At 38.8% G+C, this 57671-nt stretch carries 43 protein-coding genes (2 of these 43 running past the window's edge); 19 read left to right on the top strand and 24 right to left on the bottom strand.

What is annotated here, in order from left to right:
• The 8 genes from CYTFE_RS0110755 to CYTFE_RS0110720 all read right to left on the bottom strand — a co-directional run.
• Positions 1–913 carry the 5' portion of a hypothetical protein gene (locus tag CYTFE_RS0110755; protein ID WP_027471787.1) on the bottom strand. Its footprint begins 35 nt before the window's first position, so the window shows 913 of its 948 coding nt (coding positions 1–913); it begins with the start codon at positions 911–913; its stop codon lies off the left edge, out of view.
• Between the two features lie 10 nt (positions 914–923).
• Entirely contained in the window at positions 924–1853 is a 930-nt protein-coding gene (locus CYTFE_RS0110750) for a glycosyltransferase family 2 protein (protein ID WP_027471786.1), read from the bottom strand.
• Positions 1843–2556, bottom strand: a complete 714-nt coding sequence (locus tag CYTFE_RS0110745) for a sulfotransferase family 2 domain-containing protein (protein ID WP_027471785.1) — start codon at positions 2554–2556, stop codon at positions 1843–1845. The genes CYTFE_RS0110750 and CYTFE_RS0110745 overlap by 11 nt, the downstream gene beginning before the upstream one ends.
• Positions 2557–2591: 35 nt before the next feature.
• Entirely contained in the window at positions 2592–3866 is a 1275-nt protein-coding gene (locus tag CYTFE_RS0110740; protein ID WP_027471784.1) for an ABC transporter ATP-binding protein, read from the bottom strand.
• Positions 3867–4392: 526 nt separating this feature from the next.
• Positions 4393–4779, bottom strand: a complete 387-nt coding sequence (locus CYTFE_RS0110735) for a GxxExxY protein (protein WP_027471783.1) — start codon at positions 4777–4779, stop codon at positions 4393–4395.
• 74 nt (positions 4780–4853) lie between these two features.
• Positions 4854–5699, bottom strand: coding sequence for an ABC transporter permease (locus CYTFE_RS0110730; protein WP_027471782.1), 846 nt, complete (start codon positions 5697–5699; stop codon positions 4854–4856).
• 228 nt (positions 5700–5927) lie between these two features.
• Positions 5928–6518 carry an adenylyl-sulfate kinase gene (gene cysC, locus CYTFE_RS0110725; protein WP_027471781.1) on the bottom strand — a complete coding sequence of 197 codons (591 nt, stop codon included), beginning with the start codon at positions 6516–6518 and terminating at the stop codon, positions 5928–5930.
• Between the two features lie 191 nt (positions 6519–6709).
• The gene (locus CYTFE_RS0110720; RefSeq protein WP_027471780.1) at positions 6710–7222 is read right to left on the bottom strand and encodes a UpxY family transcription antiterminator; all 513 of its coding nucleotides are present in this window, start codon (positions 7220–7222) and stop codon (positions 6710–6712) included.
• A 658-nt stretch (positions 7223–7880) separates the two neighbouring features.
• Between CYTFE_RS0110720 and CYTFE_RS0110710 the strand changes: the two genes are divergently transcribed.
• Positions 7881–9488: a fumarate hydratase gene (locus tag CYTFE_RS0110710; protein ID WP_027471778.1), complete on the top strand. Its 1608-nt coding sequence runs from the start codon at positions 7881–7883 to the stop codon at positions 9486–9488.
• Between the two features lie 1853 nt (positions 9489–11341).
• On the opposite strand, the gene CYTFE_RS26140 is transcribed toward CYTFE_RS0110710, so the two are convergent.
• From CYTFE_RS26140 to CYTFE_RS26135, 3 genes are all read right to left on the bottom strand, one after another.
• Positions 11342–12223: an SDR family NAD(P)-dependent oxidoreductase gene (locus CYTFE_RS26140; protein ID WP_161636346.1), complete on the bottom strand. Its 882-nt coding sequence runs from the start codon at positions 12221–12223 to the stop codon at positions 11342–11344.
• 1762 nt (positions 12224–13985) lie between these two features.
• Positions 13986–16418, bottom strand: coding sequence for an outer membrane beta-barrel protein (locus tag CYTFE_RS0110695; RefSeq protein ID WP_027471776.1), 2433 nt, complete (start codon positions 16416–16418; stop codon positions 13986–13988).
• Positions 16419–16544: 126 nt separating this feature from the next.
• Positions 16545–18572 (bottom strand): thioredoxin domain-containing protein, encoded by a 2028-nt coding sequence (locus CYTFE_RS26135; RefSeq protein ID WP_044214305.1) that lies wholly within the window; start codon positions 18570–18572, stop codon positions 16545–16547.
• Between the two features lie 524 nt (positions 18573–19096).
• Between CYTFE_RS26135 and CYTFE_RS0110685 the strand changes: the two genes are divergently transcribed.
• Positions 19097–19312 (top strand): DUF3820 family protein, encoded by a 216-nt coding sequence (locus CYTFE_RS0110685; protein ID WP_027471775.1) that lies wholly within the window; start codon positions 19097–19099, stop codon positions 19310–19312.
• Positions 19313–19526: 214 nt separating this feature from the next.
• Entirely contained in the window at positions 19527–20750 is a 1224-nt protein-coding gene (serB, locus tag CYTFE_RS0110680; RefSeq protein WP_027471774.1) for a phosphoserine phosphatase SerB, read from the top strand.
• A gap of 714 nt (positions 20751–21464) precedes the next feature.
• On the opposite strand, the gene CYTFE_RS26130 is transcribed toward serB, so the two are convergent.
• Together CYTFE_RS26130 and CYTFE_RS0110670 are read right to left on the bottom strand one after the other, a co-directional pair.
• On the bottom strand, positions 21465–22616 hold the full coding sequence (locus CYTFE_RS26130) for a THUMP domain-containing class I SAM-dependent RNA methyltransferase (RefSeq protein WP_044262742.1): 1152 nt from the start codon (positions 22614–22616) through the stop codon (positions 21465–21467).
• Between the two features lie 352 nt (positions 22617–22968).
• Positions 22969–24312 (bottom strand): carboxypeptidase-like regulatory domain-containing protein, encoded by a 1344-nt coding sequence (locus CYTFE_RS0110670; protein WP_235208335.1) that lies wholly within the window; start codon positions 24310–24312, stop codon positions 22969–22971.
• Positions 24313–24596: 284 nt separating this feature from the next.
• Between CYTFE_RS0110670 and CYTFE_RS0110665 the strand changes: the two genes are divergently transcribed.
• From CYTFE_RS0110665 to CYTFE_RS26120, 8 genes are all read left to right on the top strand, one after another.
• Positions 24597–25973, top strand: coding sequence for an MATE family efflux transporter (locus tag CYTFE_RS0110665; RefSeq protein ID WP_044214155.1), 1377 nt, complete (start codon positions 24597–24599; stop codon positions 25971–25973).
• A 222-nt stretch (positions 25974–26195) separates the two neighbouring features.
• Positions 26196–26438, top strand: coding sequence for a DUF134 domain-containing protein (locus CYTFE_RS31135; RefSeq protein ID WP_235208336.1), 243 nt, complete (start codon positions 26196–26198; stop codon positions 26436–26438).
• Positions 26439–26852: 414 nt separating this feature from the next.
• A complete protein-coding gene (locus CYTFE_RS0110655) occupies positions 26853–27221 on the top strand; it encodes a NifB/NifX family molybdenum-iron cluster-binding protein (RefSeq protein ID WP_235208337.1) in 369 nt (122 codons plus the stop codon).
• Between the two features lie 109 nt (positions 27222–27330).
• Positions 27331–27672 (top strand): NifB/NifX family molybdenum-iron cluster-binding protein, encoded by a 342-nt coding sequence (locus CYTFE_RS0110650; protein ID WP_027471770.1) that lies wholly within the window; start codon positions 27331–27333, stop codon positions 27670–27672.
• 2 nt (positions 27673–27674) lie between these two features.
• Complete coding sequence (locus tag CYTFE_RS0110645) at positions 27675–28517, top strand: damage-control phosphatase ARMT1 family protein (RefSeq protein WP_027471769.1); 843 nt, start codon at positions 27675–27677, stop codon at positions 28515–28517.
• Positions 28517–29404 carry a P-loop NTPase gene (locus tag CYTFE_RS0110640; protein ID WP_027471768.1) on the top strand — a complete coding sequence of 296 codons (888 nt, stop codon included), beginning with the start codon at positions 28517–28519 and terminating at the stop codon, positions 29402–29404. Before CYTFE_RS0110645 ends, CYTFE_RS0110640 begins: the two co-directional genes overlap by 1 nt.
• A gap of 85 nt (positions 29405–29489) precedes the next feature.
• On the top strand, positions 29490–30398 hold the full coding sequence (locus CYTFE_RS0110635; RefSeq protein WP_027471767.1) for an ATP-binding protein: 909 nt from the start codon (positions 29490–29492) through the stop codon (positions 30396–30398).
• Positions 30399–30596: 198 nt separating this feature from the next.
• Positions 30597–31037: an acyl-CoA thioesterase gene (locus CYTFE_RS26120; protein WP_044214157.1), complete on the top strand. Its 441-nt coding sequence runs from the start codon at positions 30597–30599 to the stop codon at positions 31035–31037.
• A gap of 342 nt (positions 31038–31379) precedes the next feature.
• Here CYTFE_RS26120 and murB read toward each other — a convergent pair whose 3' ends face one another.
• Genes murB through CYTFE_RS0110615 form a run of 3 tightly spaced genes read right to left on the bottom strand, consistent with a single transcriptional unit; the run spans position 31380 to position 35334 of the window.
• Positions 31380–32393: a UDP-N-acetylmuramate dehydrogenase gene (murB, locus tag CYTFE_RS0110625; RefSeq protein WP_027471766.1), complete on the bottom strand. Its 1014-nt coding sequence runs from the start codon at positions 32391–32393 to the stop codon at positions 31380–31382.
• The gene (locus CYTFE_RS0110620; protein WP_027471765.1) at positions 32390–34777 is read right to left on the bottom strand and encodes a GumC family protein; all 2388 of its coding nucleotides are present in this window, start codon (positions 34775–34777) and stop codon (positions 32390–32392) included. Before CYTFE_RS0110620 ends, murB begins: the two co-directional genes overlap by 4 nt.
• A 29-nt stretch (positions 34778–34806) precedes the next feature.
• Positions 34807–35334, bottom strand: a complete 528-nt coding sequence (locus CYTFE_RS0110615) for a DUF7935 family protein (RefSeq protein ID WP_027471764.1) — start codon at positions 35332–35334, stop codon at positions 34807–34809.
• A gap of 259 nt (positions 35335–35593) precedes the next feature.
• Between CYTFE_RS0110615 and CYTFE_RS0110610 the strand changes: the two genes are divergently transcribed.
• The gene (locus CYTFE_RS0110610) at positions 35594–36784 is read left to right on the top strand and encodes a pyridoxal phosphate-dependent aminotransferase (RefSeq protein WP_027471763.1); all 1191 of its coding nucleotides are present in this window, start codon (positions 35594–35596) and stop codon (positions 36782–36784) included.
• A gap of 67 nt (positions 36785–36851) precedes the next feature.
• On the opposite strand, the gene CYTFE_RS0110605 is transcribed toward CYTFE_RS0110610, so the two are convergent.
• Positions 36852–37658 (bottom strand): Cof-type HAD-IIB family hydrolase, encoded by an 807-nt coding sequence (locus CYTFE_RS0110605; protein WP_200871450.1) that lies wholly within the window; start codon positions 37656–37658, stop codon positions 36852–36854.
• Positions 37659–37879: 221 nt separating this feature from the next.
• Between CYTFE_RS0110605 and CYTFE_RS0110600 the strand changes: the two genes are divergently transcribed.
• Together CYTFE_RS0110600 and CYTFE_RS0110595 are read left to right on the top strand one after the other, a co-directional pair.
• On the top strand, positions 37880–38884 hold the full coding sequence (locus tag CYTFE_RS0110600; RefSeq protein ID WP_044214158.1) for a GntR family transcriptional regulator: 1005 nt from the start codon (positions 37880–37882) through the stop codon (positions 38882–38884).
• 195 nt (positions 38885–39079) lie between these two features.
• Complete coding sequence (locus CYTFE_RS0110595; RefSeq protein WP_027471760.1) at positions 39080–40123, top strand: UDP-glucose--hexose-1-phosphate uridylyltransferase; 1044 nt, start codon at positions 39080–39082, stop codon at positions 40121–40123.
• Positions 40124–42376: 2253 nt separating this feature from the next.
• Here CYTFE_RS0110595 and CYTFE_RS26115 read toward each other — a convergent pair.
• The 5 genes from CYTFE_RS26115 to CYTFE_RS0110565 all read right to left on the bottom strand — a co-directional run bounded on the left by CYTFE_RS26115 (position 42377) and on the right by CYTFE_RS0110565 (position 49253).
• Positions 42377–42796 (bottom strand): LytR/AlgR family response regulator transcription factor, encoded by a 420-nt coding sequence (locus CYTFE_RS26115; protein WP_081735968.1) that lies wholly within the window; start codon positions 42794–42796, stop codon positions 42377–42379.
• A gap of 32 nt (positions 42797–42828) precedes the next feature.
• Positions 42829–44178, bottom strand: a complete 1350-nt coding sequence (locus CYTFE_RS0110580; protein ID WP_027471759.1) for a TolC family protein — start codon at positions 44176–44178, stop codon at positions 42829–42831.
• Positions 44179–44254: 76 nt separating this feature from the next.
• Entirely contained in the window at positions 44255–47302 is a 3048-nt protein-coding gene (locus CYTFE_RS0110575; RefSeq protein WP_027471758.1) for an efflux RND transporter permease subunit, read from the bottom strand.
• 3 nt (positions 47303–47305) lie between these two features.
• Positions 47306–48385 carry an efflux RND transporter periplasmic adaptor subunit gene (locus tag CYTFE_RS0110570; RefSeq protein WP_044262740.1) on the bottom strand — a complete coding sequence of 360 codons (1080 nt, stop codon included), beginning with the start codon at positions 48383–48385 and terminating at the stop codon, positions 47306–47308.
• A 301-nt stretch (positions 48386–48686) separates the two neighbouring features.
• Positions 48687–49253, bottom strand: coding sequence for a TetR/AcrR family transcriptional regulator (locus tag CYTFE_RS0110565; RefSeq protein ID WP_027471756.1), 567 nt, complete (start codon positions 49251–49253; stop codon positions 48687–48689).
• A 581-nt stretch (positions 49254–49834) separates the two neighbouring features.
• On the opposite strand from CYTFE_RS0110565, the gene CYTFE_RS0110560 reads away from it, so the two are divergent.
• The 3 genes from CYTFE_RS0110560 (at position 49835) to CYTFE_RS0110550 (ending at position 51636) form a co-directional block, all read left to right on the top strand.
• Positions 49835–50449: a class I SAM-dependent methyltransferase gene (locus CYTFE_RS0110560; RefSeq protein WP_044214235.1), complete on the top strand. Its 615-nt coding sequence runs from the start codon at positions 49835–49837 to the stop codon at positions 50447–50449.
• A 126-nt stretch (positions 50450–50575) separates the two neighbouring features.
• On the top strand, positions 50576–50716 hold the full coding sequence (locus CYTFE_RS29430; protein WP_081735967.1) for a recombinase family protein: 141 nt from the start codon (positions 50576–50578) through the stop codon (positions 50714–50716).
• A 242-nt stretch (positions 50717–50958) separates the two neighbouring features.
• A complete protein-coding gene (locus tag CYTFE_RS0110550) occupies positions 50959–51636 on the top strand; it encodes an outer membrane protein assembly factor BamD (protein ID WP_027471754.1) in 678 nt (225 codons plus the stop codon).
• Positions 51637–51850: 214 nt separating this feature from the next.
• Here CYTFE_RS0110550 and CYTFE_RS0110545 read toward each other — a convergent pair whose 3' ends face one another.
• Positions 51851–52849, bottom strand: coding sequence for a YhdH/YhfP family quinone oxidoreductase (locus CYTFE_RS0110545; protein ID WP_027471753.1), 999 nt, complete (start codon positions 52847–52849; stop codon positions 51851–51853).
• A 128-nt stretch (positions 52850–52977) separates the two neighbouring features.
• Here CYTFE_RS0110545 and CYTFE_RS0110535 point away from each other — a divergent pair, with 128 nt between their 5' ends.
• Positions 52978–53298, top strand: a complete 321-nt coding sequence (locus CYTFE_RS0110535; RefSeq protein ID WP_027471752.1) for a winged helix-turn-helix transcriptional regulator — start codon at positions 52978–52980, stop codon at positions 53296–53298.
• Between the two features lie 353 nt (positions 53299–53651).
• Positions 53652–55766 (top strand): carbohydrate-binding protein, encoded by a 2115-nt coding sequence (locus CYTFE_RS28695; RefSeq protein ID WP_052343143.1) that lies wholly within the window; start codon positions 53652–53654, stop codon positions 55764–55766.
• Between the two features lie 565 nt (positions 55767–56331).
• On the opposite strand, the gene CYTFE_RS26105 is transcribed toward CYTFE_RS28695, so the two are convergent.
• Positions 56332–57671, bottom strand: the 3' portion of a protein-coding gene (locus CYTFE_RS26105; protein WP_044214314.1) for an MATE family efflux transporter. It continues 79 nt past the right edge of the window; the window shows 1340 of its 1419 coding nt (coding positions 80–1419); the start codon falls outside the window, past its right edge; it ends in the stop codon at positions 56332–56334.

Below are 57671 nucleotides of genomic sequence, written 5' to 3'. Positions count from 1 at the left end.
TATTTCGTAGTTTATATATAAATGGTTCGTTGTGTATATTATAAAGCTTAATTGTTTTAATACGAGGCGCGCGTGTTACGTGCTTACATATATCTTCAAATATGTATAATGGAACCCAGCTTAAATTCAGATTCATCATCTTTATATATTCCCCTGTTTTCTTCTCGATGCAGTATACTTCACCATTATTGGCAAAATATATTTTTTTTAGATTATATCCACCCAGTTTTTTGTTATAAGCTTCCATGTTTTCAGGAATACAAACCGCATCATCAAAAACTTTGTTTTTTTCTATGATAGAAAGCCGTTTGCTTTTTATGCCTTCCTCTTTCTTGTAAGTGGCATAAGCTCTCATCTCTGTGTAAGCAAAATCAGGATGTTTTGATAAGTTATCAATTTGGTGCGATATATACTCTTCTCTATTAAATAACTCATTCATTTTTTTGATATAGCCATCTACAACATTAAAATTGCTGATGTAGCCATTCATACAATTACCTTTGCACTGTTCGGTACAGTCAAAATTATTTAATACAGGTTCAAGGTCTTCTAAGTTGCACAGTATTAAATTGTCAGAGTCAAAAGTCCAAAAGCTATTAATATTATGTGTTTTTAGAAAGACTCGCATAATATACCACCTTTTAAAAACAAATTTCGTCCAATTTTCCCTTCCATGTGTCGTTCCTGCAATAAATTTATATGATTTTTCGAATATATTTAATTGTTCGCCTCTATCATAGTCTTTAAAATCATAATGTTCAACACCATTTTTAATAGCAAGTTCTTTATTTGAATTATCACCTAATAATATTATTTTTTTATTGGGGTTGGTAGTTTTAGCTGTTTTAAAAACATACTTTAAATATGGATTATTCCCGTAATGGATAAATATAATAGGTGCATTATCAGTCATCAGAATGTAATTATACTTTATGTTTAGATTGTGAATATTGGGATATATATTTGCCTAACAACAAAAGGTTTGGTTGCATTGTGTCGTAAATTAAATTCTGAATGCAATAACTTTTAGAGCCTATAAATTTATATAAATTTCTAGTAAACCCTCGTGAAAAGTTTTTAATGAGCTGTTTTAAGAAGAATGTGAAGCTAATAGGTTGGCTATTCCAAATTGTATAACCATCTCTACCATGTGCATAAGTTGCTTTTAAATGCCATGAAACTTTGAACTTATGTTCAGCTACCAAGTGGTCCATCCTTATAAATGGAGAATAGCCAATGATAAAGCCAAGTTTTCTCATTTCATTCTGCACCATAGTCTCTTCACCATAGGCAATTGTATTACCACTCATGCCCACTTTGGTAGAGAAACCATTAACAGCCTTTAAAGCATCTGTTCTAAAGAAGATAATACCACCAGAGTTGTGTTCTTCTTTTAAAATGCCAACTGTATTATTTAGTATTGGTGATGTACCAAAGTCACTACTTAGCCATTTAGGTTTTGGGGTTCTATACCAAGCGTGGTATCGTCCACCAAAGCAGTCAAAATCATGGTTGTTGATCACCTCAAATGTTTTTTCTATGTAATCAGTATGTGCTTTCCCATCGTCATCCATGTAGCCTATCCATTCGGCTTTAGTGTTTAAGTAACCCGCATTACGCGCATGGCTCAGCCCTTGTTTTTCTTCTAGGTAATAACGTAAGTTGGTATGTGTAAGCTGAAAACTCTCTACTAGTTGTTTGGTATGGTCGTGTGAATTGTTGTCTACTACCAATACCTCATATGAATTTTGAGATGCTGTTTGGTTAAAAAGGGCTTCTAAGCATTCTTTAAGTATGTCAGCACGGTTGTAGGTGCAAACAATAATGGTGATAAAGTTTGACTTAGTAGTCATACGAATAGTTTAAGAGTTCAAAGTCCTTGGCATAGACTTCTTGTATCATTTTTTTCATTTCAGTATCGAGTACTACTTTTTCTCTGGGGCCTGTTTTATTGGCATGCACTAATTCACGCTTTACGCCTATTTTATTGCAAATGGTAAGAAAATCTTCATCTATGGTTTCTAGCTTGCCTATAAAGTCAACTCCAATGTCTCCGTTATTGTTAATGAGGTATTCGTATTGAGGTGTAAAGTGGTTTTTAGTATAGGCATGTTCGGTTGTTAACCACTCTTTTACAAATTGCTCGTAACTATGAATATCTCTAAGATTGTTGTTGACCCATTCTGCATCTTTTTTATTAAAACCACCTTTTTTCAAGAACGTGTAAGCAGAAAAAAGTCTGTCATAAGGATTGCGAACAATGGTGAATTTAAAGTATTTTTTTAACGTCGAAGGTTTGTATATGTTTTGATAATCTTTTACAGTGTAATGACCTCCGGCAAGGTTTCCAAATAAAGTTTTATTAATGGATACACCTGCTGCTTTAGGTACATGTATAAAGATACATTTGTAAAAATCAAATGCATTAAGAGAGTAATAGGTGCCTGGTTGTTTTAGTTCTTCGCCTTTGTATTTATTGGCGCAATACTTTCTTCGTTGGTATTCTTCAATCGGTTCTTTTATGAATAGTGGGAGAATGTTTTTTATAGTTTGCATTTTATAGTTTTGAGTCTTGTATTCGCGTTCGGTATTTAATCATAGGTACAGTTATGGTCAATATATAAACCATCTTTTTTCACAGGGACTTTTCCCGTGTTATAGTAATCTCCTATATCAACATTTAACTCATAAGCTCCTTCAATGTCATCTTCAATTCCATTTTCAGAATAAGCAGTTAGCTGTATATAGTATTGGCCATCAGGTAATGGTAATTTGGGTATAAAGTAGGTAATTGTACCATTTTTTTCAATGTCGATTCTTTTATCACAAAATGCATTGTTACATAGAAATAGTTCCTGCCCTTTATTGTTTATAAATAGAGCTCTTATAGAAACATTTTTTAAAGGGTGTTTTAATGAGTAGCTTATTTTTAGTTTTATGGGTAATCCGCTAGTTGCATTTTCAATAATTTTATTATCTCTGGTTTTTAGAACCAATTCTGTAAATCTAAAATTACTACCATTTATTCTATCGGCACGTTGCTCAATGTTTTTGTCATTATTATTTTTTGAGTTAGATAAATAATAATTGATCGCATCGTCAGTTGAACCTTGATATGCTGATTGACCGTTTTCTAGTATAAAACCTTTTGTGCATAATTGTGTAATACTTGCCATATTATGACTCACAAACAACACAGTCCTACCATCATTGGTACTCACATCCTGCATTTTACCGATGGCCTTCTTTTGAAATTCGGCATCGCCTACGGCCAATACTTCATCTACTACCAGTATCTCTGGTTCCAGGTGGGCGGCGATGGCGAATCCAAGGCGTACGGTCATGCCGCTGCTATAGCGTTTGGTGGGGGTGTCCAGGTATTTGGCTACGCCGGCAAAGTCCACTATCTCATCCAGCTTTCGGTCTATCTCCCATTTACGCATGCCCATGATGGTGCCGTTCATATATATATTCTCCCGTCCAGTCATCTCAGGGTGAAAGCCGGTGCCTACTTCCAACAGGGAGGCTAATCGGCCTTTTACTTTGATGCTACCGGTGGTGGGGGAGGTGACGCGGGAGAGTAGCTTGAGGAGGGTGGATTTTCCTGCTCCGTTTTTACCAATGATACCTAGCACCTCGCCTTGTTTGACTTCCAGGTTGATGTCGCGTAGGGCGGCAACTAATTCTCCTTTCTCGGCTTTCTGGGTGCGGTCGTTTACCTGACCTACCTTGGCATAGGGGTCGTCTTGCCCCAGTAGGTTCATCTTAAACCAACGGTTGAGGTCGTGGGACAAGGTTCCTGTGCCTACTTCACCCAGGCGGTATATTTTGGATAGGTTTTCTATTTTTATTACAGTCTTGGTCATCGAATTGTCGCGAATTAATGCGAATTTTTAAAGTTCAACGAAAATCTTAATGAAATGTTATTGCTTGCGCAGTTATCTCGGTCATTGAATTTACGCTAATTGACACGAATTTAATTGCTTTTGTAGTGTTGCTGTCATCGAATTTACACAGATTAACGCAGATTATCTTATTTTGTAGTGTTGTTGTCATCGAATTTACACGGATTAACACAGATTATCTTATTGTGTAGTGTTGTTGTCATCGAATTTACACAGATTAACGCAGATTATCTTATTGTGCAGTGTTGTTGTCATCGAATTTACACGGATTAACGCAGATTATCTTATTTTGTAGTGTTGTTGTCATCGAATTTACACGGATTAACGCAGATTATCTTATTGTGCAGTGTTGTTGTCATCGAATTTACACGGATTAACACAGATTATCTTATTGTGTAGTGTTGTTGTCATCGAATTTACACGGATTAACGCAGATTACCTTATTGTGTAGTGTTGTTGTCATCGAATTTACATAGATTAACGTGAATTAATGTAAGGTGTTTATGATTCTTTTGTATTGTAAACTGGTTTTTCCAAAATTAATAAGGATTCCTAGTTTTTTGTTTGTGGCTTTAAGGTAGTTGATTAATTGTGATTCATGATCCTTTGTTAGATCACTTAGTGCTTTTAGTTCAATAATTATTTCACCATAACAAATGAAATCCGCTTTATAATATTTACCTAATTTTTCACCTTTGTAATATATATTTATCAGGCTTTCTTTTTCGAAAGGAATATCTTGTATCTTAAATTCTTTAGCAAGAGCTTCTTGATAGACAGTTTCTAGGAAACCATTTTTTAGTTCTTTATGCACTTCCATTGCCGCACCAATGATACGATAAGCTTCTTCTTTATACAAAATGCCTTCAACCATTATCTTGCAATTAATTCACTAAAAGTTGTGTTAATTAAACGAGCCATTAGTGACAATTCGCACAAATTAGATGACTAGACTGTATCTATAAAGTTACGTTCTGTTTTGTGGAAGATGATAATTCCTAGAAACAGTATTGCACTTGCTACGCCTGCACTGTATGCCAGACTGCTCCAACTAAAATGACCTGCTCCCAAAAAGGCATATTTAAATCCTTCGAGAATAGGGGTGAAGGGGTTAAGTAACAGAATATCTTTCATCAGTCCGGGTTCAATAGTGCTGACCGGATATATGACTGGAGAGGCATACATTAAAAGTTGTACACCAAAGGTCAAGAGAAAGGTCAGGTCACGATATTTGGTTGTCCAGGAAGTAAAGATGATACCGGCTCCCAGTCCGAACATGGCCATTAATAATATATATAAGGGTAATAATGCGATGGTCCAGTTAGGTTGAACAGCGCCTTCCTGTGTTGTCAGGTAGTATATGTATACGACCATAAAGAAGGCAAACTGGATACCAAATTTAATCAGTCCACTACTCACTTTAGCAAAGGGCATGATTAGTCTTGGAAAATAGACCTTACCAAAGATATTAGCGTTTTCTGTAAAGGTTTTTGCGGTTGTATTAAAGCTCTCGGAAAAATAGTTCCAGATGGTGATGCCTGCTAGGTAAAAGAGTATCTGAGGCGTTCCATCGGTACTGATTTTAGCGATGCGTCCAAAGACAACCATATAGATAAGGGTAGTCAAGATAGGTTGTACCACAAACCAGATGGGTCCCAGTATGGTCTGTTTGTATACGGTAACGATATCTCGTTTGACAAACATGGACAGCAAATCCCGATAATCCCATATCTCTTTAAAGTTAATGTCGAACGCATGGCGTTTGGGACGTATGATTAAATCGTATTCTTTCATGTGTGAGTTGTTACAGTTGTAATAGTTGTTAAGTTGTTGTAGTTGTTGAGTTGATGCATTCGTCAACTCGCCAACTCGCCAGCTTTAACACCTCGCCGTATTATTTGTTGAGTTGTTATAGTCGTTGTAGTTGTTAAGTTGTTTAGGTTATCAACTCGCCGCCTCGCCGCCTTTAGCACCTCGCCGTATTATTTGTTGTTTTGGTTATCAACTCGCCAGCTTGCCATTTCACCATCTCACTGCTGCTTTTACATACTCGTATGCTTTTTCAATTCCTTCGTCGATGGTCAGTGTATCGGTATTGATGGTTAGTTCAGCATCATCTGGGCGATCGAAGGGGGCATCAAGTCCGGTAAAGTTTAGTATTTCTCCGGCGAGTGCTTTTTTATAAAGTCCTTTAGGATCGCGTTTGGCGCAAGTGTCAAAACTGGCATCTACAAATATTTCGATAAAATTATCGGTACCAATTATCTCACGTGCCATGTGGCGGATATCATTGGTGGGTGATACGAAAGCATTGATGGTAATAATACCGCAGTTGAGAAATAGTTTGTTGACCTCTGCAATACGACGGACATTTTCAGTGCGATCTTCGTCAGAAAACCCTAAATTTTTATTGATACCTGTTCTAATATTATCACCATCTAATACTTGTGTAAAATAACCTTTCTCAGCTAATTTTCTTTCTAAGCCGTGTGCCAGCGTACTTTTGCCTGAACCAGAAAGTCCTGTAATCCAGATTATTTTGGCATTTTGACGTAAATAGTGTTCTTTGTCGGATCTGCTTAAATAAATATTTGTTGGATGGATATTGGTCATGGTTGTTAAGTTGTTGTAATTGTTTTAGTTGTTTTAGTTGTCAACTCGCCAGCTCGCCAACTTTAACACCTCGCCATCTCTCCCTTTTCCCACGGCTTCGCCTCCCTCAGTCCCATTTTTGGGGTGAGTAGGAGGTTGTGAACATGTAATTATCCTGACTTTAAATATTGTTTGCCAGGATATTGAGGTGGTTATTGTTTTTCGACGGAGGCCTCTTGCAAGTCAACCACGAGTGTATAACCAATATTTGAGATGTTAAGATACAATTTTTTTGTTCCCTGTACTGTTTGAACGATACCTTTTATACCACATAATGGTCCAGAGGTTACAGTAATTTCTTCACCTTTTTTAATATCTCCGGCAACTACATTAAAATTGATTTTATTTTCGATGGTACGTTGCATGGCAATGATCTCATGCTCAGGTATTGCGAGGGCATTGCCCTTGTGAGATACGTAGGCGACAACGCCGTTCACAGCAAAGACAGAACGGTACTGGTCGGCGGTGATTTTAATAAATATATATGAACTGATAGCAGGAACCTCCACCCATTTTTTTCGGTCGCTCCATTGTTTGAGCTCCTTTTTGAGGGGTAGGTAATTGATAACTCCCAGTTTTTCCAGTCCTTCCGCGACCTTCTTTTCTGCTCTCGATTTGGTATATAGTGCATACCAGGTATGCGTTGTTGTTGTGTCTTTTTTCAAAACTCTGCGATTTTTGAATAGGCAAATTTAGAAAATTTTTAATATACATAAGGTTTTAAACCGTAAAAAAGGACGTTTTTAATGATCTGTTCTGAGGATTGTTTGGAAGCCAGGAAGATATGTTTAAAATTTAGTGAAAGAAAGCGGAAATAATGCAAAGGAAAATAATATGTATATAGTCTTTGCAAGAAAACTCCAAATACTGCGTTATTCTCATTTTTGAAACAGTCATTTACAATCAGTAAACTCCTTGGTTTCAAAAATATCGAAAGCCTTGTCTTTGAAGCTTTCTTATCAAAGACAGAAAAAACAGTCGTTTTCTTGCAGCCACTATATAGAACTCTCCACCGCCGGCCACGGCTATTGTTCTGGCCTGCCCTGCGGTCTTTTGCTGATAGTTGCGTACATAAACGGAAGATATTTATTAAATGAGAAATACAACTCAGTAACCCCATGACTTTACCAACTCGCCAACTAAAACCCCTTCTCAAAAGGTTTACTAATGTCCACGAAATATTTTTCTGCTCCAAAACATCTGATAATATCATGGATGAAAACTCTGTGGTTTGTCATTCTTTGTTAACTTTGGGGCTTGCAAATAGAATGGGGGATGGATTTCTGATCTCCCTAAAAATTAATACTAAAATATTTAGATAAGATGTCAGAATTTGTCTATCAAAAACCGTTTCCCATCAAGGAAGATAACACCGAATATCGTTTGCTGACCAAGGATTATGTGTCGACCATTGATGTGGACGGAAGAAAATTATTAAAGGTTGATCCTAAAGGTCTACAGTTATTGGCGAAAGAGGCCATTGCCGATGTGTCATTTTACTTGCGTCCTGCTCATCTTGAAAAACTTACTTCCATACTAAAGGATGAGGAGGCTTCTGATAATGATAAGTTTGTGGCACATACTATGTTGATGAATCAGGTAGTGTCTGCCGAGGGAGCATTGCCCACTTGTCAGGATACGGGTACTGCGATTGTAGTAGCTAAGAAAGGGGAAGATGTGTATACGGGAGCATGTGATGCGGAATATCTTTCTAAGGGTATCTATGAGACTTATCAGGAAAGAAACTTACGCTACTCACAGGTGGTTCCCCAGACTATGTTTCAGGAGAAAAATACTGGTAATAACTTGCCTGCACAGATTGATATTTATGCTGAGCAGGGTAATAAATATGAGTTTTTGTTTTTGACCAAAGGGGGAGGGTCCGGTAATAAGACTTTCTTGTATCAACAAACCAAGAGCTTGCTGACAGAGGAGAACTTAAGTAAATTCGTTGCAGAAAAAATTAAGGATCTGGGAACTTCAGCTTGTCCTCCATATCACTTGGCTTTGGTCATTGGAGGTACTTCGGCAGAGGCTACATTGGCAACAGTGAAAAAGGCATCAGCTGGATATCTGGATCATCTGCCAACAGAAGGCAATGAATTGGGACAGGCTTTTCGTGACCTGGAATGGGAAGAAAAGGTATTGAAAATATGTCAGGAGAGTGAGATAGGTGCTCAGTTTGGTGGTAAGTATTTTGTACATGATGTACGAGTGATTCGTCTGCCTCGACATGCCGCTTCTTGTCCTGTGGGACTGGGTGTGAGCTGTAGTGCCGACCGTAATGTGAAAGCGAAGATTACCGAAGAAGGTATCTTTTTGGAACAGTTAGAGAAGAATCCTTCGCGTCTTGTGCCTGAGAGAGCGCCTGAATTAGCTCCTGCGGTAGATATTGATTTGGATCAGCCCATGGAAGAAGTATTGAAGGTGTTGACCAAATATCCAGTAAAAACGCGCTTGAACCTTTCTGGTACCTTAGTGGTGGCACGAGATATTGCACATGCGAATATCAAGAAGATGCTGGACGAAGGAAAAGAAATGCCGGAGTATTTGAAGAATCATCCTGTTTACTATGCTGGACCTGCGAAAACACCCGAGGGTATGCCATCAGGTAGTTTTGGGCCAACCACAGCTGGTCGAATGGATCCGTATGTGGGTTTATTCCAAAGTAAAGGTGGTTCCATGATTATGTTGGCAAAAGGAAATCGTTCACAAGAGGTTACTGATGCTTGTAAAAAGAATGGTGGATTTTATTTGGGATCGATTGGTGGGCCTGCTGCTATACTTGCAAAAACAAGTATTAAATCAGTTGAAGTAGTTGATTTCCCAGAGTTAGGTATGGAAGCCGTTCGTAAGATACGAGTGGAGAATTTCCCTGCTTTTATCATTGTGGATGATAAAGGAAATGACTTTTTTGCAAATATGAAATAATATGATATTGGCTGGTGATTTTGTGGTGCTGATCGCTGATCACCGGCTTTTTTGTTTATGTACCAAGTTTTGGTATTCCTTTCCAAGGATGTTTTATCTAATTTAGTATACTATAGGATTCCGGTTTTTAGTTATTAAGGTTAATGATCACCTTTATTTGATAACTTGGGAATTATTAGATCTAATCATTTTTCAACTTCTAAAGCTTTTAGCTCGCCAACCTAACAAGCTAACAACTTTATCAACTTGCCGAATTCAACAACTTAACAACTCGCCATCCTCAAGCTTCTCGCCGATGCCGGCCCTGGGGCTATTGTTCTGGCCTGCCCTGCGGTCTTTATTTTGAAAGTTGGGTATTTAAATGGGGATTACTTATTGATTGAGAATTACGAAATATGGTTATGGGTAAATTGTAACTATTTGTTTTTTAATCGAATATCATCTATAAATAGGGAGCTATAGTTTGTAAAGCGAGAGTAATATCTCCTCTTATATGACATATATCTTGCTCCTTAAATTTCCATAATTGTCCTTTTTATCATTGCCATAAAAAGGACCAAAAAGGTCTAGAACAATAGATCACTACCTCCCCGGCATCAGCGAACCCAAATGATGTATTAGAACTTCGTTATGAACGTTGAAATGGCAATAAAAGAAGATTTTTCTGAGACGAGGCATTACGGGTCCTAAGATGAAAATATCTCAACGCTTGCAATTTAAAAAGCAATTATCGCTTTAGAGTGAACTATGTTTTACTACGTACATGGTACATTGCTTGCTTTTAATATATCTATATATGTTCTTTTTGTCATTGCCACAAAAAGAACCAAAAAAGTCTAGAACAATAGATCACTACCTCCCCTACATCAAGCTCCAATTCCGTCCGGCGCACAACCACCTCAAGTGCGCCCTTGAAGCTTTCTCGCCACCGCCGGCCCCGGGGCTATTGTTCTGGCCAACCCTGCGGTTCTTTAACTGATAGTTGGATATTTAAATGGAAAATATTCTTTAGATGAGAGATCTTGAATAAGGATTTTTATAATTGAGAACTTTCTATGTTTTACTTGAAATTGTTCATAAGATGAAAAATATTGTTTCTGTATAGAGAGGATAGATTGATTCTTTTGATATATACCTTGCTCTTGCTGCTTATCGATACGTCCTTTTTATCATTGCCATAAAAAGGACCAAAAAGGTCTAGAGCAATAGATCACTACCGACCCGCATCGACCAACTCAAATGATGTATTAGAACTTCGTCATGAGAATTAAAAGTGCAATCAATCAAGAACTTGTTGAGATGAGGCATAGCACCAGCTATGGTGAATTGAAACAGTTAGCGGGCGACTTGATTGGCAGCAATTTTAATTCGTAATAGATTTTCTAATGCATTTTCCGGGTTATAACTTCTCTCCAGCGCCGGCCCTGGGGCTATTGTTCTGGCCTGCCCTGCGGTTCATTAATTGATAGCTTTGTACATTAATGGAAGATATTTATTAAATGAGAAACACAACTATAACAACTTCAACAACTCCACGACTTTAACAACTCGCCAACCTAACAAGCTAACAAGCTAACAGCTTTACCAACTCGCCACCCTCAAGCTTCTCACCACCGCCGGCCCCGGGGCTATTGTTCTGGCCTGCCCTGCGGTCTTTTACTGATAGTTGCGTACATAAATGGAAGATATCGATTAAATGAGAAACACAACTATAACAAATCCACGACTTCAACAACTCCGCAACTTTACCAACTCGCCAAGCTAACAAGCTAACAACTTTATCAACTTGCCGAATTCAACAACTTCAATAACTTAACAACTCGCCAACTTAATACCTCTCCATTTTGCCAATTTTACATTCCTCGGACTTTTTGTTTAACGGTGCATACTTCGGGGATGGATGTTGTGGTGGGGGAGTTTTGTGGACTTGGTTTTTCGATACGTTTTAAAAAGATATCTGCATTTTTTTCTGCAATGCGATAATACCAGGTTCTTGGGATAATTTTAGAAATATGTAAGAGTAGGCGGTTGAAGTAGCCCGGTATGCAAATGATTTTTTTTCGTCCCAGGGATCTTAAGCTTTTGTCTACCACTTGTTGCGGAGATTTCCAAAATAACCTGCGTTTGATATAACTGTCGGAATGAGATATGCCTTGGCGACTATGGAACTCTGTGTTAGTAAATCCAGGGCAAAGAACCTGTATTTTGATGTTTTTGTGCGATAGATCGATATGTAAACATTCTGAGAAAGTCACTAAAAAAGCTTTTGTAGAACAATAAAAATAGCTGTGAGGACCCGGGTAAAAAGCAGATAAGGAGGCCACATTGATAATGCTTCCTTTGCCATTTTGAATCATTATGGGTACTGTACGGTAAATAATTTTGGTGGTGGCTGTAATGTGTACATTCAGCATTTCCTGTTGCTTGCTATAGTCGTTTTCGAAATAGTTACCAATGGAGCCGAAGCCTGCATTGTTAATTAATAGTTCAATGTTGGTGTTGTGATCTATAATGTCTAAAAAGTGTGCTAACTCATCCTTCTTGCTAAAATCAGCGACGACAGACTGTACGTTTATATGATGCTGTCTTGTCATCTCATTGCTTAAAGAAGTTAAACGCTCCACGCGTCTGCCTGTGATTATTAAATCCCAGCCTTGACTGGCCAGGGTTTTGGCGAACCTTGTCCCAATGCCACTGGTAGCTCCTGTTATTATTGCTGTTTTTCGTATTGTCATTTTGTGCATGCCTTAATGGTCATAGAACTGGGTTTAGTTCAATAAACAAAGATAAAGATGTGTTGCGATATATTGGGATGAAATAGTGTTTTTATATATGTATGCATTGTAATAAGTATTGAAAGTTTAAATGAAAGACTTTCAATAACTGGGAAACACAACTTGTTAACTATAATAACTCCAATAACTCGCCATTTTATAGCTTCTCGCTACCGCCGGCCACGGCTATTGTTCTGGCCAACGCTGCAGTCGATTTGTTGGAGGTTGGGTATTTAAATGAGGATTATTCATTTATTGAAAATTTGAATATGGATTTTTATAAGTTGAGAACTTTCTATGTTTTACTTGAATGCATTTATTAAATTGGAAATATTGATTCTGTATGGAGAGGATAGATTGATTCTTTTAATACATACCTTGCTCTTGCTGCTTATCGATACGTCCTTTTTATTCGGAGAGGTTTATTTTTAAAGGCCCTCATGATAACTTCGTCATTATCATTGCCATAAAAAGGACCAAAAAGGTCTAGAACAATAGATCACTACCGACCCGCATCGACCAACTCAAATGATGTATTAGAACTTCGTAATAGATTTTCTAATGCATTTTCCGGGTTATAACTTCTCTCCAGCGCCGGCCCTGGGGCTATTGTTCTGGCCTGCCCTGCGGTTCATTAATTGATAGCTTTGTACATTAATGGAAGATATTTATTAAATGAGAAACACAACTATAACAACTTCAACAACTCCACGACTTTAACAACTCGCCAACCTAACAAGCTAACATGCTAACATGCTAACAAGCTAACAAGCTTTACCAACTCGCCATCCTCAAGCTTCTCACCACCACCGGCCACGGCTATTGTTCTGGCCTGCCCTGCGGTCTTTACCCTGATAGATGTTTTTTTTAATGGGAATTGCTCATTGAATGAGAGATATTGAGTAAGATTTTTGTGACTAATATCTACATGTAAAACGTGGAATCGTTTAATTAGTAGGTTCTTCCGCCTTCATGAAAAAGCGTTAAAAAAATGGGCAAATGGAGCGTTTAGAAAGGAATGCTTGTCTGAGCGAAGCGAGTTTGCGTTCCTTTTAGCGGAGTGCGCTCATTTTTAGCTTTTTCAGGTCAGCGGCGGCATTTTTTGTTTACTTTTTTTTGCTGTAGAAAAATTGGAGCGAAGCGGAAATCATGAACACCTTAAATTATAAACCTTCGTGAACTAAAAGTAAAAGCCCGTCGGCTAGAGACAATGAAGAAATTTAAATTAAAAAGGGGTTCCTTAGTGCAAAAACTACATTTATATATATGTTATGAACGTTGAAATGGCAATAAAAGAAGACTTTTCTGAGACGAGGCATAACGGGTCCTAAGATGAAAATATCTCAACGCTTGCAATTTAAAAACAATTATCGCTTTAGAGTGAATCATGCTTTACTTCGTACATGGTATATTGCTTGCTTTTAATATTTCTATATATGTTCTTTTTATTCGGAGAGGTTTATTTTCAAAGGCCCTCATGATAACTTCGTCATTACTCGGGAAGGTATATTTTAAAAGGCCCTCATGATCAGGCTTCGCCGAATTACTCGGGTAGGTAAAATTTTCAAAAGTCCTCATGATAACTTCGTCATTGTCATTGCTATAAAAAGACAAGATTAAACTCCTCAAGCTCACGTCCTAACCCCATCAGCCTTATGCCTCAGGCCTTTCGGCTCGCCAACTATAACACCTCCAACACCCCGCCATCTTGCCACCTCTGCATCTATTCCATCGTTTCATCATCACTCAATCTATCGTTGTTTATTATCTTGTTATTGGGTTTGTAGTTGTTAAATCTATATGTGAGTACAAAGGTTAGTACCGGGGTATGAATTTTTTGAAAATAATGGTCTCTGAAGTCGATTCCGGTGTTGGTATTTTCCCGGTTGTTGGTAGAGAAGATGTCCCTTAGTTCAATGACGCCAGTCAATTTACGCTTCATCATTTCTTTGCGCAGTGCCATATCTAAGGTGTATACGGGCTGGTATACTCCTTGCGAAGTGATTCTTTTGCTGTAATAACGCCAATTAGCCTGCAGTTGGGTGAGGGCATTCAGTCTAAGGGTTTGGTTGATGCGGTAACTCCAGGTTAGTAGGTGTTCATTGAAATCGTTATCTTGCCATTGACCTTTTACCCGGTAGTCGAACAGGCTCCCGGATAAGTCGAATCTCCACCATTTAGTCATGTTGAAACTGTAACTGAGGTCCATGCCTAAATAGTAGTCCATCCCAACATTTTCCGGAAAACGCTGTATGATATTGTCATCATATACACTTCGTATCCATTCCACTTTGTTGTTGGTAATTGTATAGTAGGTCTCCAGAGAGAAGTATGCGTTCTCCATCTTTTTCAGGTAGTTCAATTCATATGTGTTGATGTATTCAGGAAGTAAACTGCTGTTTCCGTGTCTGATATTATAGGCATCAACCCAGGTGTAGAAAGGTTCAAAATGATAACTACGAGAACGTTCTATTCTACGTGAATAGCTGGCCATCAATTCCTGGTGAAAGGGTAATTGGTAGGAAAGGTGTAAGGATGGAAAATAATCGTATCGTTGAATGTTAACCTTGGTGTCTCCAATGATGGCATTGGACGCAGAGGGCAGTGCTTTCACAGTTCTGTTTGAATATTCACCCCTCATTCCGATTTGATAGCCCAATGCCGCATTTTTATTGCCATATATAAAATATAAAGCATGGATGTCTTGCCGGAATTTTATTTCATTGTTGTAAGCCGGATTGTTTAGAAACTGTTCCGTGGCCGTTTGTATATTCAGTTGCTCTGTTTGATCCTTGCTGTTGTAAAAGGTGCTTTGGTATCCTGTTTCTATCTTGCCGTATTGACCAGAAGTTCGGGTATAGTCCAGCTTTGTTTCCAGGCGCTCCATGGGACCTTCTTCCGTGTTCTTTTTTCCTTCAATGACAGTTTGATCCATGTTTCGTAAGATGTTTTTACTGTATTCATCTGACGCTCTTTGTTGATAAGTTATTGTTGCTCGTAATTCCTCTCCTTGTCTGTTAAATTGTTGGGTGTAATAAGCATTGGCAGCCACTCCCTGACTTTTATGGTAGGCATCTTCGTCGCTCATATAGGCAAGGCGACTGGAAGTGAAATTGTCATATTCAGCATAACTCAGATCAGCATCGTCCCATTTTTTTCTGCCACCATAAGCCATGTTTATATCGATTGTTTTCAAGTTGTCTATTCTAAATTCCATTCCTCCTCTTAAATTGTACCTGTCGAATTTGTTGTGGATATGACCATCGTGCTCTATGCTATATACCGAGTCGCCGGAAAAGGTATTTCTATACCCGTATTTATCGCCCGAATAATTGCCCAAGTAATAATCTGCAGATATAAAGTAACTCAACCTGTTTTTGTTTAAGCTGAATAGGAAGTCGCCAGCTGCATTGTTTGTACCTCCTTTGAGGTTAAAGACACCAGACAGACCCTTAGTGCCATTTTTTTTGGTGATGATATGGATGATTCCAGCGGTTCCATCGGGGTTGTATTTGGCCGAGGGGTTGGTGATGATTTCAATTTTTTCGATGGTGGAGGCTGGGATCTGCTGTAGAGCTTCGGAGGGTTCAAGCAGTGAAGGGACTCCGTTCACCAAAACCGAAAAGTCGCTGCTTCCTCTTAGGGATACATTACCTTCAATATCCACCACAACGGAAGGAATGTTCTCCAGTAGGTTAACAGCCGACCCGGTGGTGTATTGGTTGCTCACATTGATCACCTTTTTGTCTAACTTAAATTCCAAGGCGGGTCTATGAGCAAGCACTTCTATTTCGTCCAGACTTTGGGTGTCTGCTCCCAGTGTGATTTGCCCAAGATGTTTGTGTTGCTTGGGATGTTCAATTACGATGTCGTTTATTCTTTGGGCAGTATAGCCTATGAAGCTGAGTTCTAGGTAGTAGGAGCCTGGAGCCAATCCGTCTATTATAAAGCTGCCGTCAGACTTGCTGATGGTGCCACCCACCAAGGCCTGATCTGTGGATTGGTAGATGGCAATGCTAACGTATTCCAATGCTGCCATTCCATCCGCTGTCAGCACTTGACCATCTATGGATCCGTTATAAGATTGCGCCCCGGCAGCTCCTGTTGTCAGGATGCACCAGAGTATTGCCGCCGTACATTGGAACGCTTTACGCATACACAAGCTGTTTTATTTAAATAGTCTACCCTATGGTTGTGGGTGAACAATAAATATAATATAAAAAAATAAAAGACCTTCAAATATACGCAAAGCTATTTAAATAAATAATTTTTTGTGTAAAAATTATAGGCTTGGGTTCATCAGTTTTTTTAGTCCCAGAATTGAACGTATGGGCAAGTTACAGGAATTGTTCTTGCATAGGTGAAAAGTGAGTTGTTTGCTACGCTTTCCCTTGGCGACGGGTATTGTATCACTTTCAGCCGCAATAAAAACAAAGGGATTAAAGTCCGTCAGGAATTCGTCGCGAGCCTTTTCTTTACCTTCACCGGAAATGACCAATTCATAATTTTCGTGGATAAAGAAGAGTTTAAGACGTTGCCAGTTGGCATAGTATTTTCCATGTTGATCGATTCTTCCGGACAGATTTTTAAGCATTTGCGATGAGGTTGAATAAGCTTCTTTGTTCAGGAAATATTTACTCAATCGGTACATGTTAAGTGCCATCACAGAGTTAGAAGCCGGTATTACGTTATCCGATAGTTCTGATTTTCTGATCATCAGCGGATCATCCAGAATAGAGGTGTAGTAAAACAGTTGGTTGTCCTCGTTAAAAAAGTGACAGCTAGCATATTCACATAGGTCACGAGCGTTCAAAAGCCACTCTTCGTTAAAGGTCACTTGGTATAGGTCTATCCATGCATCAATCAATAAGGCATAGTCGTCCAGAAAGCCATTGATATTGGCTTGGGATCCCTTTAGGCTTCTCCATAGTCCGCCATCTTTTTTGACCGCTTTACGTTGTAGGAACTCGGAGGCTTCAATGGCATCATTCAAATAGGCGCTATGGCCGGTGGCTCTATAGGCATGCACCAGTCCTTTGATGATGATGGCGTTCCAAGAAGTAAGTATTTTATCGTCCAGGCGGGGGTGTTCTCTTTTTTTTCTGGCCTCAAACAATATGCTTTTGCCATTTTTCAACAGGCGTTGTAGATCTGTTATGTTTAGCTTGTGGTCGTGAGCAAACTGTTCAATAGAGCTTGTTTGAAACAATACATTGTTACCATCTTCCCAATTACCCTTGTGGCTGATGTTGTAAAAGGCACAGAAGAGTTCTGCATCCAGTTGAAGAAGTTGCTCCACCTCCTTTTTTGTCCATACGTAATATTTGCCCTCGCTACCTTCGCTATCTGCATCAATGGAAGCATAGTAGCCACCTGTGGGGGATTTGAGTTCGCGGTTGACAAATTGTACCGTTTCTTCCACCACCTGTTTAAATAAAGGGTTTCCGGTGAGTTGATAGGCGTTGGCATAAACTTCCAGTAGTTGTCCCTGGTCGTACAGCATTTTTTCAAAGTGAGGCACTTTCCAATAGGCATCCACTGCATATCGTGAAAAACCGCCGCCTACCTGGTCGTAGATACCCCCCCAGGCCATTCTGGAAAGGGATAGGTTGATATATTGTTCGATGTCGGTATTGGATTTTTTAAAGAGGTAGGTGAGTAGGAAGTTATATTCCACAGGCATTGGAAACTTGGGGGCGCCCTTGTTACCGCCCCATTCAAAATCCAGGTTGTCTTTCCATGACTCCACGATCTGATCCATGGTATCCACAGTAAACAGGACAGATTCTTTGACCAGTCCCACAAAATCCATTCTTTCGATGCCTTGTTTTATTTGTTTTGCCAGATGATCCAACCTGTCGGGAGACTTGAGAAATATCTGCTGTATTTCATTGAGTAAATTCATCCACTGACGTTTTTGGAAATAGGTGCCTGCGAATATGGGTCTTCCGTCGGGTAGTGCGATGATGTTGAGGGGCCATCCCCCTTTGCCGGTGGTTAAATGAGCCACATCCATAAATAGCTGATCCAGGTCGGGACGTTCCTCTCTATCTATTTTTATGGATAAAAAATCTTTGTTCATCACAGTTGCTACCTGTTGGTCGCTGAAGCTCTCTTGTTCCATCACATGACACCAATGGCAGGCTGCATACCCAATGGATACGATGATTAGTTGGTTGTTATTTTTTGCTTTCTCCAGTGCTTCCTTGCTCCAAGGATGCCAATTTACCGGATTGTTAGCGTGCATCAATAGGTAAGGACTTGTTTCTTGGCTTAAGGCATTTTTATATGTGCAGGTATTCATCTTCATCTTATGATCATTTTAAATTGTGATATATCTGATCGAACCACCATGACTCTATTGCTCCTCCTATGCGTATGCCGCCATCGTGTGCTGTTGCCAGTTTTAAATTCGTCTTTGTATTAGAAGAGTCACGAGGTAATGAAAATTACAGGTTTTCTTTTGTGGCTTTTCAAGGCAAAATTTCGCATACGAACATTCGTACTTTATCATGGTTTGTTCCATTCGATCATGGTTTTCGATATGCTATGAACATATAAACCAACGGTAAAGTTTAATGCATATGTAATAAAGCATATTTCTTGCCTAAATATTGGCTTAAGTCAATAACTTTTTTACATTTGTGAGAGGAATCGTAATGCAGAAAAATATTAGATTATATTTCAAGGGATGACGATCAAATTTGGGAAGGTAAACTCCGTAATATTTTATTTGCGGAGTTTTTTTTTAGTCGTAGCAATTTTTATGAATAGCATAGCTTATGCTTTATGTTACGAATGAAAATTGCAATTGCATAATACGAAGAATGATAAATGGTTGATAAGAATATACTGTTGGAATTAGTGAGGATGCGCATGCCATATGGAAAGTACAAAGGAACCATTCTTTGTGATCTACCTGAATTTTATTTGGCTTGGTATCAACAAAAAGGTTTCCCGGAGGGTAAACTGGGGATGATGTTATCTACCCTGTATGAAATTAAATTGAATGGGCTGGAGTATCTGCTACGTGAGATCAGAAAAATGTAAACTATTTTTTAGGTTGATGATAAGAATGAAGTATGGAGGCGAATGGTTTAAACCATTAAAAAATGAGATTTAGCATGGGGCATTCAGCTGCTTATAAAATTTATAAATCAGATCAATGTTAAAAAACATGAAATATGTCATATTTTAATGTCTTCCTAAAGGAAGCGTAAACTTTGATTTATTACATTTGCTTATTGTAAACATTAAATTAAACATGGCTAGCAATAGAGAAATTATCCTTGTAAATATTTCCGGTGATGACAAGCCTGGACTAACATCTTCCCTAACAGAAATATTATCGCACTACAATGTTCAAATATTGGATATTGGTCAGGCTGTAATTCATGATGATTTGGGTTTGGGAATTCTATTTGAAGTACCTCAGGCATATGAGTCCGCACCCATTTTAAAAGATTTGTTGTTTAAATCGTACGAAATAGGTGTTAAAATTAAATTTACTCCCATATCTGATGAGCGGTATGCTGAGTGGGTGTCGCATCAAGGTAAAGAGCGGTATATCATAACTTTATTGGCTCGTAAAATTACGGCAGAACATTTGGCTAAAGTGACGCGGGTGATTTCTTCGCAGCAATTGAATATTGATACCATCACTCGTTTGTCGGGTAGGATTGATTTGAATCGAGAGCCTACGCATAATAAGGCAGTGGTTGAATTCTCGGTAAGAGGAACACCCATAGACGCGGAGATTATGAAAAGTGACTTTATGGAGCTTTCTGGTAAGATAGGCGTTGATATTGCTTTTCAAGAAGATAATATATTTCGTAGAAACCGCCGTCTGGTATGTTTTGATATGGACTCTACGCTTATTCAGGCCGAGGTGATAGATGAGCTGGCCGAAAGAATGGGGGTGGGTGCAAAAGTTAAAAAGATTACCGAAGCGGCCATGCGTGGTGAAATAGATTTTAATCAGAGCTTTATTCAGCGTGTGTCCTTGCTGAAGGGGCTGAATGAAAATGTAATGAAAGAGGTGGCTGAGAACCTACCTATTACGGAAGGGGCAGAGCGTTTGATGAAGACCTTGAATAAATATGGTTACAGAACAGCTATTTTGTCTGGTGGTTTCAATTATTTTGGTAATTATTTGAAGGCCAAATTAGGTGTTGATTATGTATTTTCCAATGAGTTAGAGATTAAAAAAGGGAAGTTGACGGGTAAGCATGTAGGAGATATTGTGGATGGTAAGCGTAAGGCAGAGTTGCTGAAGTTATTGGCTTTTAAGGAGGATATTCATCTGGATCAGGTAATTGCTGTGGGTGATGGTTCCAATGATTTACCGATGTTGCAGTTGGCAGGCTTGGGGATTGCTTTTCATGCCAAACCTAAAGTTAAAGCAGAAGCTGATAACTCCATTTCTACCATTGGCCTGGATGCTATATTGTATATGCTCGGCTTTCGTGATAGAGAGATCAATAAATAATGGAGGATAGTGGAGCTGTTGTAGTTGGCGAGTTGGTAAAGCTGTTAGCATGTTAGCATGTTAGGTTGTTAGGTTGGCGAGTTGTTGAAGTTGGCGAGTTGTTGAAGTTGGTAAAGTTTTTAGCTTTTTAGCTTGTTAGGTTGGCGAGCCGGTAAAGTCGTGGAGTTGTTGAAGTTGTATTTCTCATTTAATAGATACCTTCCATTCGTATATGGAACTATCAGTAAAAGACCGCAGGGCAGGATAGAACAATAGCCCCGGGGACGGAATTGGAGCTCGATGTAGGGGGAGGTAGTGATCTATTGTTCTAGACCTTTTGGGTTCTTTTTGTGGCAATGACAAAAAGAACATATGGAGACAGTTCAATATTGAAAAGACTTCAAGTAAAACAAAAGTAGTTACAACTCATCCCTAACCATATTTCGTAATTCTCAATCAATAAGTAATCCCCATTTAAATACCCAACTTTCAAAATAAAGACCGCAGGGCGGGACAGAACAATAGCTGTTCAGTTGATGCGTTGTTTAGATATGATGTGTTGTACATTAGTTTAGAGGTGGGGAGGCTTAAAAAATGAATCTCCCGCCAAAGAGCAAAAAAAAGAGTCGTAATTTTTCAATTACAACTCTTTATATATGCTATGTAGCTTATTTTCTATACAGACTGCAAGGCACTGTGGAGTGAGCTTGCAGGAATTAGGATTTTTGTATGTAGCTATCTGAACTTAATGATTTTTTTCATGGTTCCATCATAGATGTTGAATTTGTGGAAACCACATTCCAGACCACCATTAAAAAGCTTTAGTTTTTGTAGCGGTTTCAGACCCACGTTTTTCAAGGCCTCCTTATCCGATGTGATTACCCAGGCATCATATCCGATAAATGTTTGTTTAAGTTGATTTCCTATCATCCGATAAAAGTCAACAATGTCTTTGTCTTTCATCAAACGTTCTCCGTAGGGAGGATTCATGATAATCATACCTTTGGGATATACGGGTTCCAGACGCTCAAAAGAGGTGACTGAAAAGCTAATGTCGCGGTTGAATCTGAATTGCAATGCAGACTCACGAGCCACGTCAATGGCTTTAATGTTGGCATCACTTCCGAATATTCTTAAACGGGGATGTGTTATTTTTTCTTTGGCTTCATCAACCACCTTATTCCATAACTTCTTATCGTAATCTTTCCATCCCATAAAGCCAAAGGATTTTTTGTGTAGACCTGGAGGGTAATTTTTAGCTAACATAACAGCTTCCATCAGAATGGTACCAGAACCACACATGGGATCAATCAGGGGCATTTTTTTGTCCCATCCCGATAACATAACCATGCCTGCGGCCAGTACTTCATTGAGCGGTGCTTTGTGGTGGCCTGTGCGATAACCTCTTTTGTGCAAGGAATCTCCCGAGCTATCCAATGATATGGTTGCTTTTTCTTTGGCCAGATGGATTACCAGGCGAATGCTGGGGTTTTCTACATCTACCGAAGGCCTCTTACCTTCTTTCTCCCGAAACTGATCCACAATAGCATCCTTCATCTTTAGGGCCACATATTGCGAGTGTGTGAATATTTCGGAGAAAACCACCGGATCTATGGCCAGCGTCTCATGAACGCTCATGATCGTTGACCAATCAAATTTTTTGACTTCGTCGTATAGTTCCTGATCGTTTTTGGCTGTGAAATGATGAATGGGAAGTAAAATTCTGATTGCCGTTCTTAATTGCAAGTTGGCTTTGTATAAAATTTCCTTGTCTCCTTCAAACTCAACGGCTCTGTTTACCGCTTTTACTTCCTTGGCTCCTATACCTTCCAGCTCTTCTGCCAGAACTCCTTCCAGCCCATGAAATGTTTTTGCAATCAGTTTCAATGTAGTATGTCTTTTATATTTATTCCAAGGCAATATCGTTCATTGCCATTTTCGGTGCGAAGGTAATTAATACCTGTTGTTATGCAAAACACCTGACAGTAATTTTTGCATTTGTCATCAAAATGTTTTATGGATGGTACTGAAGTTGTATTATACTGCTGCTACAGCTGTATTGTGCTAGAAAGGAAATGTTTATCTAAACGATTTCTTGTTTTGTAAAACCGACTCCCATGGCAAAAATGATGGGAGTCGGCTGTAAGTAATTGGAGATTAGTTGTTGCGCTGCGTTGGTGGCAAGGTGGGACAGCCTTTGTTTTTTATTCCATGACAAGGGCAGAGTGGTTAAGGTTTCTTATTCTTTTCGTTTGTTCAATCTTTTTTGAATTTTTTTGATGACAGATTCGATGGATGCTTCGGGTTCAATCACATTATAATCGCCCCAAAACAGAGGGTCAGAGAATCCATCTACATGATCTTGTAAAACGATGTTGTGCTTGATCCGTTCGTTGACTTTAAACGGTCTTTCGGCTGATTTTTCCCAATCGGTCATGGCCATTTCTATGGTTGAGGTATAATAGGTGTTGAATAGTTTTTTCTTCCAGTTGATCTTAAAGGTGATTTGTCCTCTGGAATAGCCATACATATACTTTCCGTCTTGCTTGCGGTATTTTACCAGATAGCTTGCTTCGGTGGGGTATACGGTAGCTCCGGAAGGTTTGCGTTTTATAAACATGGCCGATGCCTTACTTTTATCTTCTATATTTACGCTGTAATTAGCGCTGGTGATGGCCATTGATGCTGCATCCACGTATAATTTTCCATAAAAAAGAGGCTCATTTATATATTCCTTTTGTTTAAAGTCGATGATATATATAATCTGATTGTCTACCTGGGTGATGTTATCCAGTTTGAAGTCGTAATAATCCAGGTCTTCGGTGGTGATGATGCTGTAGGGTTCCTTCATGATATCCAGCAATAAGGTTGAATAGGGGCCACCCTGTAATTTGAAAGTAATGGTGTCCATTTTTGAATAATCAGCATCTTTACGGGCCTTGTATAGCCTTAGCCCATCCTGTCGATAGTTGGAATAGGCTTGCTTGTGTACATCTATTACCGCTTCGGCCAATGATACGTAGGAGCGACGACGTTTTATGGTTTCACGATAGAAGGTAGTCATGCGTATAGGCTCCTGCATGTAGTTTTCTTTTTTATTATGTATGACTTCCCGCATAATCTGATGGGCATCTTTGGGTGCCACATTAATCTCAGAGATGGAGATGGATAAGAGATCGAGTTCTATTTTATTCTTATTGGGTTTCAAGGCTGAAAGTTGAAGACTTTGGTTTTGATAGCCCAGATAGGATACCGTAATTTTTGTGCTCGCAGGTAATTCTTTGGGAACCTTGAGAGAGAAATACCCTTCGGAGTTAGATACTGTGGCAATGTTGGTGCCCTCAATAAGGATCGTGGCAAATACCAATGGTTGGTGTGTGTCGCTGTCTGTAATCCTACCTTTATACTGCATGGTGTTTAAGGTGTCAGGTAAGATGTCTTCTCCTTCAAGATAGGATGTTGCGCAAATGGAGGTAGGGATGATGCCTATGACCAGGATAAAAATGGAGAGCAGCAACGCTGGACGAATTTTTATAAAAGAATTTTTCATGTGTGGGGTAGAATGAATCGTAGCTCGTTTCATGGCGATATTTTTTTAGTGTGACTTCCTGTTTCTGCCTATAAGACAATGCATGCTATATTTTACCCCTATTCACTGTCTTTTTTTTTATGGAAGAGAACGATCAGCGATGTCCGGTTACCTTTCACAGGATATGCGAAGGAGCGCTTGGAGTTAGTTTATGGCGCTTACTGTGCAGTCTAAACCATATTTAAAATAGTTTAACCATCTTTTCCCTCCTTACAAAAATGGGATTGTTACCTTTGTACACTTTTTTTTAGTTACTTTTTCACGATTAATATACATACATGCGAAAAGAGGGAAGAATAAATGATTTAGAATTTGAGTCTATTCCAAAGTTGCTTTGGAAATATTTTTTACCGGCATTTGCAGGGGTCATTATTAACTCCTTATATAATATCGTCGATAGGATATTTATTGGTCAAGGTGTTGATTCGTTGGCTTTGGCGGGCCTCAGTGCTATCTTTCCGGTTATGATCATCATGATGGCCTTTGGTATGCTGGTGGGTATGGGAGCCGGAGTGCGAATTTCTATTAACCTGGGTAAGAAGGATTATAAAAGGGCTGAATTGGTTTTAGGTAATGCTTTTTTGCTTATGATCATTGTCTCGGGTATTATTACTGTAGTGGGCTTTCTGATTAGTGACCCTTTGCTTCGTTTTTTTGGGGTGAATGAGCAGACCTATATGTATGCAAAAGAGTATCTGCAAATTATACTGGCCGGAACCATTTTTAATATTCTAGGGTATGCCTTAAATAATTTAATTCGTTCAGAAGGAAGTGCCAATATTGCCATGTTTTCCATGTTGATCAGTGCAGGGATGAATATTGTGCTGGATTATATTTTTATTATGAGGATGGATATGGGTGTGACGGGGGCGGCTTTAGCAACTGTTATATCGCAGGTGGTACTTACCATTTGGGTAATCGCTCATTTTAATAGCAAACGTTCTGTCATCAAACTCCGGATGAGTCGACTTAAGTTAAGTGGTGAAATTGTATGGTATATTATTAGTATTGGTTTTGCTCCATTTAGCATGCAGCTGGCTTCTAGTGCAGTATTTGGGGTTTATAATATTCAGTTGATAAAGCATGGTAGTGATATGGCCGTTGGAGCCATGGGGGTTATTATTAGTGTTACCATGTTGTTGGTGATGACGGTGATGGCCATCACCATGGCCAACCAACCTATTATTGGTTTTAATGTGGGTGCCAAAAACTATAAAAGGGTTAAGCAGACTTTGTTCATATCCATTATTTCTGCCACGGTCATCTCATTGCTTGGTTTCATCGTTGCACAGACCTTGCCAGGTCCTATTATTAAGATGTTTAACCGTGAGGATGGAGAATTGTTGGAGATTGGAGTCAAAGGCCTGCGAATATTTTTAATGGCGCTACCTTTGGTTGGTTTTCAAATTGTGATGGGCAATTATTATCAGTCCATTGGTAAAGCAGGTATCTCTGCTTTATTATCTCTGTTGCGTCAGGTGATTTTCTTAATACCATTGCTGTTGATTCTTCCACAATATTACGGACTGAAAGGGGTGTGGTTGTCTGCTCCAGCTTCCGATACCTTAGGGGCAACGGTATGTCTGTTTTTTATGGTGAATGAGTTTAGAAAGTTAAAAAAAGCCATTGCCATATCCGAAAAGCTTGCGTCGTGAGAAAAGCAAAACGAAAGTTAGTCCGAAGTCTTCATTGTGTTTGAATGGTTGCTTTTGTTGGGGAGAGGCTATTAGGTGACGAGTTGTTTCAGTAACCAGTAGTAGTGTACAAGGGCGATTAGTAGTATAAATCAACAATAAATGTTAAAATATTTTTAAATGAGAATATTCTCAATATATTTGTTGCGAGAATATTCTCAGTAATGAGATAGTTTTTAGAATATGCCAAGAAGAAAAAGATTAAGAAAGGTAGTAGCACCGCCTAAATTTCAAGGTTATAAACCTTATGGTACAACTGGTAAATCCACAGGGGCTGTTGATTTGTTATATGAAGAATATGAGGCTATTAAATTGGCAGATTATGACTTGATGAATCATCATGAGGCCGCTGTGCTAATGGGTGTTTCCAGACCCACCTTTGCAAGAATATACGAAAGTGCCCGAAGGAAAATAGCGGTGGCCTAGGTAGAGTCAAAAGAGATTAAATCGGTTTTTGGAAATGCAACATTGCTGGATAACTGGTTTATGTGTGCAAGGTGTCATGCAAAGTTCACTATGCCACCTTCGGTCATTAGTAAAGATTGCCCTATGTGCAAGGCACCTGAAATAGAATTGTTGCAGGCGGAATAGCTGCGAAAAGTATAGCAGAGTTCATATTTTTTTAATAGAGAATAATGAGATGTGACTGTGTTTTTTTCAGTAAGAAAAGTGTAGTAATAGGGGACATGATAGAAATATCAGGGTAAACTAAGCAATAAGCATGTTTTTGCACTTGAGAAGGTTGGAGTTGTTGGGAGGGGGCTTATGAGATCCATAGAAGTATAGTTTTAGACATATGAAACTGGCATGGCCAGGCCAAATAATAGTACACACAGGGTTATGACTAGTTTGGACGAGTATGATCCGATAAATGAAAATAAATTTAGACACATGAAGACAGTAATTACATCATCAGGAGAAAGTTTAGCATCGTCCTTTGATATGCGATTTGGAAGGGCTGCTTATTTCTGCGTGTTAGACCAAGAGAGTGGTCGTACCGAATTTTTGGAAAACGTCAACAAAGACGACAGTCATGGCGCAGGGACGAAGGTGGCGGAAAAATTAATAGAGATGGGTGTTAAAAAGGCCGTATCTGGCGATTTTGGTCCCAAAGCAAAGGAATTATTAGAGAAGTTCCATGTGCAGATGGTCGTGCTTCAGAATACGGGACAGTCGGTCGGTGATATTGTGAAGAAAATGAAGAATTAGTATTGGTTTGTTATGTGGATGAGGTGGTGGTTTTTTGTTTATGATCAGAATATAAGCAGAATCTACTACCTTATTTTTAATTGTAAAATTATTATTAATACTATTAAATATGAATCAAAAAGTTGCAATTCCAGTGGATAATGAGGATGTATTGGATGCCCATTTTGGGCACTGTAAATTCTTTTACATAGCGAATATAAGTGATGGAAAAGTTATTTCCACAGAAAATATTGTACCCCCTCCACATGAGCCAGGTTTGTTGCCCAAATGGTTGGCAGAGAGAGCGGTGACTGATATAGTAGCCGGAGGAATGGGACAGAAAGCCATTCAATTATTTAATGCCAATAATGTGAACGTGTTTGTGGGAGCACCCAAGCTTAAGGCCAACGAACTGGTCAATGGTTTTTTAAGTAAATCGTTAAGTTTCACAGCCAATTATTGTGATCATTAAATATGGATGCGTTATGTTCTCAGTGTCATCTTAAATCGGTGAATAAACTGATAGCAAAGTTTAAGCCTTCACGGGAGATAGCCAAGAAGATACAGGAGGAGGCCCGAAATGTATTGTCGGCTCAAGGACATTTGCCTAATCCTTATGTAGCTACTTATATGCAGCGGCTGGTGAAGGGCATGATGCAGGTGGATAATTTGTATAGTGAGGAGAAACAAAGGGCCAATGAGGTCTTGTTGTCGAATTACAAATATTGGAAGGATTATGTGTTGAATAGTGAAAATCCTTTTTTTACCGCGGTACAGCTGGCACTGGCTGGAAATGTTATTGATTATGGAGCTGATACTGTACCTGAGGATATAAATAGAGGTGTTAAGGAATTGACAAAAAAAAATTTATCGAAACAGGCGGTGTTGCAATTGGAGCATGATATCACGAAGGCAAAAAAGATACTTTATTTGGGTGATAATGCCGGTGAAATAGTTTTTGATAAATTACTCATAGAAATCATGCACCATCCGCATGTTACTTATGTGGTTAGAGGGGAGTCGGTAATAAATGATGTGACCATGGAAGATGTGGCGCAGACGGGGATAGATCAGGTTTGTCGGGTTATATCAAACGGTTATGATGCTCCATCCACTTTGTATGAATGTTGTTCTTCAGAATTTAAGAAAGCATATGATTCTGCCGATCTGATTATTTCTAAAGGACAGGGTAATTTTGAAGGATTAATGCATGCAAAACATAGCCATTTGTATTTTTTGCTGATGGCGAAATGTAAACCTATTGCTCAGATGTTACATGTAGCAAAAGGTGATTTGGTGATTAAAAAATATAGATAATGGCGTATAAAATTGCGATAGCGAGCGGCAAGGGCGGAACAGGAAAGACGACCGTGGCTGTGAGTTTATATAAAATGTTGTGCCGGGAATTGGAGGGGCAGATTCGTTTGGTGGATTGTGATGTAGAAGAGCCCAATGATTCAATTTTCTTTCCGGAAGCAAAGAAAGTGTCTGAGGAAGAAGTGCGTCAACGTATCCCTAAAATAAATGTGGCTGACTGTACTTTTTGTCGTCAATGTGCCGACTACTGCGAGTTTAATGCCATCGTGGTGTTGCCATCGGCGGGTTTTGCCGAGGTAAATTCTTCTTTATGTCATTCCTGTGGAGCTTGTCTTGAAGCATGTAATTATGGTGCCATCACCGAATACGATCAAGTTATCGGCAAAGTATCTTGCTATCAAACATCAGTGGGGGAAGGATTGATGGAGGGGAGACTAAAAATTGGCTCGGCCATGCAAACCTTGCTCATCAAAGAGCTCAAGAAAAAAGTACCTTTAAATGTTGAGATGATTCTTTATGACGCGCCTCCAGGTACCAGTTGTTCAGTGGTAGAAACAACCAACGATAGTGATTATGTGTTGCTGGTGACAGAGCCTACTCCTTTTGGTTTACATGATTTGAAATTGACTGTGGATTTGATGAAGGAATTGGGCAAAGACTTTGGTGTAATCATCAATAAGGCAGGGATGGGAAATGATGATGTTTATCGTTTTGTGGAGGAGAATGCGATTGATTTGGTAGGGGAAATTCCATTTGTGAGTGCGTTTGCTTCCTGTTATGCCCAAGGGAATTTGGTGGAAGACATGCCAATGGAAATAACGGATGCCTTCAATGCTATTGTGGAAAAATTGCGACATAGATTATTGGTGGATAAAGTCAGTCTGTAAAGTAATGAATCGCGATTGTTAAATCATCGGAGAATTCGTTTTATTGAAGAACTTCATTTGGACATTGAAAGATAAATTTAATCTTATGAAAGAGATAACCATACTGAGCGGTAAAGGCGGAACGGGAAAGACAACCGTTACAGCGGCCTTGGCCTCACTAGCCGGTAATGCTGTGCTGTGCGATAATGATGTGGATGCCGCTGATTTACATTTGATTTTGGATCCTAAGATACAAGAAGAGCATGTGTATGAAGGAGCATGGCAGGCTAGTATTCATCAGGACGAGTGCGAGCAATGCCAACTTTGTATGGAGAAGTGTCGTTTTGATGCTATTCATCTTAATAAGGAGGGCTATCCCGAAGTGAATCCTTTTCAGTGTGAAGGATGTCGGCTTTGTGAGCGTATCTGTCCGGCCCAAGCTATTACATCGGTTCAAAGTAAAAATAACCATTGGTTTGTTTCTTCTACGCGGTTTGGATCCATGGTGCATGCTAAAATGGGACCTGGAGAGGAAAATTCTGGTAAACTGGTTTCGGTGGTACGCAAAAAAGCGAAGGAGATCGCAACTGAAAATACAGCGGATTTTATTATCAATGACGGACCTCCGGGCATTGGTTGTTCGGCCATTTCAGCTTTGTCAGGAACAGACTTGGTTGTGTTGGTTACTGAACCTTCGAAATCAGGTTTGTATGATGCCAAGAGATTGGTGGAATTGGCGCAGTCGTTTGATATTCCTATTGGAGGAGTGATTAATAAGGAAGATATCAATACGGAAATGAGTGACGAGATTGTTGCTTTTTTTGCATCTAAACATATACCGCTGTTGGCAAAAATTCCTTTTAACAAGGAGGTGGTGAAAGCTATGGTGAAAGGAGAAACCATTACAGAGTTTAATGATCATTCGGTGATGGCGCAATGTATCCATCACATATGGAATGCGGTTAAACAAGACGACTTTTGGCTGAAGCCATCAGAAATAGAAAGTGGTAAATAGTCTTTGCAAGAAAATTTCAAATACTGCGTTATTCTCATTTTTGAAACAGTCATTTACAATCAGTAAACTTCTTGGTTTCAAAAATATAGAAAGCCTTGTCTCTGAAGCTTTCTTGTCAAAGACAGAAAAAACAGTAGTTTTTTTGCAGCCACTAAATAGAAAGTGTAGTAGAATAGTAAATGAAGATTTCAAGATATTATGATAGTAGATCATTTTCAAATTAGGCCTCGCTATAACGAAGTAGATAGGATGGGATATGTGTATCACGCCAATCATGTTACGTATTGTCATCAAGCACGTACTGAGTTAATGCGTAAGTATGAGTTGCATGACGATTTATTAGAGAAGAAAGGGTATATGTTACCTGTTATCTCCTTTCATATTGAATATAAAACGCCGGCCAGGTATGATGAAGTGTTGACCATAACAACCAAGATATGCGAATTGCCGAGGGTTCGGTTTTGTATGGAGTTTGAAATAAAAAATAGTGATGGTAAAATTGTTAGCAAAGGAACATCTGAAGTAGTCTTTGTGGATAAAGAATCAAGATTGCCGATGGCAGTACCTGAATTCGCCCGACAACGTTTATCAAGGGCTTTTGTGGACGATCTCATAGGTCAAAGAGCAGCCCATTGTTAAGATATTGGTAAAGCACAGTTTTACTCCATTCTAGCCAATTCAATTTTCTGGGTTTCCAAACATTGTGGCTTTCCTGAGGTTTTTTATTATTTGATAAAATGCTTTGTTTTTACTTCAGGAAATGCTGCAATGTTTTTTTTGTTTTGGGAGTTGTTGTTCAATATCGAAATGACTTTAAGTAAAACAAAAGTAGTTACAACTTTATTCAAGAACTCTCATCTAAAGAATATATTTCATTAATGAACAAAGCTATCAGTTAATGAACCGCAGGGTTGGCCAGAACAATAGCCCTGGGGATGGCCTTAATGAGAATCCTTTTATTAGAGAATGTATTTTTCGGATTTAAATCACATTTACTTCTTTTTCAATCTCTATTCCAAATTTACTTTTTACTGATTGCTGTATTTCAGCAGCTAGGGTAAGTATTTCGTTGCCGTTGGCCTTACCTGTTTTGTTAATGAGTACCAATGCTTGTTTATCGTGCACAGCCACATTGCCCATTGCTTTACCTTTCCAGCCACTTTGGTCAATCATCCAGGCCGCTGGAATTTTAGTATGTTGATTATCTACTACGTAATAAGGTGCTTCGGGAAATGCAGCCAGTATTTTGGCAGCTGTGTCTTTGTCCACTACGGGGTTTTTAAAGAAGCTTCCTGCATTTCCTGTTGTTTGTGGATCGGGTAATTTGGACTCTCTGATATGGACAATAGCTTTTCTTACATTGGCAAGGTTGGTTTCACCTAGCTTTTCCAGTTCCTCGTTGATGCCTCGATAATCGGTTTTTAGGATTCCCTGTTTGTGCAATAGAAACTGAACAGATGTGATAATGGTTTTGCCTTTTAACCCATTCTTAAAAATACTGTTTCGGTAAGAGAATTTGCATTCTTTATTTTTAAAGCTGAAGGGTTCCAGTGTGTCCAGATAAATGCCATTTACCTGGGTGATCACGTCCATTACTTCCACTCCATATGCTCCTATATTTTGCACAGGACAAGCCCCCACATTACCAGGTATCAAGGATAGGTTCTCAATGCCAAAGTAACCTTTTTCAACACTCCACTGAACAAAGTGATCCCAGTCTACACCAGCCCCTATTTCTACCCATATGCTTTGTTCGTTTTCATCGATAAGCCTGATGGATTGTATATCGGGTTTAATAATAAGACCTTTGAAATCTGACTTAAAGAGCACATTGCTTCCTGCGCCTAGAACAAAGAGTGGGAGATCTTTAAATTTTATATCACTTAATACCTCAATAATCTCCTCCTCATTTTGTGGTGCCGAAAAGTAATCGGCGTAGATGTCAAAATGAAAAGAGTTATGCTGTTTTAGTGAAAAATGTTCCTGTATTATCATGATTGAGATGACTTTTTAGAGTCGGTATAATATTGTTGAGAATAGTGGCCATATCCACCGTTGTCTTTTGATATGTTGTTGAATATGATACCCATGTGGGCTATTTTTTCTTCTGTGAGACTTTGATGTGTGTGTTTAAATTGTTCTTTGATGGTTTTGTTTTCTCTGACTACAAATAAATTGCAGTTACTGTGTTCCATTAGCAATCTGGCGTCTGCAACAATACCAATGGGGGGTGAGTCTATCACGATCACATCAAACTCTTCTTTAAGTTGACTAAAAAGTTTTTTTGTATTGCAGCAAGAAATCAGTTCCGAAGGGTTGGGAGGGATTTCTCCTGAAGGTATGATGGTTAAGTGCTTAATACTTTCTGTGTATTTAATTTCATCTAGCTTGGCATGTCCTGCTAAATAATGTGAAAGACCTGTATGTTTTTGGTGATTAAAGAGTTCGGTGAGTCTAGGTTTTCTGAGATCAAAACCTAACAGTGTAGTCTTTTTACCAGAAATGGCAAATATAGCAGCCAGGTTGAGTGCGCAAAATGTTTTACCTTCACCCATTCCGGTGGAAGTAATGCATAAAACCAGTTTATCGTCTGGAGGAGTCATGTATTTGAGTTTGGTTCTTAGGGCGCGGAAGGACTCTGAGATAATAGACAAGGGTTCAGATTCGATGACAATTCTGCTGGTGCCTTTGTATTCAGGAATATAGCCTAGAATAGGAGTTTGGGGTGCCAAGGCGTTTAGGTCATTTTTATCTCTTATTTTGTTATTCAGGTATTCTTTTAAAACAACAATGGCCACGGGGAATAAGAGGGCCAGAAACAATGCTTGTCGGTTGTTTTTGGATTTGTTGGGTGATACGATGCCTGTGATGCTAGCATCATCCAGTATTTCATTGTCTCCCGTGTTAGAAGCCTTGGTGATTTTTGTTTCCGACTGTTTTTGTAATAAAAAGGTGTAAATAGCATTGTTCAGGTTGTAACTTCGCTCGATATCCAGGTACGCCAACTCTGTTTCGGGTAAATTGTTTATTTTAGTAATCGCCCGATCCATTTGGGCGGTTATTTTTTCTTTTTGAATGGCTATGTTTTTTAAAATTTTACGCAGAGCTAGTAATAAGTTTTGCTTGCTGACTTCAATTTTTTTGTCTAGTTCGGTCAAAAGGGGATTATCTTTGTTGGTTTGAGACTCCAGTAGCGAGCGCTCGTTATGAAGAGACAACAGTTCGGTAACAAAGGTGGTAACAAAGCTGTTGGCATCCAGAGAAAATGCAGGCAGCAGATAATCATCGCTAAGCGGATCGTTTACCAAGTGTTTAGAAAGGGTATTGTAATAGTTCTCGCGTACTCCCAGCTGACTCATCTCTTTTTCAAGTTCGAAATATTGTCCTGTCAGTCGTTCAGATAACTCGGTAGGCGCATTGAAAATGTGTTGTCGTCGGAATTCCATCATTTTCCGTTGCGTTGCGCGCAGACTGTCAGCGACTTCCTTCAACTGTGTTTCTATAAAGGCAATGGTCTGTTCGGCAATCTCATTTTTTCTTTCCAGACTTTGTTCCAAGTAAATATTGGTTACGGCACTTAAGAAGGTGTTTATTCTTTGTGTATTGGTACCCGTGGCTGAGATGTATATAATAGAACTTCCTTCTTTGTATGGACTCACTGATATCCTGTGACGATAGCTGGATGCCAGCCAATCGTGGGAGCGGAAATAAAAGTAATAGTCCACATCAGGAACGGCGCCAGCTTTACTGTCAATTTTAAAATGACAGAAAGGAGTTATTATTTCGTCGCCCAGTTGGATGGTTTTGCTAAAGGTAATAGGACCTGAGCCCCCATGGCTTTCTTCGTCTTTGTATGTGTGCAGTGCTGCATTTTCGGTGTTGATTTCAATCTTTATTTGTGTTGCACTGACAGGTTCGATGTATATGGGGGTATTTAGGAGCTGTACATGAGAGGAGTCAAAGGATATGACATAGGGACTTTTGTGGTACATATCCATGTCTTTAAACAGACCATCGCTATAGATCTCCACGCCAAAGTCTAACTGATCCATCACCCGTTTAACTATTTTTTTAGATCTTAATATGATCGTCTGGTTTTCGATGCTCTTTGTTTCAGGAGAAAGCCCAAATCCCTCGATGATACCGGCACCAGAGATGGTTCGACGTTCATCGCTTTTCATCATAACAGTCACCGAGCCTTTGTAAATTACGGGGGTGTAACGGTGGTATAGGTGCGTTAAGCCAACAAAAAAAGGAAAAGATATCAAAAAAAGATACCAATTCTTCTTAGCCAGTAGAACAATCTTCCGAAAATCAGGAAGTGTATTTGAAACTGTTTGCGGGTGGGAATATGAGGTATTGGGGTTGTTTTTGTCCACGTCATTTAATTTTGAAAAGGTTCAAAAGATTATAGACTGTAAAAGGACTGTACGTCAACCTTTAAGCTGTCTAAGGCTTTTTTAACATGATAGGCTGCGCCATTGGGGTATTGCTCTAAAATAGTTTTGCCCAAGGCTATGGAGGGGTTTTCTGGTTTTACCATACTTGCAGAAATGTTTACTGTACGAATCATTTCTTCTTTGGCATTGCGAACCAGTGTCCATGTGGAAGGAGGCAGGTGTACCTGCATGGCCATATTGTGCTCATATTCTGTTCTGATGGCGGCTAAAAGGGCTGCTTGTAGTTCCTTTACGGTTGAGGTGTTTGGTTGCTCGCGTATTACAATGGACTCTGCGCTAATTCTTTCCAGAAAAAGGGTCAGTCTTTCATAGGCCACTATTCTTAAAGGTAAAGCATCTTTACGTTGCCCTATAAGCAATTCCTGCTTTCTCCTGTCGTTTTCGCTTTTTAAAAACCATCTGACCAATAGTAAGGTGAAAATTAAAACTACCAAACTTGGCACTGTATATTTCATCAGTTCAAGAAAATCATCCATAATATTGAAAAATATTATTTTTGAGAATTAAAATTAATAATCGGTGAAAATAATGGTAATTGCATTGATTTGCAACCATAGCGAACGATACTTCGCACATTCAGGTTAAAATATTTATGCTGATGGGCTATGTTATAAACTAAATATGCCATGATTGGCTTGAATGAGAGAAGTAATTTTTATTTTTGTGCACCAATAAGCACGGGTTGTCAGTCTGAATAATCATGGTTTTAGACCCGGGTATCCATAAAATATGTATATGTATATATCAGAAAGATTAGCTAATGTAAACGAATCGGCCACATTGGCCATGTCCCAAAAAAGCAGAGATTTGCAAGCGCAGGGTCACGATGTTATTAATTTGAGCATTGGACAGCCAGACTTTAATACACCCGATCATATTAAGGAGGCCGCCAAAAAAGCCATTGATGATAACTATTCTAAGTATACGCCTGTTGCTGGCTTGCCTGTCATCCGGGAGGCCGTATGTGCCAAGTTGAAGCGAGACAACGATTTGCTGTATAAACCTTCGCAAATAGTGGTGTCCAATGGTGCTAAGCAGTCCATTGCCAATATCATTCTTAGCATGGTTGGACCTGGTGATGAGGTGATTATTCCAGCACCTTATTGGGTGAGTTACATCGAGATTGTGAATCTGGCCCAAGGAAAGAATGTGATTGTGGAGGCTGGCTTAGATCAGGATTTTAAGATTACTCCTGCACAGTTGGAAGCAGCCATTCGCCCACAAACCAAAGCTTTTTTATTTAGCTCGCCTTCTAATCCTACCGGCAGCATATATACAAAAGAGGAGTTGCGGGCATTGGCAGATGTGTTTGTTAAGTATCCGCATGTGGTTATAATATCTGACGAAATATACGAATTAATTACCTTTGGTGGTACGCATGAGAGTATTGCACAGTTTGAAGAATTAAAAGACCGGGTTGTGGTGGTTAATGGGGTCTCAAAAGGCTATGCGATGACAGGTTGGAGGATAGGTTATCTGGCCGCTCCTCAGTCTATTGCAGACGCTTGTGTTAGATTACAAGGACAGTATACCTCCGGAGCTTGTGCTGTGTCGCAAGTGGCGTCAGCTGCTGCATTGACGCAAACGCAGAAGCCGTCTCTGGAAATGAAAGAGGTGTTTTTGCGCCGAAGAGATTTGGTGGTGAAGATGGCCAGGGAGATTGATGGTCTGAAGATAAATGTGCCTCAGGGAGCGTTTTATCTTTTTCCGGAAGTGGATAATTATTTTGGTAAGTCGTATGCTGGTTATACCATCGGTACTGCTACTGATTTAGCAAACTATTTGTTGGAAACCGTATTTGTAGCCACGGTTTCAGGAGAAGCGTTTGGTAGTCCTAAGTGTTTGCGTTTTTCCTATGCTACATCGGATGAAAAGTTGGTGGAAGCCATGAGCAGGATTAAAGGTGCGCTGGATAAGTTGGCTTAAGGAAGGAATTGTGATTTTGGCTGTTAGTGATTCGGTTGCTAACAGCCAAAAATAATGTCTATACAGGTTATTTTAAAATATATTTTTCTACCACTTCGGCTACGCCATCGTTGTTGTTGGAGGCCACAATGACATTGGCCCTATCTCTTAATTCGGGCGTAACATTATCTACCCATACACCCAGACCGGCATACTCAATCATGGATAAATCATTTCCAGCATTGCCAACGGCAATAATTTCTTCGGGTTGAATGTCTAATTTGCCGGCTAGTCGTTGAATGCTGGCTGCTTTGTCAATTCCTTTGGGCATTACTTCCAAAAAGAAGGGCTTGGAGATGGCTACGCTTAGATGCTGCTTGGCTTTTTTAAGTTTGGATTCAAAGTCCTTTAGACGAATGGGGTCGTCCAGTAGGATGCACTTTACTGCAGATTGGTTTATTTCGCTTTTAAAACAGCTTACTTTGTTGATAGTAAGACCTGTTAAGTCTTTTTCTATATCGATGTATTTTGATTCGGTATCGCTTACAATTTGGTTGTCTTTGTAGGTAAGGATATGAAGATGATGCTCGCGACTGTAATCGTGTAATTCATGAATCTCATCCTTGCTTAGTGTTTGTTCAAAAATTACCAGCTTGTTTTTGGTGTCGGTGATAATGGCTCCATTGTACGAAATAATGTACGAACCATATTTGGCGAGCTCCAGCTCGTTGGCATATTGCATGATGGCTTGTGTAGGTCTGCCAGATGCTAAAACTACTAATACGCCTTGCTCCTGCGCTTCCATCAGGCGGGCTTTGTTTCTTTCTGAAATTTTGTAATCATCTGTTAAAAGCGTGTCGTCTAAATCTAACACCAGCATCTTGTAAGTCATCATTCATTATTTTTGAGGTGGCAAAAATAGAAAAATGTTTGTGGTTAGAATCAATTAGGTATACATTTAAATGTATTTAAGATCTGATTTTTATCGAACTGAAAAACAAGGAGCTAAAAAGAAAGTTCGCTTATGATGGACAAGGCTTGATAAACAATAGTTTGCAGATCGTTTTAAATTAGTTAATTTTGCGTACTGGTAGATACCAGTAGGTAAAAAGGTTCATGGTAAAAAAAATCATAAAGATATCAGCAGCGCATACGCAGGCAAAATACCGGCAGATTATACAATCGGTTATAAATTCAATTGCCGATGGCGTTATTAAAAAAGGAGATAAGGTTCCTTCAATCAATGAGATAGCTAATGAATATAACCTTTCGAGAGATACGGTTATGTTGGCTTTTAACGAATTGAAAGCAAGGGGGATCTTAGGAGCTGTTCCCGGAAAGGGATATTTCGTAGAGAGTGATAACATCGGCATCGAAAAGAGAGTGCTATTGTTGTTTGATGAATTAAATACATTTAAGGAAGAGTTATATAATTCATTTTTGGAAAGTATGTCCAGTGATACTCAAGTAGATATTTATTTTCATCATTTTGATATACATGTTTTTTCTTCATTGATTAAAGAACGGGTGGGTAAGTATTCTGCCTATGTGATTATGCCGGCAAATTTATCAGGTATTCTTCCGATGGTTCAGTTGTTGCCGCAGGATAAGGTATATATATTGGATAGAAAGGTGGATGAACTTGTGGGTTATCCTGTGATATACCAGTCGTTTGATGAAGATATGTACAATGGCTTAAATGCGGGTTATGAATTACTGACTAAATATCATAAAATGATATTGGCCTATCCTGGAGGAAAAGAACCAGAAGGCTTTTTAATTGGGTTTAAACGCTTTTGTGAGGATAAGAATTTGGACTACGATGTGTATGATCAGATCAAAGGCAGACCCATAAAAAAAGGAGAGGTATATATATTGCCATCCGATAGGAATTTGATTAACCTCGTGAAACGATGCTGGGAGAAGGGCTGGAAGTTAGGTGAGGATGTAGGTGTTATATCCATTAATGAATCAGCATTAAAAGAGGTGGTTGCCAATGGTATATCTACCATATCAACAGACTTTAAACAAATGGGAAAGACCCTGGCCGATTTTGTAGAAAATAAAAAGACAGGAGAGGTGAAAAATATCTCGAAGTTTACGCAGCGTAATTCCTTATAAATACGCTTACAGCTACGTACAGGACTGGTTTTATTTAAGTTTGCTTTGTTTCTTAGCTTAAAAAAGTGTTGTTTTTTGTTTGTGGAATAAAAATAAAGTGTAAATTTGCCTACCAGTACCTACCAGTTGAGAGGTAGCAGGAATAGATTTCTAGTTTCAAGTATATAAACCATTGTAACTAAATTAAAGAATAGAATGGCACAATTTAACATGGAGGATCATCCTCACAAAAGGCTAAATGTATTAACGGGAGAGTGGGTTTTAGTATCTCCGCATAGGGCCAAGCGTCCTTGGCAAGGTCAGGTTGAAAAAGTATCGGAGGAGAAGAGACCGGAATACGATCCTAAGTGTTACCTATGTCCGGGCAACGAGCGTATTGGTGGTCACATGAATCCGTCATATACAGAGCCCTATGTTTTTGTAAATGATTTTTCTGCACTATTAAGTGATACTCCTGAGGGAGGCGTTGATGAAGGATTGTTTCAGGCAAGAAGTGAAAGTGGTATTTGTAAAGTAATTTGTTTTTCTCCTCGCCACGATTTAACGGTTCCGGAAATGGAAGTATCCGAAATTAAAAAAGTGGTTGACTTATGGGCGCAGGAGTATAAGTCGATTGGAGAAAACGACTTTGTTAATTACGTTCAAATATTTGAAAATAAAGGAAGTGTGATGGGATGTAGTAATCCACACCCACACGGACAAATATGGTCTAACAGCACCATTCCTAATGAACCTGCTAAAAAACAGGTAAAAATGAAAGAGTACTTCCAAAAGAATGGAAAGAGTCTGTTGGGTGATTATTTGGCTGCTGAGTTAGAGAAGAAGGAACGTATTCTTTTTGAGAACGAGCATTTTGTAGGCTTGGTTCCTTATTGGGCTGTGTGGCCATTTGAAGCTATGATTGTGAGTAAACGTCATGTTTCAAATTTAACAGAATTGACAGAAGAAGAAAAAGAAGCATTTGCGAGTGCCTATAAGGAATTAACGGTGATGTATGATAATCTTTTTGAGGTGTCATTCCCTTATTCGGCTGGTATTCATCAGGCTCCAACGGATGGTGAGGATCATCCGGAATGGCATTTGCATATGAGTTTTTATCCACCATTGTTGCGTTCAGCAACCGTGAAGAAGTTTATGGTAGGTTATGAAATGTTGGGTACTCCTCAACGTGATATAACTGCCGAAACAAGTGCAAAAAGGCTTCGTGACCTGTCTAAGGTTCATTATAAGCACAGGTAGTTTTTTGGTTTTAGAGTAAAAGGGGTTGCTGTGGTAGGTAACCCCTTTTTGCTTATAGGGATTTTTCTTTTGGTGGAAGAAGGAGGGAGAGTTGTTGAAGTTGTTAGCTTGTTAGGTCGTTAGCTTGTTAGATTGGCGAGCCGGTAAAGTCGTGGAGTTGTTAAAGTCGTGGAGTTGTTATAGTTGTGTTTCTCATTTAATAAATATCTTCCATTAATGTACAAAGCTATCAATTAATGAACCGCAGGGCAGGCCAGAACAATAGCCGTGGCCGGCGGTGGCGAGAGAGCTTCAAGGGCGCACTTGAGGTGGTTGTGCGCCGGACGGAATTGGAGCTCGATGTAGGGGAGGTAGTGATCTATTGTTCTAGACCTTTTTGGTTCTTTTTATGGCAATGATAAAAAGAACAATTATGGAAATTAAAGGAGCAAGATATATGTCATATAAGAAGAGATATTACTCTCGATTTACAAACTATAGCTTCCCATTTATAGATAATATTCGATTAAAAAACAAATAGTTACAATTTATCCATAACCATATTTCGTAATTCTCAATCAATAAGTAATCCCCATTTAAATATCCAACTATCAGTTAATGAACCGCAGGGTTGGCCAGAACAATAGCCCCGGGGCCGGTGGTGGCGAGAAGCTTGAAGTTGGCGAGTTGTTGAAGTTGGTAAAGTTTTTAGCTTTTTAGTTTGTTAGGTTGGCGAGCCGGTAAAGTCGTGGAGTTGTTGAAGTTGTATTTCTCATTTAATAGATACCTTCCATTCGTATATGGAACTATCAGTAAAAGACCGCAGGGCAGGCCAGAACAATAGCCGTGGCCGGCGTTGGCGAGAAGTTTTCCTGGGCGCACTTGAGGTGGTAGTGCGGTTGGCCTATCGCGAAAGAAGTGTGTGCCGGACGGAAAGGAAAGCTGATGTAGGGGAGGTAGTGATCTATTGTTCTAGACCTTTTTGGTTCTTTTTATGGCAATGATAAAAAGAACAATTATGGAAATTAAAGGAGCAAGATATATGTCATATAAGAAGAGATATTACTCTCGATTTACAAACTATAGCTTCCCATTTATAGATGATATTCGATTGAAAAACAAATAGTTACAATTTATCCATAACCATATTTCGTAATTCTCAATCAATAAGTAATCCCCATTTAAATATCCAACTATCAGTTAATGAACCGCAGGGTAGGCCAGAACAATAGCCCCGGGGCCGGCGCTGGCGAGAGGCTTGAAGTTGGCGAGTTGTTAAGTTGTTGAAGTTGGCGAGTTGTTGAAGTTGGTAAAGTTTTTAGCTTTTTAGCTTGTTAGGTTGGCGAGCCGGTAAAGTCGTGGAGTTGTTGAAGTTGTATTTCTCATTTAATAGATACCTTCCATTCGTATATGGAACTATCAGTAAAAGACCGCAGGGCAGGATAGAACAATAGCCCCGGGGACGGAATTGGAGCTCGATGTAGGGGGAGGTAGTGATCTATTGTTCTAGACCTTTTTGGTCCTTTTTATGGCAATGATAATGACGAAGTTATCATGAGGGCCTTTAAAAATAAACCTCCCCGAATAAAAAGGACATTAACGGAAGTTTCAAAAGCAAGCAATGTACCATGTGCGTAGTAAAACATAGTTCACTCTAAAGCGATGATTGTTTTTAAATTGCAAGCGATAAGATATTCTCATCTTAGGACCCGTTATGCCTCGTCTCAGAACTCAGAAAAGCCTTCTTTTATTGCTATTTCAGCGCTCATAACGAAGTTCTAATACATCATCCGGGTGCAATACAAAAGTAAAGGATTTCATAAGGCAATTCAGAGGTATTGTTGATGTAAAGTTCTTTTCGATCAGGTTAACAAAGATATTTGCATGACAACTATAAATAACATTTATATCCAACTTTTGGCACTGACCCGATATTACTCTCGCTTTGTAAACTATAATTTCCATTTTTCAGACCATACTCAAGTAAAACAGAATTAATTACAATTTATAAAGCCTGTTGCTGTCACACGATTGTATGCAATTGTGCGACAGCATTTGGATTGTTTTCTAGCCAAAGGATTCCTCCTGTGGTGGTATTTTTGATTGTTTTTAATAACTGAATAAGAATGACTTAGAATATGAACTGCCAGATACTGACTGTTGATACATCGGATAATACAAACACGGACATTTCATGGAGAGTTATCGGATCTAAGAAAGTAACTTGTTTTCAAGTAAAAGCCTTCAAAAATGAGTCAACAGAATACATGTGTGTTATCGGTCTATCCATTCCTTAAAGCTTTTGGCTTTTATCTTGCTCACTATCATTTTTTTGTCGCTTCGAGGGATGGTTTTCACAACCAGCTTTCCGTTGAAGTAAGGTTCAAAACGCTCTATGCTATCAATATTTACGGTATATTGTCTGTTTATGCGAAAGAACATGGCGGGATCTAATTCGTCCACCAAGGTTTTCATGTTAGAATCAATATGATATTCACTATTGTTGAACCCTACTGCATATAATATATCTCCACTGATATGGAAGTAGGCAACCTCTTGAATTGGAACAATGATAAATGAGTTTCCTTTGTTCACCAAGAGTCTTAATCTGTATCTGCGTTTGTTTTCATAAAGCATTGGATGCATCAGGGGAACTGTGGCAGAGGATAGATCATTCATGTGTATAATTCTCATATGGATAGATAATTATAATGTTAAAACTAGGGTTATTTTAGCTGACCAATGCTTTTATAATAGGCGGCTTCGTAGGTTTTTACCTTTGCTTTTGCGTTGATATAGTCGGCATGTGATTGTTGCCATTGTACTTGTGCATCCAATAGGTCACTGGTGGTGGAGATACCTTCCATTAACTGATTTTTTTCCAGTTTTAGGTTCTCTTCGGCCTGCGCGAGTGATGTTTGGGTGAAATTTAGTTTTACCAATGATTCTCTTAATCTAAAAATAGATTGTCTTATTTCTAGAACAATAAATTCAATATTTTGGTCTATCTCATATCCTGCTTTCTGAATACTCATCTGTTGCTGTTGTTTTTTTAACTTCTTTTCTCCCCAATGGAAAACCGGAATATTTAAGGATACACCTGCATTAAAGGTAAACTCATCTTCTTGCTCGGCATAGTGATTGGGGTTTTGCATCATATAGTTGGCAAAGGAAACGAGTTGAGGCATGTAGTCGGCATTTACCAGTTTTTTTTGAGTTTTGGATATTTCCAATTGGTTGTTAAGCATTTTAACTTCAGGTCTGTCGTTCAGTTGATTTTCATCAAATGCAACAGCGGATAACTGACCAGGTATTATCAGTATGGAGTCCTGAATCTTGATGGAGGACAAGATGCCATTGCCTATGGTTTGGTTTAAACTCATCTTGGATAGTTCCACATTATTTTTGAGTTCAAGATAAGCCAGTTTGACATTATTAAGTTCAACTTGTGCCTTTAATACTTCGTTTTTAGTTACGATGCCGGTTTCGTACCAGTTGGTTACTTGCTTAACCACATCAGTGAGCAGTATCACCGATTTTTCAAGTACCGTTTTTTGTTCTTTTAATGACACCAATCCCCAATATTTTTCTTCCACATCCAACAATAAGTCAGATTTTGTTAGCTCCACATGATCTGCTGCTAGTTCCAGCGCAAGAGATGAGATATGCTTGGCATGCTGAAGTTTGCCTCCCATATAAATGGGGAGGCTTAATCCTAAGCTAGCTGAGTAGGTGTTTTCATAAGTAAGGTTGTTGGTGCTTGCAGGTGACCAGACTCCACTGGGTAGCCCATTTGTGGAGGGTAGTTCATAACCAGGAATCTTCATTTGATTGGGATCTTTTAAGTATAAATAGCTTGATTCAAAATTGATGTTCGGCAAATGGGCCCTTTGGCTCAACTTTAAACCAGCTTCGCTGGCTTTGTAATCCGATATGGCTGACTTGACTTTTTGGTTGTGGTCTAATGCTTTTTGTTTGCAATCCTGAAGAGACCAAACTTCTTGTGCATTGGATTGTGAGATGATCAACAGCCCTGCAAAAAAGGCCATTGATAGTTTCAGTATACTATTATTCATTGAATTCGATATTATTTAAGCCGGTCATCTACCGGTATTTGTTTAGTACTTGTATGAAAATTTATTTGCTAATATTCTAAAGTGGTTCATTCACTTTGATATTATAAAAAATTATATAAAGCAGTGGAACGACCATTAAGGTAAGGATGGTAGCAGATAGTAATCCGAAGATAATAGTGACTGCCATTGAGCCATACATGGGGTCGGTAGCGATAGGCACCATACCTAAGATGGTTGTAAAGGCTGCCAGGAATACTGGACGCAAACGACTAATGGAGGCGTTTATCACTGCTGAAAATGGCTGCATGCCTTCTGTGTGCAGATTGATGTTAATTTGATCCATGAGAACAATTGCATTTTTTACTACCATGCCTATTAAGCCTAGAAAGCCAACAATGGCCATAAAGCCAAATGCACTATCCGTTACAAACAGACCAATGCCAACACCAATAATGGATAGAGGTATGATGGCAATGACCACAAGAGATTGTCTGATACTATTAAAAAGCATGACAATGATGAAAACCATTAATAAAAGTGCCAGGGGCATAAATTTTCCAGTTCCTTCATTTGATTCTTGTGAGGGTTTTAGTTCGCCATCCCACATCATAGAATAGCCTTGGGGTAGGGGGATAGCCTCTATTTTGTCTTTGAGCAGTCCCAAGAGGGAAGCACCGGTCATACTTGGGTTAACAGGATCGCATTGAACGGTTATGGCACGTTGGCGATTGTAACGTTGAATCACACTGTTCTCCCATGATATCTTGATGCTGTCTACCACCTCTTTTAAGGGGATCGAATAGGCGCCTCTTTGTGGCCATACTCCTATGTTCTCAATGCTTCGAATACTGTTTTGTGCGTTCTGTTCAACTTTTAGCATGACTGGTAATTTCTCTTCGTTTTCTCGGTATAGGCCAATGGGGAGACCAGTGCTTGTAAGTTGCTGTATGGTGTTGCCCAGATCGTTACGTGTGATGCCTGCCCGTGTTGCTTTGAGGGGAGAATATTGAGGAGCCCAAGTCAATACTTTATTGCGCCAGTCATCACATATGTCGCCACATGCCGGCTCTTGATGCATGATGATTTTCGCCTGTTGAGACAGGTCTCTAAGTATTTCCGGGTCAGGCCCGATAAACCTGGCTTCCACTTTATATTTGATAGGAGGTCCTGCAATATAGTTTTTTACCCTGGCACGTGCTTGTGGGTAATTTGTGTTAAAGAAAGTAGCTAATTGTGGCATTATGGCAGCGGCTTCTTCCGAGTCATATGTTTCAATCATTAGCTGACCGTAGCTGGTGTTATGGTTTTGTGCGTGGGCCATTAATAAATAACGAGGAGGTGTTTGGCTGATGCAAGTAACAATGTTTTTTATTTGGGGATAATTTTTAAACAGATCTTTTTCAGCTAATTTTAAATCATCTTCTACCTTTTGAACAGAACTTCCCTCAGGTAGCCAATAATCAACCAATAAGTAGGATTTGTCTAGAGGAGTGAAGAAAGCTTGTCTCAAGTTTCCAAAGGCAATGATGGATATTATTAAAAATGCAATGACGGTGGCCAGTGAAATCCAGCGATGTTTTAATGCTTTTATTAAAAAAGACTTAAAGGCAAGATACATTTTTGTGTTGTATGGATCTTGAATTTGCTTAGGTGACTGAAGGAATTTCTCATTGACGATGGCTGTTTGGCTCATGGCAAAAAACCAGCTTAAGGTTAAGGAAATAGCAAGGACCAGGAATAGATCTCTACATATCTCACCTGCTGCGTTGGGAGCTAGAAATACAGGTAAGAAGGCAAAAATTGCAATCAAAGTAGCTCCAAGTAAAGGCATGGCTGTTGATTTGGAAATATCCACAATGGCTTTTCTGCGCTTGACTCCTTTTTGTAAAGATACCAAGGCACCATCGGTAACCACAATGGCATTGTCTACCAACATTCCCATGGCAATAATGATGGCAGCCAGTGAGGTTCGATGCAGACTGATGTCCATGATATTCATTACGATCAAGGTTCCCAATATGGAAAAGATAAGGCTACTTCCGATGAGAAAGCCCGACTGTAGTCCCATAAAGATGAGCAATACCACTACCACAATTGCTACCGACTCAATTAAGTTAATGATAAATACATCATTTGCTTCTTCTACTTCGTGTGCCTCATTGTAAATGGAGTTTATTTCAAGACCCAATGGGAGGTGGGGTTTGATGGTTTCCAGCTTATGGTTAATATTTTCCGCCAGTGTTAAAACATTACCTCCTTTTGTGGTTGAAATAGCAAGGCCAATGGCGTCCATTGAATTACGTTTCATGAGTCCTTGCGCAGGTTCCAGGTACGATTTTTTAATGTCAGCAATATCTTCTAAATAAAATTGTTCATCACCTGATTTGATGATTGTTTTTTTTATTTCATCAATACTTTTGAAGGCGTTGTTTCCGGAGACTCTTATGTAACGATCGTTTATTTCAATCTGACCCGCACTGGCTATGGATGCCTGCGCATTAAAAGCCTGTGCTATAATACCCGGGTTTATACCAAGTTCAGATGTTTGAGCGCTGTTAACCGTTACATCAATAGACTCTATGCGATTTCCAAATAGGGATATCTTACCTACTTGATCCACAGGAAGTAATTCTCTTTTTAAATACTGGGCATAATCATTCAGCTCTTCATAGCTAAAGCCATCACCTGTAATCGCATAAAACATTCCATAAACATCACCATAGTCGTCTGCTACCACGGGAGTGTAGGCGCCTTTGGGTAGATCTGATTCTGCATCTTTTATTTTTTTTCGTAATATATCCCACATCTGAGGCATGGAGCTGGCTTTGAGTTTTTCTTCTAAATCAATCTGAACGATCGATAAACCGGCATAGGAACTTGAAAATACCTCGTCAATGTTATCCATGCTTTGTGCTGCCCGCTCAATTACCTCGGTAACTTCTTGTTCTACTTCGTATGGCGATGCGCCTGGGTATTGTGTGATGACCAAAGCTGTTTTTATGGTAAATACGGAGTCTTCGAGTTTACCCATGCTAAAGTACGAGGCAATACCTCCAATGAGCACGATCAATAAAAGGAAGTATATGACAACCTTATTTTTTAGTGAATAATCTGTTAAATTCATTTTTTACAATTTGTTACCTACGTTTGATTTCGTGAATGCTTTCAATACTTTTACTTTTTGTCCTTCGGTTAAGTAATGAACGCCGGTACTAACAATGTTTACTCCTGCGCTTAGTCCTTTGTGTATCTGAATAAAGTCGTCCGCTGTGATATCCCCACTAACCACTTCTTTGGCAGATACTTTTTGGGTATGTTCGTCATATAACCATACATATGATTTGTTTTTGGATGAGAAGACACAAGAAACGGGGATGTCTATCTTCGGATTGGGGTTTGGCGTGGTGTTAATAATCTCCAAATGAGTCGTCATCCCTGCCCTAAGCTTGTTGTCTTTGGGTGCATCTATTAAGATAGATATGGGATATGATTGTTTTGAATTGCTCGATTTGTGTCCTATTTCTTTCAGTTTGCCTGGAATCCTGATTTTTTTGTTCCCTACGTTTATTAAACAGGCGTATTGCGTGTTCTCATTCATTTTGGTGAGATCTTTTAAAGAGATCCATGCTTTTACTTCAAATTCTGAAAGATCTATAAGGGAGATAATTGGCTGTCCTGGATTTACCTCTTCAAAATTATTGACAAGTACCTTGCTGATATATCCCGAGAAAGGTGCTCTTAAGTCTGTGTCGTAAAGGGCGTTTTGAGCAGACTGATAGGCTGTTTTTGCCCTTGTGTAATTTGATTCAATCTGGTCGTAGACACTAGTTGCCACGCTCTCTTTTTCCAATAAGGTTTTGTATCGTTTGTATTCTGCATTGGCAAGTTTGTAGGCTGCCTGTGTAGACTCAACGGCAATTGCATAATCGCGTGCGTCTACCTTAGCAATCACTTGGCCTTTCTTTACAAAGTTACCAATGGTATCATTCAATCTTACCAAGGGGCCTCTTACCCTGAATGCCAGCTTGGTTTCTCTCTTCTCGTTTATGCTTGCAGGCACAATGGTGCTGTTTTCTTGCGTTGAAGCAAGGGTTGTTTTGATGATTCTAACGGATCTTACATGAACCTTTTCTGCTGCTTTCTCTTTGCAAGCAAGGAGTGTTAATGTGGTTATCAGCATAGTGCTGATTTGTTTGATGTATTTCATTTGTTTAAAAATTAGCAAAACTTCACTAATCAGTGCATATTTCAATCATTCATCCTCGTGTTCAATGATTTGCGCTGATTATGTCCGTTTTCTTACGTTTATAATTTATTTTGCGATGAGCATATGTAACTCGTCAGAATTTGACCATATTTCTGCGAGTGAAATATATTATCATGGTTTGTTGTATATGTTAAATAATTAAAGTAAACTAAATTAGTGCAAGCAGTTTACTTTACGACAAAAAAATGCCTAAAGCCACTGTTGTGCCTGTATCGTTGTAAGCTATGTGTAGGGGATTTTGTTATTTTCTGATGGCCTTAAACAAAAAATTCAACTCTTCGATGGTCTTTTCTTTGAAGTCCGTTTGGTTATGGCTGTTTTCGATGTTGTGTTTCATTAGTGCCTTGATGATATTAACGATAATTTTAGGAGTGGCATTGTCATTTAATAGACCTTCATGTTTGCCTTTATTAAAAAAGGTAAGGTGTAATTGATGCAGTTCTTCAACTTGTTTATCTATGGCGTCTGCTATGCGAGGATATTCCGTTTTTATAATTTTTGAACTGGAAATGACAAATTCATTAATCTCCGATATGATATGATGTGAGAGCTTGTCCAATATATTAAAATAGTCTGCATCTTGATTTAAAAATTGCTTGAGTTGCTTGTAGTTGGTTGCTATTATGTCTGTTGAACATCTGAATAGCAAGTCTTCTTTGCTGCCTATTATTTTGTACAAAGTTCTTTTGGACATACCGCATTCTTTAGCTAGTTCGTCCATGTTCCAGCCCTTAACGCCATACTTCAATAATAAGGATTTCGTACTTTCTATTACTATTTTTTCTATATTGTCATCACCTATTTTCATACAAAAGTAAACTAAGTAAATTAAATTGGTTTATAGGATGCAATTTTAGATATAGTTTTTTTATTAGGCAAGAAAAAGAGATGAAAAATATTCTAAAGTTTTTTAAGCTGATCTATTCATTTATGATCGGCTTGGAAACTAAGCTGCTTTGCTCTTTCTCTTTTCACGATGGCGAGTTGTTATAGTCGTTAAGTTGGCGAGTTGAAGGGTATGAGGGTTTAGGGCTTGAGCTTTATTTCTCACTCTACAGACCATGTTGAGAGGTTAGAAACCTGGAATATGCAATGCAAAGACTAAATATAAGATCTAGGATAAACAGATAATGAAGTATTCCAGAAGATGGTAAATTTTTGTATCAAGCACCGTTATGTTCTATTTTTTAGGAGCTCTATTCTGAAATTTTAGCCTAAGTTTGTATCTTTCAGCACGAGATGGCGATGAAAGTAGGTGTCGTCATGTAATACATTTGGATTATAAGAATGATATAATAAACTGGCGTGGCCAGCGCAAATAATAGGACACATAGGAGAATGATTGAAAAATGTGTGCTGACTGGTGAAGATTAGCTAATTTTTAAACTGATGAAAGAAATGTGGGATAAAAGATATAGTTCAGAATCGTATGTATATGGTACTGCACCGAATTGTTTTTTTGCAGAAGAACTAGAGAACTTGAAAGAGGGTAAATTATTATTACCAGCTGAAGGTGAGGGACGCAATGCCGTTTATGCAGCAAAGAAGGGATGGGATGTTGTTGCCTTTGATCAGAGTAAGGTAGCCAAGGGTAAGGCCGATAAATTGGCGGAAAGGCAAGCAGTTCAAATAGATTATCGAGTGGCAGAATTTAATGAAATATTCTTTGAGCCAGCATCGTTCGATGCCATTGCTTTGGTGTATGCACATTTTCCTTCCCATAAAATGTCGAGTTATCATCGGCAATTGGACAAGTATTTGAAAATCGGGGGTATTATTATTTTGGAAGGTTTCAGTAAGTCACATCCTGAAGTGAGTAAAAACAATGAGAGACCAATGGGCCCTCCAGATCGGTCCATGCTCTACTCCATAGGTGATATTGAGCGCGATTTTGATAATTATGAGATGATTACACTTCGAGAGGAGCAGCTTTGTTTAAATGAAGGAGCATTTCATGTGGGTCAGGGTGCTGTTATTCGGTTTGTGGGAAAGAAGTTATCTTGATAATTCGTATTATCAATAACCGGAGGTTTGATGGGTATATCCCAAAAGTCCCATTAATTCTTTGAAATAGTTCCAGAAACTCGTATAATTAATAAGTTCCCATAATTATCGTTTAAATGAACCATTATGAAGATTGGATATGCAAGAGTTTCTACAAAGGACCAAAAATTAGAATTACAGATTGAAGCTTTAGAAAAATATGGTTGTGAGCTAATATTCAAGGAAACGAAAAGTGCACTGAAGGAACGTCCGGAATTGCATCTTTAGTTGAAAAACTAAAACCTAAAGAGTATATTAATAATTTACGCATAAATGGTGAATTAGATTTGGCTTCATACTATTTTGATTTAGGTAAAATTAAGATGGTTGAATATAAAGATTAAATTAAGTCTCATAAAACGCACCTTGAAAAAATCAAAGGGTAAAGTTTACCCTTTGATAAAAAGAAACACAAAACCCACGGAATTCCACTATATAAAAAATAGCTTCAAACCTAATTTGTAAACAACATGAAAAAAATCACTCTAGTCATATTTTTACTTACTAATTTATATCTTTTTAATAGTTGTAAAGAAGTAATTTCAAACAATAACAACCCTAATAATACTCCTGTAGAATCAAAGGAGCTTATTAAAAACAAGTTATGTTCTCCTAAAGAATTAATAACTAAAGCCCAAGAGTATTATGACAACAAAGAATATTCTAAGAGCTTAGCAATGCTTGCTGAATTAGAGGAAAGGTATCCTGATAGTGAAGAGTGTAAAAAAGGAATAACAATTGAGGGATTATCAAGCACTTCAAATATTCAAACCGAAAAAGCAATCAATGCCACAATGAATAAGATTGAAGGCGAAACTAAGAACAGAGAAAAATCTAAAAGTTCATACAACCATGTATTAGCAATAGAAATAAGCTCTAATAACTTAAATGAAAAGGTTATTGAAGATAGAAAGTGTCAAACAAATATTTGGTTTGAGGGAAGTAATATTGTTGTTAGTGGATATCTTGCAGAAAAATCTTATTATAAAATACTTTCAACAGGCACTTTTATGGACTCAAAATACTATGAAGTTAAGACCGACCTACAAGAGTCAACATTTCTTTTTGATGACAAATCAAATTCGGTTGTATGGCAACGAATAAAACATGACAATTCAGGGGTTCATGTGTATTTTGAAAATAAATAGCCTCTAAAAACGCAGAAAAGAAAAGCAACCCATGTTTAACCCGAAAAATACATTAGTCACTATTTGAAATTTCCTCCCTCTGTGTGAAAAAAAAGGGAATGGCTCGTTTCAATTCGCTACAGCGATGCTATGTCTCATGTCAATACGTACTCAATTGATTGTGTATGTAACTCTTTTCGCGAAGTACTAATGTATCATTCGGGTTTAATTGGTCTTATATTTTTACCACAACACGACCTTTGCTTTTCTTTTCCAGCATCAGGTTGATACGGTCTTGAAGTGTTTCCAGTGATGATTCGTGGATCAAATCGGGATCAAAATCAATAGACCAATCGCTGGCTAATAGATTCCATACTTTCTGACGGATATCCATGGGGCAGTTTTGAGAATCGATACCTAAGAGACTGACACCTCTCAGTATGAAGGGGTAAACTGTCATCTCCAGATCTCCGGATCCAATATTTCCACAGGTGGTCACATTGCCCAATGGTTGACAACCTTTGATCATAGTGGTAAGTGTGTTGCCACCTACTACATCTATGGCGCCGGCCCACTGTGCTTTGAGCATGGGTCTGCCTGATTGATCATCCGAAATGCTTCGATCTATCTGAGATTGGGCACCAATCTTCTCAATGTCTTTGTGGGATGCCATTTCGTAATTGGCTGCAATAACCTCAAAACCTATTTTGTTTAATATTTGGCAAGCGATACTTCCTACGCCGCCCAAGGCTCCAGTTACCGCTACTGGTCCCATTGCTGGAGTTTGTCCATTGTGTAGCAGACGAAAGACAGATAGAGCTGCTGTAAATCCTGCAGTCCCATAACTCATCGCTGTATATGCATTCATGTTTTTGGGCATGGCAACGGCCCATGAATCGGGAACCTGGATGTATTCTGCGAAACCACCTGGATGGTTCATGCCCAGTTCGTAGCTGGTTACAATCACCGGATCTCCTACAGCAAATAATTCGCTATGGCTTTCTTCCACCACCCCTGCAGCATCGATGCCCGGGGTGTGTGGGTATTTTCGGGTAACACCTTTGTTGCCAATGCTTGATAGTGCATCCTTATAATTTAGTGAGCTGTATGCAACCTTCACAAGAATCTCACCTTTCTGTAGGCTCTCAAAAGCCATTTCTTTAATAGAAGTGGTATAACGATCGTTTATTTCTTCCACGCGGAAAGCTTTGAATGTTGAATGATTATTCTCCATGTGCTTATTTTTTATATTTTTGTGTAAAATACGTTATAATAGAGCTGTAAAACAAGAGCTTACAAAAATGTTGCTAACGAACATTTTGTTCCTTTTTTTGTGGGATAAGAGAAGTAGAGGAAAAAAATATGGAAAAAAGTTATTGTCCTATTGATACGTTTATCAATGTGATCAAAGGAAAGCGTAAGGGGACCGTTATTTTACATCTTTTTCAAGGGCGTAAAAGGTATAATGAACTATCTAAGTTGCTGCCCGATATTAGTGAGCGCATGCTTACAAAACAGTTGAGGGAGTTGGAAGATGATGGGTTAATTGGCCGTACTGTATTTCCGGAAGTTCCTCCTAGGGTAGAATACCATTTGACTGAGCTGGGTAAACAAATACATCCGGTTTTAAAAGGAATGTATAAGGGAGGACTTCTTTTTGAGGCCACGATACAGGATGAATAAATTTAGGTGGAGGATATTTATGGATGAAATTATTTTCCATGAGATAGCAGTGCCTGTAAGCGAGTATCTCTGTCATTAAATTCCTTACTGTTTTATAATATGTAGTGTGATGATCTTGAAAAATAAGACCTCACTGAGTAAGTAGTATATTGGGGAATAGATAAGAACACTACAAGTTCCCAATAAATAAATTCACTTCTCTCTTTTTTATATGATTACATAATCGGAATTATAAAAATTAATATAAGCTGGTTTTTATTAAATATAATTACTATTTTTAGTCAGTGTCAACACGAATGGATGTCGTCTTTTACGTACGATGTCTTATTAAAAATTAATAAAAATTAGTAATTATGATTAGATCATTTAAGATTGCAACAGTAATGGTAGCTGTTGTTGCAGCATTCGTTCAGAGTACGAATGCACAACGCCCTTATTTTGATAAAAATAAGGATTTATTAATGGCTCAATTTGATTTAAAACCAGACGAAGATGATGTGCATTCTGCTGCAGCATTGGGGTGTATGTTACAGCACTCTAGTTTTGAGGGAGTGAATTATTATGCAGTGGCAGGCGCTTATGGAACACAGAATGGAACTTTTGTTACTGAAGCATTGCCTGATTTGTATAATTTACTTTTTGGGCAAGAGGATGTAAAGTGGACCAATGCAGATAAGCATTGGAATACTTCTGTTAATTGGATAAAAACGAAGGTGCAGCCTGTGTTAGATGCTGGAGGAAAGGTATTTGTGCAAGAGTCAGGTCAGTCTGATATTACCTATGATTGGTGTAAGGCTTTGATTGATGAAGGTATATCGACTGATGTTATTAAGCAGAATGTTGTGGTTGTTCAGCATAGTGATTGGAACGAAGATCAAACCACCGATAGTAAATTGGCGTGGGTGAAGGCCAATACGAATTATTATAGGATTGAGGATGGAAATTCAAATAATGCGACACCAGGTTTTAATAGTAAGAATGTTGAATGGTTAAATACTGCAATAAACATAACTAATCCCAACGTGTTAGCTAGGACTTACTGGACGAATGCTAAGCAGGTGTGCGATAATTATAATGCTTCATGGGAGAATCCTACCATTGGGGCAGGGGGTGTTGATTTTTCAGATTGTGTAGAAAACTGGTGGATCTTTGATTTGTCGGGAGAGATAAGTAATATAGCTACTTTTTGGAATAAATATGTGGTAAATACAGATAGCAATTCAACTCCTGTAGCGCAAGCACCATACGGCGGAAGTGTGAATATAATTCCGGGGATCCTGGAAGCAGAGGAGTTTGATGATGGAGGAGAGGGGCTTGCTTACCATGATACTTCGGAAGGAAATAGTGGACCGGGTATTATGCGTGAAGATGAAAGTGTGGATATAGAAAGTAGAAATGGTGCCATTAATGTTGGATGGACTACTGATGGAGAGTGGCTTGAATATACTGTTGACGTAACAAGTGGTTATTATGATATTGAGGTTAATGTTGCAGCTATTTCTGCAGGTAAAGCCATTGCCCTAAGTTTAGATGGTAATGAAATAGGGAATATTGATTGCCCCAATACAGGTGATTGGGGTACTTTTGAAACTGTGAAATTATCGCGAGTTATGCTGAATGGAGGGCAGGAGCAGATATTACGAGCTACATTTGTTGGTGGGGGAGTAAATTTAAACTGGCTTAAGTTTACGTTGGTTGATGATGGAGGAATAGAGACTGAGTCGGTAAGCCTTTCGCCTATTAATGATGCTTATCTGCAGGGAAGTACTGCATTTAATAATTCGATTATTCGTATTGAAGCGAATAAACGGGTAGGATACTTGATGTACGATTTAAGCAGTATAAATGGAACGATGACAAGCGCCCAATTAAGACTTACTTGTGTGGAGGATAATGGCAATGGTACTGTCAATGTTAATTTGGGAAATGGAACTGACTGGACGGAGTCTTCTCTTTCAGCAACCAACGCGCCTGTTCAAGGTGAATTATTGGCAAGCCTAAACACGAGCTACTCACTGGGGGATGTTTATGTTTGGGATCTGGATGTTTCTAAATTTGTGGCAGGAGGTAAGTTGAGCCTTGTTTTGTCGCAGATTAATGGAAATGATTTTGCTGTTGCTGCGAAAGAAAATGCTGCGGAAGAACCTCAATTGATTATTTCGTATACTTCTTTAAAATCGGGCAGTGGTGTTCATACTGAGGTAGGAAGCAATGACGACATGGAGCTAAATGCACCATTTGTTTATCCGAATCCTTTAAATGGAACTTCTCTTCATATTAATACCAATAGTAACAATGAGACTGTGGAGGTTCGAATCATAGATCTGACGGGGAAAAGTGTTTATCAGCAAATAACGAATAAAGAAAATATTACTGTAGATGCCAATGTTTTTAGTTCGGGAATTTACCTGGTACAAATTAAAAATAACCAAAAAGTAAGTACTACAAAGTTACTTGTAAATGAGTAAAGAATCTTTGCAAGAAAACTCCAAAAACTGTGTTGTTTTCATTTTTGAAACAGTCATTTACAATCAGTAAACTCCTTGGTTTCAAAAGTATTGAAAGCCTTGTCTTTGAAGCTTTCTTATTAAAGACAGAAAAAACAGTTGTTTTCTTGCAGCTACTATATAGGCACAGTCTGTGTTCAGAGGGCGTCTTGTGTAAGACGCCCTTGTTTAATTGGAAAAAAGCATTGGCAAATCTATTGCCTATAAAATTGTGTTTTTAATTAGTCTTTGCAAGAAAACTCCAAATACTGCGTTATTCTCATTTTTGAAACAGTCATTTACAATCAGTAAACTTCTGGGTTTCAGAAGTATTGAAAGCCTTGTCTTTGAAGCTTTCATATGATTATAATTTGTCTTTCAATGGTCATATGGAACTCCCGATGAATTTTAATCATTCTTCTGTGTGTATTTTAGAATGCTAAAATTCATGTTCGTTTCTTATCAAAGACAGAAAAAATAGTCGTTTTCTTGCAGCCACTAATTATTATGACGAAGTGTTCATGTGGCTTAAAAACAGTAGGCTATCTTACTCTTTGTCGACCATCACCTGTTGCCTTAGTCTGTTGGGGATAAAGCTGATTAGTCTGTTTTTTCGTGTTTTACCAGATTTTTTGTTTAGTAATATCAAGAACCAACTCATGGAAATGATTCCTTTAACTATGCTGGAGAGACTGATGGCCCACCAGATACCGTACATGCCCAGTAGCTTGGCTGAGGATAGAATGTAGCCAGCTGGCACACGTGATCCGGTAAAAATGATGCCTATGGCGGAAGGAGGCACTGTTTGGCCAATGCCGTTGAATGCGCCACGAGTAATGATTTCAAGAATCATAAATACTTGCGAAAGGGCTAATATTTTTAAATAAGTGATGCCCATTTGTAAAGGTTCCGGTTCTGGTAGAAAAAGGGAGAAAATTTGTCGGCCAAATATAAGAAAAGAAAGGGTGACGATAGCCCCCAGAAATACACCGACACCCAGAGTTGTGAAGTAGCCTTTTCTGATTCTGTTCCAATTGCCTGCTCCAAAGTTTTGTCCAGTAAAACTGCCCAGTGCGGTAGCAAAACCTGATGAAGTCATCCATGATAAAGCTTCTATTTGAGCACCAACGCTTTGTACTGCAATGGGCATATCGCCCCATTGGGTGATCATTCTGGCCAGTATCAATGCAAATATAGCAAACAAACTACTTTCAATGGCCACGGGAGCCCCTAGTTTAAATAGTTTTCGGGTGATCTCTTTGCTCAGTTTGAATTGTTTGAATAGCGGATCCATGATCTCTTTTTTCCAAACAAAGCGATATGTGAAAATGGCAAATACAACAGCTTGTGCTATTACGGTTGCAGTGGCAGCACCGAGTACTTTCAATGGAGGTATGACTCCTAACCCAAAGATCAATAGCGGATCGAGTGCCATGTTAAGTCCCAGTCCAATAAGTAGATAGTAAAATGGTAGTTTGCTGTTTCCAAGACCGTTATATATCCCTTGAAAGGTGGGGTTCATAAAGGTAAAGACAAAGCCTATCGAAACGATCCTTAGGTATCCTACTGCACCATCTTCAACCTCTCCCTTCGAGAGTTGGAAGACATTCATTAGTTCAGCTGCAAATACAAGAACAGAAAGCGATAGGATGATAGATAGTATAAGTGCCCAGAAGAGTGCGTGACGTGCATATTTGGTCGCTTCTTCCTTGTCTTTTTTTCCCAAGGCTTGTGATACCCCAATTTCGGCTCCAACTCTGGTGGTTAGTAATACTGAGATTCCGAGCCATACAAAAAAACCGGCAGCACCAACCGAAGCCACTGCTTTGCTTCCAACATGGCCCAGCCATATCATATCGGTCAGACTATAAGCCATCTGCATCAAAG

Origin of the sequence: Saccharicrinis fermentans DSM 9555 = JCM 21142 (assembly GCF_000517085.1) — a bacterium.
Taxonomy (GTDB): domain Bacteria; phylum Bacteroidota; class Bacteroidia; order Bacteroidales; family Marinilabiliaceae; genus Saccharicrinis; species Saccharicrinis fermentans.
This window is presented reverse-complemented; position numbering and strand designations above follow the sequence as displayed.

Bases quoted from the DNA above. Each gene is read 5' to 3' on its own strand.
- CYTFE_RS0110565 (WP_027471756.1), bottom strand. From the start codon at position 49,253: ATGAAAATAGGTGATGACAATATAGAAAAAATAGTAATAGAAAGTACG.
- CYTFE_RS29430 (WP_081735967.1), top strand. From the start codon at position 50,576: ATGAAGATTGGATATGCAAGAGTTTCTACAAAGGACCAAAAATTAGAA.
- CYTFE_RS0110710 (WP_027471778.1), top strand. From the start codon at position 7,881: ATGTCAGAATTTGTCTATCAAAAACCGTTTCCCATCAAGGAAGATAAC.
- CYTFE_RS0110735 (WP_027471783.1), bottom strand. From the start codon at position 4,779: ATGGTTGAAGGCATTTTGTATAAAGAAGAAGCTTATCGTATCATTGGT.
- CYTFE_RS0110575 (WP_027471758.1), bottom strand. From the start codon at position 47,302: ATGAATTTAACAGATTATTCACTAAAAAATAAGGTTGTCATATACTTC.
- CYTFE_RS0110545 (WP_027471753.1), bottom strand. From the start codon at position 52,849: ATGGAGAATAATCATTCAACATTCAAAGCTTTCCGCGTGGAAGAAATA.
- CYTFE_RS26115 (WP_081735968.1), bottom strand. From the start codon at position 42,796: ATGAGAATTATACACATGAATGATCTATCCTCTGCCACAGTTCCCCTG.
- CYTFE_RS0110635 (WP_027471767.1), top strand. From the start codon at position 29,490: ATGAAAGAGATAACCATACTGAGCGGTAAAGGCGGAACGGGAAAGACA.
- cysC (WP_027471781.1), bottom strand. From the start codon at position 6,518: ATGACCAATATCCATCCAACAAATATTTATTTAAGCAGATCCGACAAA.
- CYTFE_RS26120 (WP_044214157.1), top strand. From the start codon at position 30,597: ATGATAGTAGATCATTTTCAAATTAGGCCTCGCTATAACGAAGTAGAT.
- CYTFE_RS0110740 (WP_027471784.1), bottom strand. From the start codon at position 3,866: ATGACCAAGACTGTAATAAAAATAGAAAACCTATCCAAAATATACCGC.
- CYTFE_RS31135 (WP_235208336.1), top strand. From the start codon at position 26,196: ATGCCAAGAAGAAAAAGATTAAGAAAGGTAGTAGCACCGCCTAAATTT.
- murB (WP_027471766.1), bottom strand. From the start codon at position 32,393: ATGATAATACAGGAACATTTTTCACTAAAACAGCATAACTCTTTTCAT.
- CYTFE_RS28695 (WP_052343143.1), top strand. From the start codon at position 53,652: ATGATTAGATCATTTAAGATTGCAACAGTAATGGTAGCTGTTGTTGCA.
- CYTFE_RS0110750 (WP_027471786.1), bottom strand. From the start codon at position 1,853: ATGACTACTAAGTCAAACTTTATCACCATTATTGTTTGCACCTACAAC.
- CYTFE_RS0110640 (WP_027471768.1), top strand. From the start codon at position 28,517: ATGGCGTATAAAATTGCGATAGCGAGCGGCAAGGGCGGAACAGGAAAG.
- CYTFE_RS0110580 (WP_027471759.1), bottom strand. From the start codon at position 44,178: ATGAATAATAGTATACTGAAACTATCAATGGCCTTTTTTGCAGGGCTG.
- CYTFE_RS26140 (WP_161636346.1), bottom strand. From the start codon at position 12,223: ATGACAATACGAAAAACAGCAATAATAACAGGAGCTACCAGTGGCATT.
- CYTFE_RS0110685 (WP_027471775.1), top strand. From the start codon at position 19,097: ATGGTTGATAAGAATATACTGTTGGAATTAGTGAGGATGCGCATGCCA.
- CYTFE_RS0110650 (WP_027471770.1), top strand. From the start codon at position 27,331: ATGAATCAAAAAGTTGCAATTCCAGTGGATAATGAGGATGTATTGGAT.
- CYTFE_RS0110560 (WP_044214235.1), top strand. From the start codon at position 49,835: ATGAAAGAAATGTGGGATAAAAGATATAGTTCAGAATCGTATGTATAT.
- CYTFE_RS0110615 (WP_027471764.1), bottom strand. From the start codon at position 35,334: ATGGATGATTTTCTTGAACTGATGAAATATACAGTGCCAAGTTTGGTA.
- CYTFE_RS0110730 (WP_027471782.1), bottom strand. From the start codon at position 5,699: ATGAAAGAATACGATTTAATCATACGTCCCAAACGCCATGCGTTCGAC.
- CYTFE_RS0110745 (WP_027471785.1), bottom strand. From the start codon at position 2,556: ATGCAAACTATAAAAAACATTCTCCCACTATTCATAAAAGAACCGATT.
- CYTFE_RS0110550 (WP_027471754.1), top strand. From the start codon at position 50,959: ATGAAAAAAATCACTCTAGTCATATTTTTACTTACTAATTTATATCTT.
- CYTFE_RS0110645 (WP_027471769.1), top strand. From the start codon at position 27,675: ATGGATGCGTTATGTTCTCAGTGTCATCTTAAATCGGTGAATAAACTG.
- CYTFE_RS0110535 (WP_027471752.1), top strand. From the start codon at position 52,978: ATGGAAAAAAGTTATTGTCCTATTGATACGTTTATCAATGTGATCAAA.
- CYTFE_RS0110665 (WP_044214155.1), top strand. From the start codon at position 24,597: ATGCGAAAAGAGGGAAGAATAAATGATTTAGAATTTGAGTCTATTCCA.
- CYTFE_RS0110670 (WP_235208335.1), bottom strand. From the start codon at position 24,312: ATGAAACGAGCTACGATTCATTCTACCCCACACATGAAAAATTCTTTT.
- CYTFE_RS0110570 (WP_044262740.1), bottom strand. From the start codon at position 48,385: ATGAAATACATCAAACAAATCAGCACTATGCTGATAACCACATTAACA.
- CYTFE_RS26135 (WP_044214305.1), bottom strand. From the start codon at position 18,572: ATGAAGATGAATACCTGCACATATAAAAATGCCTTAAGCCAAGAAACA.
- CYTFE_RS0110605 (WP_200871450.1), bottom strand. From the start codon at position 37,658: ATGATGACTTACAAGATGCTGGTGTTAGATTTAGACGACACGCTTTTA.
- CYTFE_RS0110695 (WP_027471776.1), bottom strand. From the start codon at position 16,418: ATGCGTAAAGCGTTCCAATGTACGGCGGCAATACTCTGGTGCATCCTG.
- serB (WP_027471774.1), top strand. From the start codon at position 19,527: ATGGCTAGCAATAGAGAAATTATCCTTGTAAATATTTCCGGTGATGAC.
- CYTFE_RS0110595 (WP_027471760.1), top strand. From the start codon at position 39,080: ATGGCACAATTTAACATGGAGGATCATCCTCACAAAAGGCTAAATGTA.
- CYTFE_RS0110655 (WP_235208337.1), top strand. From the start codon at position 26,853: ATGACTAGTTTGGACGAGTATGATCCGATAAATGAAAATAAATTTAGA.
- CYTFE_RS0110600 (WP_044214158.1), top strand. From the start codon at position 37,880: ATGGTAAAAAAAATCATAAAGATATCAGCAGCGCATACGCAGGCAAAA.
- CYTFE_RS0110610 (WP_027471763.1), top strand. From the start codon at position 35,594: ATGTATATATCAGAAAGATTAGCTAATGTAAACGAATCGGCCACATTG.